45 protein-coding genes, 1 tRNA gene and 1 pseudogene (1 of these 47 running past the window's edge) are annotated in these 57,671 nt (G+C 34.5%); 21 read left to right on the forward strand and 26 right to left on the reverse strand.

The window, feature by feature from the left end; translation table 11 throughout:
* Positions 1-407: 407 nt before the first annotated feature.
* From ACZLXV_RS05405 to dnaA, 9 genes are all read right to left on the reverse strand, one after another.
* A tRNA-Ser gene (locus tag ACZLXV_RS05405) sits at positions 408-495 on the reverse strand.
* Between the two features lie 172 nt (positions 496-667).
* Positions 668-1,201 carry a Fe-S-containing hydro-lyase gene (locus ACZLXV_RS05410; protein ID WP_022223803.1) on the reverse strand — a complete coding sequence of 178 codons (534 nt, stop codon included), beginning with the start codon at positions 1,199-1,201 and terminating at the stop codon, positions 668-670.
* Between the two features lie 123 nt (positions 1,202-1,324).
* Positions 1,325-2,167 carry a fumarate hydratase gene (locus ACZLXV_RS05415; protein ID WP_482382748.1) on the reverse strand — a complete coding sequence of 281 codons (843 nt, stop codon included), beginning with the start codon at positions 2,165-2,167 and terminating at the stop codon, positions 1,325-1,327.
* Positions 2,168-2,239: 72 nt separating this feature from the next.
* Complete coding sequence (gyrA, locus tag ACZLXV_RS05420; RefSeq protein WP_482382749.1) at positions 2,240-4,735, reverse strand: DNA gyrase subunit A; 2,496 nt, start codon at positions 4,733-4,735, stop codon at positions 2,240-2,242.
* A gap of 111 nt (positions 4,736-4,846) precedes the next feature.
* A complete protein-coding gene (gene gyrB, locus ACZLXV_RS05425; protein WP_022223800.1) occupies positions 4,847-6,769 on the reverse strand; it encodes a DNA topoisomerase (ATP-hydrolyzing) subunit B in 1,923 nt (640 codons plus the stop codon).
* A 49-nt stretch (positions 6,770-6,818) separates the two neighbouring features.
* On the reverse strand, positions 6,819-7,904 hold the full coding sequence (recF, locus tag ACZLXV_RS05430; RefSeq protein ID WP_367335342.1) for a DNA replication/repair protein RecF: 1,086 nt from the start codon (positions 7,902-7,904) through the stop codon (positions 6,819-6,821).
* A 12-nt stretch (positions 7,905-7,916) separates the two neighbouring features.
* On the reverse strand, positions 7,917-8,129 hold the full coding sequence (locus tag ACZLXV_RS05435; protein WP_022223798.1) for an RNA-binding S4 domain-containing protein: 213 nt from the start codon (positions 8,127-8,129) through the stop codon (positions 7,917-7,919).
* 17 nt (positions 8,130-8,146) lie between these two features.
* Complete coding sequence (gene dnaN, locus ACZLXV_RS05440) at positions 8,147-9,247, reverse strand: DNA polymerase III subunit beta (RefSeq protein WP_482382750.1); 1,101 nt, start codon at positions 9,245-9,247, stop codon at positions 8,147-8,149.
* A 317-nt stretch (positions 9,248-9,564) separates the two neighbouring features.
* On the reverse strand, positions 9,565-10,944 hold the full coding sequence (gene dnaA, locus ACZLXV_RS05445) for a chromosomal replication initiator protein DnaA (RefSeq protein WP_022223796.1): 1,380 nt from the start codon (positions 10,942-10,944) through the stop codon (positions 9,565-9,567).
* Between the two features lie 814 nt (positions 10,945-11,758).
* On the opposite strand from dnaA, the gene rpmH reads away from it, so the two are divergent.
* From rpmH to ACZLXV_RS05505, 12 genes are all read left to right on the forward strand, one after another.
* Complete coding sequence (gene rpmH / locus ACZLXV_RS05450) at positions 11,759-11,893, forward strand: 50S ribosomal protein L34 (RefSeq protein WP_022015501.1); 135 nt, start codon at positions 11,759-11,761, stop codon at positions 11,891-11,893.
* A 60-nt stretch (positions 11,894-11,953) separates the two neighbouring features.
* Positions 11,954-12,289 carry a ribonuclease P protein component gene (gene rnpA, locus ACZLXV_RS05455; protein ID WP_022223795.1) on the forward strand — a complete coding sequence of 112 codons (336 nt, stop codon included), beginning with the start codon at positions 11,954-11,956 and terminating at the stop codon, positions 12,287-12,289.
* Positions 12,290-12,291: 2 nt separating this feature from the next.
* On the forward strand, positions 12,292-12,504 hold the full coding sequence (yidD, locus tag ACZLXV_RS05460; RefSeq protein ID WP_022223794.1) for a membrane protein insertion efficiency factor YidD: 213 nt from the start codon (positions 12,292-12,294) through the stop codon (positions 12,502-12,504).
* Positions 12,505-12,540: 36 nt separating this feature from the next.
* Positions 12,541-13,806, forward strand: coding sequence for a YidC/Oxa1 family membrane protein insertase (locus tag ACZLXV_RS05465; protein WP_022223793.1), 1,266 nt, complete (start codon positions 12,541-12,543; stop codon positions 13,804-13,806).
* A 41-nt stretch (positions 13,807-13,847) separates the two neighbouring features.
* On the forward strand, positions 13,848-14,648 hold the full coding sequence (jag, locus tag ACZLXV_RS05470; protein ID WP_367335039.1) for an RNA-binding cell elongation regulator Jag/EloR: 801 nt from the start codon (positions 13,848-13,850) through the stop codon (positions 14,646-14,648).
* 73 nt (positions 14,649-14,721) lie between these two features.
* Complete coding sequence (gene mnmE / locus ACZLXV_RS05475) at positions 14,722-16,140, forward strand: tRNA uridine-5-carboxymethylaminomethyl(34) synthesis GTPase MnmE (protein ID WP_482382751.1); 1,419 nt, start codon at positions 14,722-14,724, stop codon at positions 16,138-16,140.
* A gap of 80 nt (positions 16,141-16,220) precedes the next feature.
* Positions 16,221-18,089: a tRNA uridine-5-carboxymethylaminomethyl(34) synthesis enzyme MnmG gene (gene mnmG, locus ACZLXV_RS05480; protein ID WP_482382752.1), complete on the forward strand. Its 1,869-nt coding sequence runs from the start codon at positions 16,221-16,223 to the stop codon at positions 18,087-18,089.
* 97 nt (positions 18,090-18,186) lie between these two features.
* A complete protein-coding gene (rsmG, locus tag ACZLXV_RS05485) occupies positions 18,187-18,906 on the forward strand; it encodes a 16S rRNA (guanine(527)-N(7))-methyltransferase RsmG (RefSeq protein ID WP_482382753.1) in 720 nt (239 codons plus the stop codon).
* Between the two features lie 246 nt (positions 18,907-19,152).
* A complete protein-coding gene (locus ACZLXV_RS05490; protein ID WP_482382754.1) occupies positions 19,153-19,443 on the forward strand; it encodes a putative quinol monooxygenase in 291 nt (96 codons plus the stop codon).
* Positions 19,444-19,830: 387 nt separating this feature from the next.
* On the forward strand, positions 19,831-20,589 hold the full coding sequence (locus tag ACZLXV_RS05495) for a ParA family protein (protein ID WP_022223787.1): 759 nt from the start codon (positions 19,831-19,833) through the stop codon (positions 20,587-20,589).
* Between the two features lie 44 nt (positions 20,590-20,633).
* Positions 20,634-21,578 carry a ParB/RepB/Spo0J family partition protein gene (locus ACZLXV_RS05500; RefSeq protein ID WP_022223786.1) on the forward strand — a complete coding sequence of 315 codons (945 nt, stop codon included), beginning with the start codon at positions 20,634-20,636 and terminating at the stop codon, positions 21,576-21,578.
* A 1-nt stretch (position 21,579) separates the two neighbouring features.
* A complete protein-coding gene (locus tag ACZLXV_RS05505; RefSeq protein WP_022223785.1) occupies positions 21,580-22,107 on the forward strand; it encodes a DUF4446 family protein in 528 nt (175 codons plus the stop codon).
* 71 nt (positions 22,108-22,178) lie between these two features.
* On the opposite strand, the gene ACZLXV_RS05510 is transcribed toward ACZLXV_RS05505, so the two are convergent.
* The 5 genes from ACZLXV_RS05510 to ACZLXV_RS05530 form a co-directional block, all read right to left on the reverse strand.
* Complete coding sequence (locus tag ACZLXV_RS05510; protein ID WP_022223784.1) at positions 22,179-22,922, reverse strand: GTP pyrophosphokinase; 744 nt, start codon at positions 22,920-22,922, stop codon at positions 22,179-22,181.
* Positions 22,923-22,948: 26 nt separating this feature from the next.
* The gene (locus tag ACZLXV_RS05515) at positions 22,949-23,965 is read right to left on the reverse strand and encodes a glycosyltransferase family 2 protein (protein ID WP_022223783.1); all 1,017 of its coding nucleotides are present in this window, start codon (positions 23,963-23,965) and stop codon (positions 22,949-22,951) included.
* A 202-nt stretch (positions 23,966-24,167) separates the two neighbouring features.
* Positions 24,168-25,655 carry a carboxypeptidase-like regulatory domain-containing protein gene (locus ACZLXV_RS05520; protein ID WP_482382755.1) on the reverse strand — a complete coding sequence of 496 codons (1,488 nt, stop codon included), beginning with the start codon at positions 25,653-25,655 and terminating at the stop codon, positions 24,168-24,170.
* A 517-nt stretch (positions 25,656-26,172) separates the two neighbouring features.
* Complete coding sequence (locus tag ACZLXV_RS05525) at positions 26,173-27,726, reverse strand: leucine-rich repeat domain-containing protein (protein WP_022223781.1); 1,554 nt, start codon at positions 27,724-27,726, stop codon at positions 26,173-26,175.
* Positions 27,727-29,104: 1,378 nt separating this feature from the next.
* Complete coding sequence (locus ACZLXV_RS05530) at positions 29,105-31,621, reverse strand: hypothetical protein (protein ID WP_482382756.1); 2,517 nt, start codon at positions 31,619-31,621, stop codon at positions 29,105-29,107.
* Positions 31,622-31,779: 158 nt separating this feature from the next.
* On the opposite strand from ACZLXV_RS05530, the gene ACZLXV_RS05535 reads away from it, so the two are divergent.
* Complete coding sequence (locus ACZLXV_RS05535; protein WP_482382757.1) at positions 31,780-32,184, forward strand: hypothetical protein; 405 nt, start codon at positions 31,780-31,782, stop codon at positions 32,182-32,184.
* Between the two features lie 3 nt (positions 32,185-32,187).
* On the opposite strand, the gene rsmI is transcribed toward ACZLXV_RS05535, so the two are convergent.
* From rsmI to ACZLXV_RS05590, 11 genes and pseudogenes are all read right to left on the reverse strand, one after another.
* The gene (gene rsmI / locus ACZLXV_RS05540; protein WP_482382758.1) at positions 32,188-33,048 is read right to left on the reverse strand and encodes a 16S rRNA (cytidine(1402)-2'-O)-methyltransferase; all 861 of its coding nucleotides are present in this window, start codon (positions 33,046-33,048) and stop codon (positions 32,188-32,190) included.
* Positions 33,045-33,800 carry a tRNA1(Val) (adenine(37)-N6)-methyltransferase gene (locus tag ACZLXV_RS05545; RefSeq protein WP_482382759.1) on the reverse strand — a complete coding sequence of 252 codons (756 nt, stop codon included), beginning with the start codon at positions 33,798-33,800 and terminating at the stop codon, positions 33,045-33,047. The genes rsmI and ACZLXV_RS05545 overlap by 4 nt, the downstream gene beginning before the upstream one ends.
* Positions 33,801-34,159: 359 nt before the next feature.
* Positions 34,160-34,970: pseudogene (locus ACZLXV_RS05550) on the reverse strand (PSP1 domain-containing protein); the annotation flags it as partial.
* Between the two features lie 61 nt (positions 34,971-35,031).
* On the reverse strand, positions 35,032-36,021 hold the full coding sequence (gene holB, locus ACZLXV_RS05555) for a DNA polymerase III subunit delta' (RefSeq protein ID WP_367335057.1): 990 nt from the start codon (positions 36,019-36,021) through the stop codon (positions 35,032-35,034).
* A 36-nt stretch (positions 36,022-36,057) separates the two neighbouring features.
* Positions 36,058-36,498, reverse strand: coding sequence for a YaaR family protein (locus ACZLXV_RS05560; RefSeq protein ID WP_022223773.1), 441 nt, complete (start codon positions 36,496-36,498; stop codon positions 36,058-36,060).
* Positions 36,499-36,619: 121 nt separating this feature from the next.
* Positions 36,620-37,252 carry a dTMP kinase gene (gene tmk / locus ACZLXV_RS05565; protein ID WP_482382760.1) on the reverse strand — a complete coding sequence of 211 codons (633 nt, stop codon included), beginning with the start codon at positions 37,250-37,252 and terminating at the stop codon, positions 36,620-36,622.
* 20 nt (positions 37,253-37,272) lie between these two features.
* Positions 37,273-39,375 carry an immunoglobulin-like domain-containing protein gene (locus ACZLXV_RS05570; protein ID WP_482382761.1) on the reverse strand — a complete coding sequence of 701 codons (2,103 nt, stop codon included), beginning with the start codon at positions 39,373-39,375 and terminating at the stop codon, positions 37,273-37,275.
* Positions 39,376-39,387: 12 nt separating this feature from the next.
* Positions 39,388-40,587, reverse strand: coding sequence for a DnaJ domain-containing protein (locus ACZLXV_RS05575; protein ID WP_482382762.1), 1,200 nt, complete (start codon positions 40,585-40,587; stop codon positions 39,388-39,390).
* Positions 40,588-40,615: 28 nt separating this feature from the next.
* The gene (gene murA / locus ACZLXV_RS05580; RefSeq protein ID WP_482382763.1) at positions 40,616-41,917 is read right to left on the reverse strand and encodes a UDP-N-acetylglucosamine 1-carboxyvinyltransferase; all 1,302 of its coding nucleotides are present in this window, start codon (positions 41,915-41,917) and stop codon (positions 40,616-40,618) included.
* A gap of 256 nt (positions 41,918-42,173) precedes the next feature.
* The gene (locus ACZLXV_RS05585; RefSeq protein WP_482382764.1) at positions 42,174-44,033 is read right to left on the reverse strand and encodes an ATP-dependent nuclease; all 1,860 of its coding nucleotides are present in this window, start codon (positions 44,031-44,033) and stop codon (positions 42,174-42,176) included.
* Between the two features lie 42 nt (positions 44,034-44,075).
* On the reverse strand, positions 44,076-44,666 hold the full coding sequence (locus ACZLXV_RS05590; RefSeq protein ID WP_022223767.1) for a flavin reductase family protein: 591 nt from the start codon (positions 44,664-44,666) through the stop codon (positions 44,076-44,078).
* 214 nt (positions 44,667-44,880) lie between these two features.
* On the opposite strand from ACZLXV_RS05590, the gene ACZLXV_RS05595 reads away from it, so the two are divergent.
* On the forward strand, positions 44,881-45,222 hold the full coding sequence (locus ACZLXV_RS05595; protein WP_022223766.1) for an Ig-like domain-containing domain: 342 nt from the start codon (positions 44,881-44,883) through the stop codon (positions 45,220-45,222).
* A gap of 132 nt (positions 45,223-45,354) precedes the next feature.
* On the opposite strand, the gene ACZLXV_RS05600 is transcribed toward ACZLXV_RS05595, so the two are convergent.
* Entirely contained in the window at positions 45,355-47,787 is a 2,433-nt protein-coding gene (locus ACZLXV_RS05600) for a fibronectin type III domain-containing protein (RefSeq protein WP_482382765.1), read from the reverse strand.
* Positions 47,788-48,003: 216 nt separating this feature from the next.
* Here ACZLXV_RS05600 and ACZLXV_RS05605 point away from each other — a divergent pair, with 216 nt between their 5' ends.
* From ACZLXV_RS05605 to ACZLXV_RS05635, 7 genes are all read left to right on the forward strand, one after another.
* A complete protein-coding gene (locus tag ACZLXV_RS05605) occupies positions 48,004-49,821 on the forward strand; it encodes a sensor histidine kinase (RefSeq protein WP_482382766.1) in 1,818 nt (605 codons plus the stop codon).
* Positions 49,822-50,006: 185 nt separating this feature from the next.
* Complete coding sequence (locus ACZLXV_RS05610) at positions 50,007-50,888, forward strand: hypothetical protein (RefSeq protein ID WP_482382767.1); 882 nt, start codon at positions 50,007-50,009, stop codon at positions 50,886-50,888.
* Between the two features lie 309 nt (positions 50,889-51,197).
* Positions 51,198-52,661, forward strand: coding sequence for an ABC transporter permease subunit (locus ACZLXV_RS05615; RefSeq protein ID WP_022223762.1), 1,464 nt, complete (start codon positions 51,198-51,200; stop codon positions 52,659-52,661).
* Positions 52,662-52,675: 14 nt separating this feature from the next.
* Positions 52,676-53,644: a carbohydrate ABC transporter permease gene (locus ACZLXV_RS05620; RefSeq protein ID WP_022223761.1), complete on the forward strand. Its 969-nt coding sequence runs from the start codon at positions 52,676-52,678 to the stop codon at positions 53,642-53,644.
* 135 nt (positions 53,645-53,779) lie between these two features.
* Positions 53,780-54,562 carry a YesL family protein gene (locus ACZLXV_RS05625; protein WP_022223760.1) on the forward strand — a complete coding sequence of 261 codons (783 nt, stop codon included), beginning with the start codon at positions 53,780-53,782 and terminating at the stop codon, positions 54,560-54,562.
* A gap of 190 nt (positions 54,563-54,752) precedes the next feature.
* Positions 54,753-56,465 (forward strand): type 2 periplasmic-binding domain-containing protein, encoded by a 1,713-nt coding sequence (locus ACZLXV_RS05630; protein ID WP_022223759.1) that lies wholly within the window; start codon positions 54,753-54,755, stop codon positions 56,463-56,465.
* A gap of 236 nt (positions 56,466-56,701) precedes the next feature.
* A protein-coding gene (locus ACZLXV_RS05635) for a methyl-accepting chemotaxis protein (RefSeq protein ID WP_482382768.1) crosses the window boundary here: on the forward strand, positions 56,702-57,671 show its 5' portion. 890 nt of this gene lie beyond the right edge of the window; 970 of the gene's 1,860 nt are visible here — the first part of the coding sequence; the start codon lies at positions 56,702-56,704; the stop codon falls past the right edge of the window.

Here is a 57,671-nt window from a genome sequence, read left to right on the forward strand (position 1 = left end):
CTTTTGAAAATTTATTTTAGAATTTTCAGGGTTGTTTTACTGTTCAATTATCAAGGTTCAAGGTCTTTGTCCGACCTTTGTAACTAACAACTTGTTGTTAGTTTTACTGACTTGCTGTTTGCGTCAGCGATATATATCTTATCACTTTGTTTTCAGCTTGTCAAGAACTTTTTTTATTTTATTTTTTGAAGCTTTTCAAAAAATAAAACTCGGAAATCTTTGAATTTTCCCTGCTTTCGCATCTTATAAGAAAACCTTTGCTTTCAAGCTTCATTCTCTCACCGATTTGTGCGACAGCGATATTTATCTTACAACATCTTTTCGACATTGTCAAGAACTTTTTTCAATCTTTTGTATCTCGTCTCACGACCGTCCAATAAATTGAATTTTAGTGGAATCAACCACAACGGAGAAAGAGGGATTTGAACCCTCGCGCCGCGTGAACGACCTACACCCTTAGCAGGGGCGCCTCTTCAGCCTCTTGAGTATTTCTCCATTCAGCAAATTTCTGCTGAGCAAGACTTAGTATATCAACTTTGTTCTATCTTGTCAATCATTTTTTTCATTTTTTTGATATTTTTTTATTTTTCAGGTATTTTATCGATATTTTTCCGTATTACAATAACAATTAGTTGGGGTCAGAATACCTTTTGACCCCAACATCTTATTATTTATCTATGTCATACATGTTATTTTCCTGATTGTCTATTACAACTATTGTAGGAAGATTTTCTACCTCTAATTTTCTTATTGCCTCTGTTCCTAAATCATCATAAGCTATTACCTCTGCCTTTTTAATGCATTTTGATAATAATGCTCCTGCCCCGCCTATTGCTGCAAAGTATACTGCATTATTTTTATGCATTGATTTTATAACTTCATTTGAACGCTTTCCTTTGCCTATCATTCCTTTTAAACCGTGTTCAAGCAGTAATGGTGTATATTTGTCCATTCGGCTGCTCGTTGTCGGTCCTGCTGACCCTATTACCTGTCCTTCTCTCGCCGGAGACGGGCCAAGATAATAGATTATATTATTCTTCAACTCAAATGGTATACTTTCGCCGTTATTTATCGCCTCATACATTCTTTTATGTGCTGCATCCCTTGCAGTATATATTGTTCCAGTTATATATACATAGTCTCCTGCCTTTAATGAATTTACTACTTCATCATCTATTGGTGCTTTTATATATTTGTCCATTATATGCCTCTTTTCTTTTTACATTCCTTTTATACTTTAATACTTTGATGTTGTGGGCTAAAGTTATTTTGCCTAATGCTATGGATTGCTATATTGCTCTCTTCTTTTGACCCTTGCATCATACTATATCACTCTTTTTTTATGACGGTTTACATGGCAGCACATGTTTACTGCTACCGGAAGTCCTGCTATATGTGTTGGATATGTCTCAATATTTACGCCAAGTGCAGTCACCTTTCCGCCAAGTCCTCCCGGTCCGATGTTAAGTTTATTTATTTCGTTTAAAAGTTCTTTTTCAAGTTCTGCCACATATTCAATGCTGTTTTCACTGTCAATGTCTCTCGTAAGTGCTTTTTTTGCAAGCAGAGCGCATTTTTCAAATGTTCCCCCTACACCAACTCCAACTACTACCGGAGGACATGCATTTGGACCTGCAAGCTTTACAGTCTCAATTACGGCATTTTTTACACCCTCAATTCCATCAGCTGGTTTGAGCATGCATACTCTGCTCATGTTTTCACTTCCAAATCCTTTTGGTGCTACTGTAATTTCAATTTTATCTCCCGGAATTATCTCATAGTGTATCACAGCAGGTGTATTGTCCTTTGTATTTTCCCTAATGATCGGGTCTTTTACAACTGATTTTCTTAAATATCCCTCTATGTATCCCTCTCTTACACCCTGATTTATTGCATCCTCAAGATTTCCTCCTGTTATATGTACATCCTGTCCGATTTTTATAAATATTACTGCCATTCCTGTGTCCTGACATATTGGAATGTTATCACTATCTGCTATATTCATATTTTCTTCAAGCTGATTTAATATTTTTTTACCGATTTCAGATTCTTCAACTGCTGCCGAATTTATTATTTTATTTTTTACATCATCTGACAATGTATAGTTCGCCTCTATACACATTTCTTTGATATTCTTTGTTATTTCCTCTGTTGAAACTTCTCTCATTTTATCCCTCTTTCTTAAATATATTTGTACTTCAATATAGCCCGGTCATTTTCAACCGGGCTAATAATTTTATTATTTTATTTCATCTTCCTCGATAAGACCATTCTCAACTTCTTCAGGAATAGTTTCTCTGACACGAGTCATACTTGCTACTATAACTTCTTTATTTTCCGAATCCATCTCAATCATCTTTACACCCGATGTAATACGTCCAAGAACTGATACTTCGTTTACCATAAGCTGTATGATTATACCCTCTGTATTTATAATCATAACTTCAGTATCTTCATTTACAGCCTTTGCAGCTACTACATTACCTGTTTTCTCGGTAATCTTATAACATTTTATTCCTTTTCCGCCACGATGCTGTACGGTAAATTCTTCAATTGCCGTTCTTTTACCCATACCATACTCAGATACGATAAGCAGATGCTCTCCCTGGGTATTTAACTGCATTGCAACAACTTCATCGTCATATGAAAGATTCATACCGATAACACCCATAGATACTCTTCCTGTTGTTCTTACATCATTTTCATTAAATCTGATACACTGACCGTGTTTTGTTACAAGGAATATATCTTTTGTATTGTCTGTAACCTTAACTTCTATCAAATCATCATCATCTCTGAGATTTATTGCCTGAAGACCTGATTTTCTGATATTGGCATATTCCATGATTGAAGTTTTCTTTACGATACCTTTCTTTGTTGCCATAAAGAGATACTTGTTTTCATCGTAATCACGTAGTGTAATAACCGCTGTTATTCTTTCATCCGGCATAAGCTGTATGAGATTTATTATCGCTGTTCCTCTCGCTGTACGTCCACATTCAGGTATCTGATATACCTTGAGCCTGTACATTCTTCCCTTGTTTGTAAAGAACATAATATAGTGGTGTGTAGTCGTCATAAGCATGTTTTCAATATAGTCATCATCTATTGTCTGCATGCCTTTTATGCCTTTACCGCCACGATGCTGGCTCTTAAAGTTGTCTACGGACATACGCTTGATGTAACCAAGTTTTGTCATTGTGATAACCGTATTTTCGTTTGGAATAAGGTCCTCCATTGACAAATCAAACTCATCATATCCTATAGATGTTCTTCTGTCATCACCATATTTATCGCGGATTTCGATAATCTCTTTTTTAACAACTCCAAGTAATACCTTACGGTCTGCAAGGATTGCTCTATATTCTTCAATTACTTTTTTTAACTCGGCATATTCGTTCTCGAGCTTTTCTCTCTCCAAACCTGTGAGTGAACGGAGACGCATTTCAACAATTGAATTTGCCTGCTGTTCACTCAGAGAAAATCTCTCCATAAGTTTTTCTTTAGCTTCTGCTGCCGTTTTTGACGATCTTATAAGCTGAATTACCTCATCTATGTTATCAAGAGCAATAAGTAATCCCTCTACAATGTGAGCTCTCTCCTCAGCCTTGTTTAAGTCGTACTGTGTCCTTCTTGTAACGACCTCTTCCTGATGTTTCAGATAATACTGAAGCATCTGTAAAAGGTTCATGACAACAGGCTCATTATTTACAAGTGCAAGCATAATTACACCGAAAGTGTCCTGAAGCTGAGTATGTTTATATAACTGGTTAAGCACTATGTTTGGATTGACATCTCGTCTTAACTCAATACAGATACGCATACCTTCTCTGCTTGTCTCATCTCTGAGGTCTGTTATTCCATCAACCCTTTTATCTCTGTGAAGTTCGGATATTTTTTCTATAAGCTTAGCTTTGTTTACCATGTATGGAAGTTCAGTTACAACAATCCTGTTTTTACCGTTTTCCATAGACTCTATATTTGATACGGCACGAACTCTTATCTTTCCTCTTCCTGTTCTGTAAGCCTGCTCTATCCCGTTTGTACCAAGAATTTCCGCACCTGTAGGAAAATCAGGTCCCTTAATTATTTTTAATAATTCTTCAATCTCTGTTTCTTTGTCAATCTCATAATTATCGATTATTTTTACGACGCCATTAATAACCTCACGAAGGTTGTGAGGCGGTATATTTGTTGCCATACCTACAGCTATACCCGATGTTCCGTTTACAAGAAGATTTGGAAATCTTGAAGGGAGTACAACCGGCTCTTTTTCAGTCTCATCAAAGTTTGGTATAAAGTCAACGGTATCCTTCTTTATGTCTCGAAGCATCTCCATTGAAATTTTGCTGAGTCTTGCCTCTGTATAACGCATGGCTGCTGCCCCGTCACCATCGACAGAACCAAAGTTTCCGTGTCCGTCAACAAGCGGATATCTTGTAGACCAGTCCTGTGCAAGATTTACAAGAGCTCCGTAAATAGAACTGTCACCGTGTGGATGGTATTTACCCATTGTATCACCAACGATACGTGCACATTTACGATGTGGCTTATCTGGTCCGTTATTTAATTCTATCATGGCATACATAATACGCCTCTGAACCGGCTTTAGACCGTCCCTGACATCAGGTAATGCTCTTGCGGCTATTACTGACATAGCGTAATCTATGTATGAGGTCTCCATGGTCTTTTTAAGGTCAACTTCATTAATCTTATCAAAGATATTCTCGTCCATTTTCATCCTCATTTCTGCATTTTGCTAATTTTCATACTAATCAATTATGCCTTTCACAAGTCCTTACTTGTATGGGCTTGTGAAAAATTTTGCATATATGGATTTTTCACACTATATATCTAAGTTTCTTACATACTTTGCATTTTCCTCAATAAATTGACGACGTGGCTCAACTTTGTCACCCATCAATGTATTAAATACAACATTCATTTCTGCCTCAGAATCATTATCCATGTTTACACGAAGAAGTATTCTCTTCTCAGGGTCCATTGTCGTATCCCAAAGCTGTTCTGCATCCATTTCACCAAGACCTTTATAACGCTGTATCTTATTATTGCTGTCTCTGCCGATTTCGGCAAGAATCTGTGCAAGCTCATTATCATCATAAGCATATCTTACAACCTTATTTCTTTCTACTTTGTAGAGAGGCGGCTGCGCAAGATAAACATGTCCCTGCTTAATAAGTTCAGGCATAAATCTGTAAAGGAATGTAAGCATAAGCGTAGCAATATGTGCACCATCTACATCGGCATCTGTCATTATTACTATCTTGTTGTATCTGAGTTTTGTTATGTCAAAATCTTCACCAATGCCTGTACCAAATGCCGTTATCATTGCCTTGATTTCGTTGTTTACAAGAATTTTATCAAGTCTTGACTTCTCAACATTTAATATTTTACCACGAAGCGGAAGTATAGCCTGCGTTGCTCTGTTTCTTGCAGTCTTTGCACTTCCTCCGGCTGAATCTCCCTCAACTATATAAATCTCACAATTCTTTGGGTCTTTGTCGCTGCAGTCTGCAAGTTTTCCCGGAAGACTTGTACTTTCAAGTGCTGTCTTTCTTCTTGTCAAATCTCTTGCTTTTCTCGCAGCATCTCTTGCTCTCTGCGCAAGAATAGCCTTGTCACAAATAATTTTCGCAACCTGCGGATTTTGTTCAAGGAAATATGTGAGCTGTTCGGTCATTACACTCTCAACAGCACCTCTCGCCTCACTGTTACCAAGTTTTTGTTTAGTCTGACCTTCAAACTGAGGTTCAGAAATTTTAATGCTTACTATAGCAGCAAGCCCCTCTCTTATATCCTCACCGGCAAGATTAGGCTCACTGTCTTTAAGCAGTTTATTTGACCTTGCATAATCATTAAAACACTTTGTAAGTGCATTTCTAAAACCTGTAAGATGTGTTCCACCCTCAGGAGTTGTAATATTATTTACAAAACTGTATGTACTCTCGGTATAAGAATCATTGTGCTGCATTGCAACCTCAACATAAATATTATTCTTAGTACCCTCACAGTAAATTACATCATCATAAAGCGGAGTCTGGCTTTTATTTAAATAGTCGACATACTCCTTAATACCGCCTTCATAGTGAAATGCTCTTATTTTTGGCTCTTCAAGTCTTTTATCTATAAGTGTTATCTTTATTCCCTTTGTCAAAAATGCCATCTCACGAAGTCTCTGTCTGAGTGTGTCAAAGTCAAAAACTGTTTCCTCAAAAATTTCTTTGTCAGGTAAAAATACAACCTGCGTTCCTCTTTTGTTTGTATCACCTACAACTTTTAGAGGATACATAACTTTTCCACGCTCATATCTTTGTCTGTACATCTTTCCGTCTTTGTTTATTGTAACTTCAAGCCACTCTGACAAAGCATTTACAACAGATGCACCTACACCGTGAAGTCCTCCGGATACTTTATATCCGCCTCCGCCAAACTTTCCTCCGGCATGAAGGATTGTAAATACAACTTCTACTGCCGGTAAACCTGCTTTTTTATTTATTCCCACAGGTATTCCTCGACCGTTGTCCTTTACACAGATGGAATTGTCCTCATTGATTGATACCTCAATCTCAGTACAATATCCTGCCAGTGCCTCATCAACTGAGTTGTCTACTATCTCGTAAACCAGATGATGAAGTCCTCTTACAGATGTACTTCCAATGTACATACCCGGTCTTTTACGCACAGCCTCAAGTCCCTCTAATATCTGAATCTGGTCTGCACCGTATTCACCATTCACTTCTGTTCCCATCTCTTCCTCCATTTCCTGCTAACTGCATTGTCTTTATATACTCTCCACTTTACTTTTCTATCTGTACTGTACCATTTGTTACCTTGAAAATTCTGTCTAAAGCAAGACTTTTATCAATGAATTCTTCAAGTCCGGTACAGGTTACTATTGTCTGTATATCGCTTATACTTTCAAGCAAAAAATTCTGTCTGTTTCTGTCAAGTTCCGATAATACATCGTCAAGCAATAATACCGGTGTATCACCTATTATTTTTTTTACAAGTTCTATCTCTGCAAGTTTTAAGGAAAGAGCACATGTTCTCTGCTGCCCCTGTGAACCATACCTGCGTATATCTATATCATCATTGATAAAACAAATGTCATCTCTGTGCGGCCCGACACCCGTATTACAAAAATGCATATCCTTTTCTCGGTTCTCTTTTAATTTTCTTGAAAAGTCCTCAACCAAAATATCAGGTTCATAAAAAACTTTAACATGTTCTCTTCCGCCGGTCAGCTTAATGTTATTTTCAGTTACAATTTCTGAAAGCATTTCTAAAAATTTGGTGCGACTTTTAATTATTTTGGTACCGTATAGAACAAGCTGTTCATCCCATATATCAAGTGTATCTATAAGTGACGGCTTATACGCTATCTGCTTTAAAAGCTTATTTCTCTGCTGAAGTACTTTATTGTACTCGCCCAAATCATAAAGATAGACATTGTCAAGCTGCGATAACTCTAAATTGACAAATCTTCTTCTCTCAGATGGACCGTTTTTTATAATTCTTAAATCCTCCGGAGAAAAGAAAATAATATTTACCATGCCAAGCAATTCACTTGAACGCCTTATAGGTATTCCATCAATTGCAATGCCCTTTGCCTTGTTCTTTCTCAGATGCATATCTATTCGATGAGATATTCCACGTTTATTGATAAACATTCGTATATGGGCTTCATCACAGCCTATCTTTATAAGTTCCCTGTCATTGCTGCCCTTATGTGATTTCGTAGTTCCTGCAACAAAAATGGATTCTAAGATATTTGTCTTTCCCTGAGCATTATCACCATAGAGAATATTCGTATGCTCATGAAAATCAAGTCTGGCAGAATTATAATTTCTAAAATTTCCAACCTCTATAGAATCAATTTTCATAATGCCCTCACTTTACTCTCCAATAACAGTCACTTGCTTTCCATCGTACTCAAATACATCCTGAGGATAAAGTTTTCTTCCTCTTCTGGTATCAACTTCACCATTAACCTTAACTTCACCGTTCTGCACTACCACTTTAGCTTCAACTCCTGAAGAAACAAGATTTGCAAGTTTGAGTGCCTGGCCAAGTTTTATAAATTCATCACTAATCTGTATTGCTTCCATCACAACCTCCAATCATTTTAATTAAAATTAACCGGTAAAATCAGATAAATATAACTTTCATCCTTATCCCTTATAAAACAAGGAGCCTTAGGATTTATCATGTAAAGAGTAATCTCTTCATCATCAATAACCCTCAACGCATCCATAAGAAAACGTGGATTAAACCCTATAAGTATATCCTTACCTTCCCTAACGGCATCCATTTCCTCATACATGGAACCAATTGATGAATTCATGGCAAATCCAATACTATTGTCTTTAATATCAATAATAACAGGTTTCTTTTCAGACTCTTTTACCAAAAGTGTAGTTCTGTCAATACTGTCAAGCATGTCTTTTTTATTTACTGTAATCTTTGTTTCGTAATCACTTGATAACATTTTATCAATTTTATAGTATTCTCCTTCTATAAGTCTTGATAAAACAATTGTATTATCAAATTCAAAAAGAATATGCTTTTCAGTAAAGTAAATCTTAACTTCATCATCAATTCCACCATTAAGAATTTTATTTATTTCAATCAGTGTTTTGCCCGGAATTATAACGCTGATATTATCGTAGTTATTTTTAAGTTCAACTTTTCTTATAGATATTCTATGTCCATCGAGTGAAACGACTTTGAGTGTTGAATTATTAATTTCAAATAATTCACCCGTCATAACCTTAGCATTTTCATTGTCAGAAATGCTGAATACCGTCTGTCTGATAATATCTTTAAGTGTAAATTGAGATATTTCAACATATTTATCTTTGACAATCTGTGGTAAATATGGAAATTCATCTGTAGGTTTTGCAGAAATGTTAAATTTTGCTTTTCCACATTTAATATTAAGCTGATAAGCTTCATCAACATTAATTTCTACCTGTTCTGAAGGTAACTTACGGATAATATCGGAAAATACCTTTGCACTTATAGCAACACAGCCTTCTTCAACAATCTCACCTTCAATAACAGTCTCAATACCGATTTCAAGATCATTGGCAATTAATTTTATAGTATTATTATCAGCTTCAATAACAAGACATTCTAATATAGCCATTGTTGATTTACCGGGAATAGCTTTTAATACAATATTAATACCTTCAAGTAACTTATTCTTATCACAAATGATGTTCATTGTGTATAACTCCCTTCAAAGTGTTATTGGCGAAAAAAATATAAAATAATATTAAGGATTTCAGCAGTAGCAGTAGTAGGGGGTGTTGATAAGTTGAAAAGTACCTCCAGCCACTGTGAACACTGAATTTGTTGATATGGATAACTATCTTAACAAAATATGAATTAATGTTGAAAACTCATATTTTATCCACAAACCAAAAATTAAAAACAGCAAAATTGTTGAACTGTATCAACAGAAAATGTCGATATGTCAATTCTATTTTAACAATAGTGCCACTGATTTCATGTATATAAACTTTAATTCATTAAAAATAGTTATTGAGGGTCTATCTTCTTATTAAGAACATCCAAAGTTTTAATAAGCTCCTCATTATTATCAGGGTCATTTAATTTTTTTTCTATTATCTCAATACCGTGTAATATGGTTGAGTGATGTCTGTTTCCAAGTTTGTTGCCTATCTCAGCAAGCGGACTGCTGGTAAGTTGACGGCATAAATACATACATATATGACGTGGAAAGGCAATATTGGAGTTACGTTTTGTAGACATGAGGTCTTTTACCGTAATTCCAAAGTGGTCGGCAACAGTCTCGGTAATGTAATCTATAGTAATCTGCCGCTTCATATTAGGATTTATCATGTCTGACAGGGCTTCTTTAGCAAGCTCCATCGTTACCTCTTTGCCGCATAAATTTGAAAATGATATAACTTTATTTATTGCTCCCTGTAACTCTCTTATATTAGAAACAATATTAGAAGCAATATAATCAAGTATAGAATCATCTATGGCAATGTTTTCTTCTATAACTTTCTTGCGCAAGATGGCCATTCGTGTTTCGTAGGTTGGCGTCTTGATGTCTACAGTAAGTCCCATCTCAAAGCGTGAGCGGAGACGTTCCTCAAGTGTTGTCATGGTAGACGGATGTTTATCACTGGAGATAATAATCTGTTTGCCCTGCTGATGCAGGTGGTTAAATGTATGGAAAAATTCAAGCTGCGTTGCTTCCTTACCTTCAATAAACTGAATATCATCTATAAGAAGGACATCCACTGTTCTATATTTATTTCTGAAGTCCTGACGGGCAGTAGAATGTTCATTTTTGCTGTCACGGACTGCGTCTACGATTTCATTGGTAAAAGTCTCACTTGTAACATAAACGACTTTTTTAGATTTATCATGCTCCAAAATGTAGTTTGCAATTGCATGCATCAGATGCGTCTTTCCAAGACCTGCACCTCCATATATAAAAAGAGGATTGTAAGTGTCACCGGGTTCTTCTGCAACCTTTAAAGATGCAGCATGGGCATAATCATTATTGTCTCCGACAATAAATGTATCAAATGTATAGTTAGGGTTTATAGAAGGGTTTAATCTGACCTTCTTTTCTTCTTTTTCAGGAACATTGTTTGAGCTTTTAGCGTCAAGTTCAGTTAAAGAAATGTAGGTAAGGTCATAATGAATATTGGTTACCTCTTCGATGGCAACAGAAAGAAAAGTATTGTATTTTTGCTCAATAAATTGTTTGCTGTTACTTCCGATGCTTGTATCATCTATAAGAACTGTAATAAGGTTATTTTCAACTCCGTATAAACTTAATTTCTTGATAAAAGTACGAAAAGATACATCTGAAATGTCAAAATCAATTTTCATACGCTCAAGAATGTCATCCCATCTTTCATAAAGCTCATTTTCCAAGATTTTGTACCTCATTTCTTTAAAATTTCACAAATGTGCATAACCTAATAAATTAAAACAAAGAAAAATAGGCGCTATTAACACATCATACATACTCATTTTATCTCAAAAACAGTTAAAATACAAGTTTTTATCAACAAAAGTGAGGATATGTTAATAAAAGCTGTGTATAAGTTGTTTATAATGTTAATAATAAAGATAAAACTGAAAAATTAAGGTTGTTAACAGTTATCCACACTATATGAACAAAAATTGTGCATAACTTGTTAGTTGTTAATAAACATTGAAAAATGCCTAAAATCAGCAAAAAAGTGGATAATGTTAATAACTTTGTTGATAACTGTTGAAAGTACATAGTAAAAAGTCGAAGTTATCAACATTTTGTGCACAATTTGTTCATAACTTCAGGGCAAACATATATTTTGTTAACAATCAGACATATAGTGTTTACGGTACTTCATGATATATAAACGCTAATGTTAATGATGTTGATTTTTTATGTGGAAATTTATATCATAATTGTTGAACTGAAAAAGTTTCTTCCTATTATATATGTGTTAATTTACATAAACATATCTACAATTTTTGAGATTAACAGTTTCCACTTGTGCATAATAATGTTGAAAAACTGTTAAAGTATGTTAATAATGATGTTGAAAATCATATTACATTATCAATTGTTATCAATTCATAAAAAACAATTAAAATCCACTAAAATCAAGATTTTTACTTGACGAAATTGACTTTTGCTAATATAATATGTGATATGCGTGATTATATGCGTAGAAGTAGAAATTAAAGGAGGTGTTTTGTAATGAAGATGACATTTCAGCCAAAGAAAAGATCAAGATCAAAGGTTCATGGTTTTAGAAAAAGAATGCAGACAGCTAATGGAAGAAAAGTATTAGCAAGCAGAAGAGCAAAAGGAAGACATAAGTTATCCGCATAGGTCGCATTTATGTGACCTTTTCTTCTATTATAAAGATTTGCCTTTGTAGAGGGAAAAGTTGTGTTTATATCTATTTCGAAGAATTTTGAATTTTTAAATGTATATCATCATGGGAAATCCTATGCCAACAGATACTTAGTTATGTATTTATTGAAGAATGGCAGCAGTGAAAACAGATATGGAATAACAGTCAGTAAAAAAGTTGGAAATAGTGTTGTCAGGCATAGGGTTACCAGATTGATAAGAGAGAGTATCAGGTTAAATGAAGAAAAGTTTGCCAGGGGTTATGACATTGTTATAATTGCTAGGAATACAGCTAAAGGTAAAAAGTATAGTGATATTTCCGGTGCATTCTTGCATTTAGGTAAGATGCATGGGATTTTAAGAGATAATTAGTTATGAAATCGATACTTATATTTGTTATAAAAATATATCGTAAATATATATCTCCCTTGAAAGGAAGACCGGCGTGTATATATACACCTACTTGTTCTAAATACGCTATAGAAGCGCTTGAAAAGTATGGTTTTTTTAAAGGGAGTTTTTTGGCTGTAAAAAGAATTTTGAGGTGTCATCCTTTTGCGAAGGGAGGGTACGATCCGGTTCCTTGATTTCCCTTTGACTTGGCACAGGAGGACTTATAGTTTATGAATGTAATTTTAACAACTTACCAGGGTGCTATTTTGGGACCTATTGCGAGAGTTTTGGGTTATATTTTACAGGCGTTGTATGCTTTATTGGCGAATTTCGGTATTGAAAATACGGGAATTTGTATGATTTTATTTACATTTTTAGTAAATGGCTTGATGATGCCTATGCAAATCAAACAGCAGAAATTTTCTAAAATGTCGATGATAATGAATCCTGAAATTCAGGCGATTCAGAAGAAATATAAAAATAAGAAAGATCAGGCATCACAGCAAAAGATGTCTTTGGAAACACAGGCAGTGTATCAGAAATATGGAGTTAGTCCGGCAAGCGGATGTCTACCTATGTTGATTACATTTCCTATATTATTGGCATTGTATCGTGTGATTTACAATATTCCAGCTTATGTTCCACAGGTTTATGATATTTATAGTGGAATTGCAGAGCAGGTTAAAAGTGCAGGAATAAGTGTTGAACAGCTTTCAAAGATGGTTTCATCCAGCACCTATGTTGTCACAAATGCCGTGTCAGCAGCAAAAAAGAGCGATAATATAAGCTATTTTGTAGATGTTTTAGGTCAGTTTAATACAAGTGCGTGGACGCAGCTTGCAGCAAAGTGTCCGGATTTAAAAACAGCTATTATGGAAGTGGCAGATAAATCTAAGCATATCAACACATTTTTAGGATTGAATATAGCAGATACACCGGGAATAAAGAGTGTTAGTATTATTATACCAATATTATCTGTTATCACACAGATGCTTAGTACAAAGATTAGTATGGCAGGAACACAGCAGCAGGATGCATCAGACAATCCGACTGCACAGTCTATGAAGACAATGAATAATGTTATGCCGTTTATTACAGGTTTGATGTGTTTTATGTTCCCTATAGGTGTTGGTATATACTGGGTTGCAGGTAATGTTTTCCGTATATTCCAGGGAATTGGAATAAATGTTTATTTCTCCAAAATTGACATGGATGCGGAGATGGCAAAGAATGCTGAGAAAAACAAAAAGCGTATGGAAAAAATGGGTATTGATCCTAATTCTACAATGCAGGATATTGCAAAACAGAGGACAAGCTCAATAAATAATACAAAAACTCAGAAAACAAATAAGAACAGCGGAATAAATAAAAATGCAAAGGTGGTCAGCACAAAAGAATCACCTAACAATGGCGGAAATAAAAATTATAAAAAAGGTAGTATAGCTGCATATGCAAATATGCTGGCTCGTGATGATAATAATACGGGTAAAAAATAATAGCTGAATTTGCATTTGCCGTTATGGAAACGGAGGAGAATATGTCAGATTGGAGAGAATTTTCAGCAAAGACTGTCGATGATGCTATAACAAATGCGTTAGTTGAATTACAGACAACAAGTGATAAGATTGAGTATGAAGTTGTTGAAGAAGGAAGTTCAGGTATACTTGGATTATTTAGTAAACAGGCTGTAATACGTGTCAGAAAAAAAGATGACATACAGGAAAATGCGGTTGAGTTTTTAAGTGATGTATTTAAAGCGATGGAAATGAATGTTGATATCGAAATTGAGTACAATGATGTTGAGAAGCAGATGAATATAGAGCTTTCAGGTGATGAAATGGGAATGCTCATCGGTAAGAGAGGTGTAACTCTTGATTCGCTTCAATATCTCGTAAGTCTTGTTATAAATAAAAAAACAGAGGATTATGTGAAGGTTAAAATAGATACAGAGAATTATCGTGAGAGACGAAAAGAAACATTAGAAAATCTTGCGAGAAATCTTGCACATAAGGTTAAAAGAATTCACAAGAGTGTTGTTCTTGAGCCTATGAATCCTTATGAGAGACGTGTTATTCACTCTACACTTCAGAATGATAAATATGTTGAGACTCACAGTGAGGGTGAAGAGCCATACAGAAAAGTTGTTATTTCTTTGAAGCCTGGTTTTGAGAAAGATTACGAAAAGAAGAAAAAGTATGGTTATGGTAATAAATCAAGATATCGAAACAACGGTGGTTATAAGAAATACAATAATTCATACAGAAAGAATTACAACAGAGACAATCAGAATGCAGAGACGGTTTCTGTTGATGAAGAAAAAGTAACAGATAGCGAATAAAAGGAAAGGGGCTGGTTTTGTCAGTCCCTTTTCTGGTATAAAACAGGCGTGTTCTGGTATATTGGAGGATTTGATGTATACAAAAACTATTGCGAGTATAGCAAGTGGAATGGGCGGCGGAATAGGCGTAATAAGAATAAGTGGTGATGATGCTCTTACTGTAGCCGGAAAAATATTTAGAAAAAGAAGCCAGATTGATTTGACTTCAGAATGTGAAAAAGACGGCATTCAATACGATGATAAATATTTTTGGAAAAAAGAATCACATACAATACATTATGGTTTTATAGTTGATAACGGAAAAGTGATTGATGAAGTTATGGTTTTACTCATGAAAAAACCTAACAGTTATACCAGAGAAGATGTTGTTGAAATAGATTCTCACGGAGGCCCGTTTATTGTCAAAAAAATTTTGGAAACAGTATTAAAAAACGGAGCTGTCTTGGCGGAGCCGGGAGAGTTTACGAAAAGAGCTTTTTTGAATGGAAGAATAGACCTTGCACAGGCAGAAGCCGTTATGAAACTTATATCTTCTGAAAATAATTATGCATTGGATAGTGCTTTAAGCCAGCTTGAGGGAAATCTTTCAAAATATATTGAAAATATAAGACAGGATATACTTCATGATACTGGATATATTGAAGCTGCACTTGATGACCCAGAACATTATGAACTTGGGGAGTTCAGATTTGAATTAAAAGATAGACTTCAAAATGACAGGGAAAAACTAAATGAACTTATTGAACATTTTGATGATGGCAGAATGAAATCTGAAGGTATAAATACGGTTATTGTCGGAAAACCGAATGCAGGTAAATCATCACTGATGAATCTTCTGCTTGATGAGGATAGAGCGATAGTAACAAATGTTGCAGGAACTACAAGGGATATTCTTGAAGAGAGAGTAAAACTTGGAGATGTGATATTAAATCTTGTTGACACTGCCGGTATACATGAAACAAATGATATAGTGGAAAATATAGGTGTAAACAAGGCAATTGAATATGCAGATAAGTGTGATTTTATAATTTATGTAGTAGATTCAAGCGAGAGACTTGATGATGCTGATTTCAAGATTATTGATATATTACAACAGAAAAAAGGTGTAATATTGATGAATAAATCTGATTTAAATCCTGTAATAACGGTTGAAGATATTCAAAAGAAATTAAATTGGGAATGCATAACATTTTCAAATGAAACAAAGCAGGGAATGAAAGAACTTGAAAACTATGTAAATAACTCATTCCTTGACGGAAATATTTCATTTAATAATCAGGTTTATCTGACGGGAATAAGACATAAAGAGGCTGTTATTTCTGCAATAGAAAGCATAAATGCCGTATTGCAGGCGATAGATGATGATATGCCGGAGGATTTTTATACTATTGATATGATGGATGCCTATAAGGAACTCGGGCTTATAAATGGGGAGACAGCGTCTGAAGATTTAGTTAATAAGATATTTAAAGAATTTTGTATGGGAAAATAGTGGATAATGGCATGAGTAGAAGTCTGCTTGTAAGAGTGCGAAGATAATGTAAAGAATAAAACATGATGGAGGTTGAGAAGATGTCATATACTTATGAAAGTTATGATGCGGTTGTAATAGGTGCTGGACATGCGGGATGTGAAGCTGCTTTAGCAACAGCAAGGCTTGGATTAAAAACGCTTATATTTACGGTGAGTGTGGATAGCATAGCTATGATGCCGTGTAATCCTAATGTCGGAGGAAGTTCAAAGGGACATCTTGTAAGAGAAATAGATGCTCTTGGCGGAGAGATGGGAAAAAATATTGACAGGACATTTATTCAGACAAAGATGTTAAATATGTCTAAAGGCCCGGCTGTTCATTCACTTAGGGCGCAAGCTGATAAAAAAAATTACAGCAATTCAATGAGGAATGTACTTGAAAATACGGATAACCTTACAATAAAACAGGGCGAAGTGGCAGAAGTGATTGTTGAGGACGGAAAAGTGACAGGAGTAAGAACAACGTCTGACGCAATTTACCCATGCAGCGTTGTAATTATGTGTACGGGAACATATTTAAAGGCGAGATGCATATATGGCGATGTAAGCCAGTATACAGGTCCTAACGGGCTTAGTGCAGCTAATTCTTTGAGTCAATCACTTTTAGACCTTGGAATAGAGCTTAGACGATTTAAAACGGGTACTCCGGCAAGAGTTGATAAAAGGACGATTGATTTTTCAAAGATGGAGGAGCAGAAAGGTGACGAAAAAATTGTTCCGTTTTCGTTTACAAATACGCCTGAAGAGTTGGAGAGAGAGCAGATATCATGCTGGCTTACATACACTAATGAAGAAACTCATAAAATTATCAGGGATAATATTGACAGGTCACCGATATACTCTGGAAATATAAAGGGGACAGGTCCAAGATATTGTCCTTCCATAGAAGATAAAGTAGTAAGATTTGCAGATAAAAAAAGACATCAGGTATTTTTGGAGCCGGAAGGATTATATACAAATGAAATGTATATAGGTGGAATGTCAAGTTCTCTGCCTGAGGATGTTCAATATAGAATGTATCATACAGTACCGGGACTTGAGCATGCAGCTATTGTAAGAAACGCATATGCAATTGAGTACGATTGTATAAATCCTACTCAGTTGAAATCTTCTCTGGAATTTAAAAATATATCGGGATTTTTCAGTGCAGGACAGGCGAACGGAAGTTCGGGATATGAAGAGGCGGCTGCGCAGGGAATTGTTGCCGGAATAAATGCGGCTATGAAGTTTTTGGGAAAAGATGCTCTTGTTTTAGACCGTTCACAGGCATATATAGGAGTTCTTATTGATGACCTTGTTACAAAGGGAACCAATGAACCTTACAGAATGATGACATCAAGAGCCGAGTACAGGTTGCTTTTGAGACAGGATAATGCAGATTTACGTCTTACAAAAATCGGTTATGACATTGGACTTATTGACAATGAACGTTATAAAAAACTGCTTGATAAAGAGAAGATGATTGATGCAGAAGTAGAACGAATGAAAAAGACAACTGTTGGGGCAAGAGCGGAAGTACAGGAATTGCTGGCTAGATATGAAAGTACTGCATTACAGTCAGGAACAACTTTAGCGGAATTGTTAAAAAGACCTGAGTTGTCATACGAGATAATTGGAAAAATCGATAAGGATAGACAAGAGCTGCCTGAGGATGTCAAAGAACAGGTAAATATTGAACTTAAATATGAGGGATATATAAAAAGACAGTTGAGACAGGTAGAGCAGTACAAAAAATTGGAAAACAAAAAAATTCCGGATGATATTGACTATGATGATGTTTATAGTTTGAGAAAGGAAGCTGTACAGAAATTGAAAGAATTAAGACCGGCATCAGTCGGACAGGCTTCAAGAATTTCGGGAGTTTCACCGGCAGATATTTCAGTATTGCTTATATATCTTGGCAAGTAATTAAAAATTGATTTTAATATTTTTAAATTTCCGTAGATTTTTGTACTAAGATATGAAAATATATTTATACATAAAAATATGAGAGGAAAATGTAAATATGAGTGATATGTTGAAAGGACTTTTGAAAGAAGGAGCCTCAGCCGCACAAGTTGAATTGACAGATGAACAGCTTGATAAATTTGAAAAATATTATGAATATCTGATAGAAAAAAATAAAGTTATGAATTTAACAGCAATCACTGATGAGAGAGAAGTAGTATATAAACATTTTGTAGACAGTATTGCTTTAATACCAAAGATGGATTTGGAAGAGAAAAAAATTATAGATGTTGGTACAGGGGCAGGATTTCCAGGAATACCTCTTGCGATTGTGCTTGACAATGCAGAATTTGTATTGATGGACTCTCTTAATAAAAGGATAAATTTTTTGAATGAAGTAACAAAAATGTGCGAATTGAAAAATGTATCTGCAATTCATGCAAGAGCGGAAGAACTTGGCAGAGATGTACAATATAGAGAAAAGTTTGATATTTGTGTTTCGAGAGCGGTCGCTAATATGTCAACATTACTTGAATATTGTATTCCTTTTGTTAAAGTTGGCGGCGTTTTTGTTTCTTATAAATCGGGAGATATAAAAGAAGAACTTGTGGCAGCAGATAATGCACAAAAGCAATTGTTTTGCAAGAATAAAGATGTGATTAAATTTAGTTTGCCTAATACAGATATAAATAGAAGTTTTGTTATATTTGAGAAGAAAAAAGAATTGAATAAAAAGTATCCGAGACAAGGCGGTAAACCTAAAAAAAATCCACTGTAATTTGTGATTTAGTAAAAAAGGCAATATATGTTGTTTCATTTTGCTCACTACTTACTTATACTACACAAAAGAACAAACAATATTCATCTTAAAAATATATGAATATTTAAAGTTGGCTGTAGAAGAATATTATTAAAAATGGTATAATGTTTCACGTGAAACATTATACCATTTTTTTGTGAAATATTTTAATTGTGAAATGTTTTAATAACAAATAATAAAAGGTAGAAAGAAGTAGATAAACAAATGAAAAAAATAATGCTTATTGTAAAGTATAAGGCTAAGCATGGGCTAAGAGAAAAGTTTGTAAATGATGTATTTGATTTGCACATAATTGATAAAATTAAATGTGAAGATGGATTTATATCATACAAATATTTTTATGATGCAAAAGAAGCAGATGATTTATTGCTTGTTGAAGAATGGGAATTTGAAGAAAAACAGCAAAATTATTTAAAAACAGAGCATATGAAAGAACTTAAGGAATTAAAAGATAAATATTTATTGGATACTAAAGTGACAAAAATTTATACATAAAAGATATATGGATAAAAGATTTAATAGATAAAAAGATTTAAATGTAAAAAGGATTTAAACATATAAAATCAAATAAAAGATGCCCGAGAAAAGTAGCAAAGAAATATCCTAAAAAAATAGTAATAAGATAACAGAAAAATTTATAAATAAAAAAATTGAAATTATATATAAAAATAATTTTACTTTCAATATGTGTATTATAAATGCAAAAAAGTATAAGATATGATAAAATAGTCATTGTCACATGAAAATAGTGTGTTCTAAATGCAAAAGCAGTTTATATCTAATAAAATGTTTCACGTGAAACATTTTGAATGGATGTTTACGATATATGTAAATATTAAGTAATATTAATATAATATATTTTAAGAGAAATGAGGTGGAAAAATGGGGAGAATAATTGCGATATCAAACCAAAAAGGTGGGGTAGGAAAAACAACAACCGCAATAAATCTTTCAGCATGTCTGGCTGAAAAAGGCAAAAAGGTGCTTACAATTGATATGGACCCTCAGGGAAATACTACAAGTGGGTTAGGAATTGACAAAAATGAAGTGGAAAATACAAGTTATGAGCTGCTTTTGGGTGAGGCGAAAATAGAAGAAACGATAACTAAATCTATCGTTGAAAATTTGGTTGTCATTCCTTCTGAAAGAGGATTGTCCGGCGCAGAAATTGAACTTATAGGAAAGGATGAAAGGGAGTATATCTTAAAAAAAGAGGTTGATAGAATACGAGATGATTATGATTTTATTATAATCGATTGTCCGCCTTCGTTAAATACATTGACAGTGAATGCAATGACTACGGCTGATTCTGTTATAGTACCGATACAATGTGAATATTATGCATTGGAAGGTCTCAGTGAACTTATGTATACAATTCAGCTTGTAAAGGAAAGACTAAACAATAATTTGGAAATAGAGGGTGTTGTATTTACAATGTATGATGCCAGAACTTGCTTATCATTACAGGTCGTGGAGAATGTAAAAGAAAATATAGATAAAAATATTTATAAATCTATAATTCCGAGAAATGTTAGATTGGCAGAAGCACCGAGTTATGGTCAGCCAATTAATATGTATTCTCCAAGGTCAGCAGGAGCAGAAGCATATAGGGCTTTAGCTGATGAAGTTATTGAAAGATAATTTGATAAATTAAAGATTAAGCATGATATGAAAGGAAACAAGTTATGGCAAAAAAAGGACTTGGAAAAGGTATTGATGTTCTTATACCTCAGGCGAAAGAAAAAACTAAGTCTGAAAAAGAAAATATAAGAACAAAAGAAGTTATAAAAGAAGTTGTCAAAGAAGTTATAAAAGAGGTTGACACAATAGATATAAACAGAATTGAGCCAAATAGAAATCAGCCACGAAAGAGTTTTGATGAAGATGCAATACACGAACTTGCTGAGTCGATTAAACAAAAGGGAATAATCCAGCCTCTTGTAGTGCAAAAATCAGAAAAAAATTTGTATACAATAATTGCAGGTGAGAGAAGATGGAGAGCGGCTAAAATTGCCGGTTTAAAGAAAATTCCTGTTGTAGTAAAAAATTATAGCAATCAGGAGATTATGGAAATTGCTCTTATTGAAAATATTCAGAGAGAGGACTTAAATCCGATTGAAGAAGCAGAAGCGTATGAGCAGCTTATAAAAGAATATAGTTTAAAACAGGATGAAGTTGCGGAAAAAGTGTCTAAAAGCAGAGTTGCTATCACAAATTCTCTCAGACTATTAAAGTTGGATGAGAGAGTAAGACAGATGGTGATTGAGGAAAAATTAAAAAGTGGACATGCAAGAACGCTTATTCCTATAGAAGATGGTGATTTGCAGTATGAAATCGCTCAAAAAATATTTGATGAAAAATTGAGCGTGAGAGAAACAGAAAAGCTTGTTAAGGGTATATTAAACGGAAATAAAAAGAAAAAAGAAAACAAAAAGCAGATTAGTCCTCAAGAAGAAATAATATATAAACGATATGAAGAGGATTTGAAAATGACTTTTGGAACAAAGGTTAATATTAACAGAAAGTCTAGAGATAAAGGAAGAATAGAAATAGAATACTATTCGCAGAGTGAATTTGAAAGAATACTTGAGTTGATAAACGGTATTAAGAATGAGAGCGAGGTTAATTAAAATGGATTTATTTAATGAGTTTGGAATTGATATTGGCTATGTAGTTATTGGTATGGCAGGGGTTATATTGTTACTTTTTCTTTTGCTTATAATTACAATGGCGAAAAACAGTAGTACAAGAAAAAAATATAAACAATTCATGGCAGGAGAGAATGGGAAAAATCTTGAAAAAGCAATCCTTGATAAATTTTCATCAGTCGATATACTTGAAACAGAGGTAGCTGAATTAAATAAAAGAGTAGATGATGTTTCTACAAGAATTGTTACCTGCTATCAAAAAATTGGTTTGGTTAAGTATGATGCGTTTAAAGAGATTGGCGGAAAATTAAGTTTTGTTCTTGTATTGCTCACAGATGAAAATAACGGATTTATAATAAATTCAATGCATAGTTCAAGAGAAGGCTGTTTTACATATGCAAAAGAAGTTGTAAACGGCGAGGCATTTGTTATATTGTCAGAAGAAGAACAGCAGGCATTGGATGAGGCAAAATCAAACACCGGACTTAAAAATTTCGGAAACATGGAATAGAAAATAAAAATAATGATGTAATAAAAAAGAGTACACAGTGATAAAACAAATGTGTACTCTTTTTTTGTATTTTAATCTGAGACAACGCTTCCATATAATGATTTTAATTCAGGTGGAATGGTATCTGATTTTTCTTTTGTTATGTGCGCAGGCAGGTCGTTTGTGACAAATGAACCGCCATTAAAGTCATCATGATAGTGCTTTACATCCTCATTGATTGAAAACATTTTTTGGTCAAGGAATGAGATTATATTTGCGCATTCTTTTAATTCTTCACGAATTCCATCAGGTGCTTTGCCGTCAAATTTATAATAAATTTTGTGTTCAAGACTAGCCCAAAAATCCATTGCAATAGTTCGAATTTGAATTTCAACTTTTGTGTCTATTTTATCATTTGAAAGAAAGATAGGAATAGACACTATCATATGATAACTTGTGTATCCGTTTGGCTTTGGATTGGCAATATAATCTTTTACACGAAGAACAGTAACATCACTTTGTTTGGCTATAGCATCGGCTATACGATAAATGTCAGATGTAAATGTACATATAATACGAACGCCGGCAACATCATTTATATATCTGATTATATTTTCTACAGTAAGTTCTCTGTTGTTAATCCGCATTTTTCTGGCAATACTGTCAGCTGATTTTATTCTCGAAGAGATATGTTCTATAGGATTGTATTGATGAGCAAGTTTAAATTCATTATTTAATATTTCGATTTTCGTGCAAATTTCTTTGAGTACGGCATCGTATAAAAGGAGTGCACGCTGCCATTCTTCTTCCTCATTATAGTAAATTGGTACTTCCATAAAAACCCCCCTTTTAGATTTCTGTATTAGTTAAAACCGTAAATCTTATTGCAAAAACGATAGCCAAGAATGATAACCTGTCTGCCGACTTTACTTTTTAATTGTAATGGACGTCCAAACTTTCTATTTGATATAATCCGGTACAATCTCTTATTTTTACTTTTGAGGTATGCCCAAAGGTCTTTTCTTTTTTCAAGACTTTCAGATGTTCCCTCTTTGACTAAAAGTGCAGAACTTACAATCATCATCATAGCAAGATATTTTGTAAGGTATGCCTGTAATTTTTTGTTTTTGATTGAAGACAAATCATGTGCATCAATCATCAATTTGGTAACTTTGAGCTGCTGGTCAATACGCTTAATCATGATAGCTTCGTTTACAGACTGGTCTTCTCGACCAATAAAATACCTGTAAAGGTCTACATCAAGATAGAACATATTTTTTACATATGGTAATGGAATATAAGCATATAAATTATCTACATAAAATGTGTGTTCAGGTAATTTAAGGTTGCATTCTTTTAATAATTTGGTTTTATAAATGATTGAGTGCATAAGTAAATTCTGACTCATTTTAAAATGCTTTACATCTTTCCAGCTGATAAATTTGTTGCATGGAATAGCACTGTGATAATTTATTGCTTTATGTTTATGAGCACTCGGCTTTTCATAGACATAGTTGCATATTAACATGTCGAGAGGCTTTGTGTCAGTTACAGTCTCACGCAAAAAATCCAATACTTTGAGCAGGCTTGTTTTATCAAACCAATCATCACTGTCGAGGACTTTAAAGTAAAGACCTGTTGCATTGGCAAGACCTGTATTTACTGCAGAGCCGTGTCCGCCGTTTTCTTTATGAATTGCACGTACTATACCCGGATATGCCTTTTCGTATTTGAGTGCAATTTCTAATGTGTTATCGGATGAACCATCATCGACAACAAGGATTTCAATGTCATCTCCACCTACAAGAGCTGATTTTATTGCCTTTTCCATATATTCATGTGAATTATAACTTGGAATTGTAACGCTTAATAATTTCATAATATCTCCATTCGTTTAAATAATTATAGTTTACCATACCTATATTATATAATGAAATTGACACAGATAAAAGTAAATATTTCTTAATTATTTATAACAATTTATTATATTTAGTACAAGAAATAATTAAGAATTGATCATATTAGCAAAGCTGAATATTTTTATATGGATGTCATGGAAGTGGATGTTTGTAAGATTGCCGTTAGTTATCTGAGTTTATACCAAATTCAGAATTATTTGTATAGACAATACAGGGTGTGGATGACTTTAAAAGTTCCTGTTGCATTAATTGTGATGAAAGAGAAGTGAGTACGGTTTTCTTTATATCACCATAACTGTTGTACGAACAAAAAACTGTGTTTAAGCAAGTTGTGTCTTCAGGAAGTAATGAAACATTAGTTATAGTATTTTTGTAGGAAGGTAAGGTTAAAAGTTTGGTATCAGCATTAAAAGAATCATTAAAAGTTATTGTGTCGTTTTCAAAATAAATCTTAGAATTGTTTATGCGGAACCTGTGGAGAACAGGAGATAACAATTCTTTGCTTTCATAATTATACAATTGAAAAATGGCATAATAATTATTTCCGTCGTTTAAATAAAGGTTCATTTTATCGATTTGATTTTTGAAGTCTGCGGGCGTGTTTTCAGAAAAGTTAAATGTGCATAAAGGCAAGTTAATACCTATTCTGTAAAGACGTACATTACAATAATTTATTTTATTGTAATCAACATTACTGCCTACGTTAATAGGCAGTAATGCTTTTGTATAATTGGTTTTCTCTGTGCTTGGCGGAGTTATATTAAAGACAAGATATTTTGACGTAAAATCATTGAATGAAAAACAAAATTCAGATTTCAATGTATATGTATTATTATTTTCCGAGTACACTTTGACATAGTAATTTTGATTATACGAGAAATTAAAAATGTCTTTTTTAATATTGCCGCTAATATCAGCGTTGTCGGTGTGAGAAAGAAATTTTTGATTATCGGATATAGTGATTATATCCGCATCTGTTTGTGAGGATAAGGATGATTGTTCACTGTCTGTAAGCAAAAGATTTCCAAGGCTGTCAGTGAAAAATGTTTTTAATGCTGTCTGGTCATCAGGAGTATTGAAGGCTGTGTAATATGTTGCAATTTCTATTTTTTTTGCTGAATTATCATTTCCTGCGATATTGAAAGATAGAGCAAGGTTTTTGGAATTTTCATTATGCAGTATGATATTTTTGCATATTGCTTTTGTGACTTTTAGAGATATGTTATCACAGTATTTTGAAAAATAGTTTTTGTATGAAACAGACATTGTCACATTTGTTGCTTTTGGAAAACGAATCATATAATATCCGTTTTTATCTGTTTTGGCAGATACAGTTATATTATTATCTGTAAGGGTTATATCAGCGTTTTCAAGTGCATGTCTGTTTCTGTCAAAAACAAAACCGGTTACAGCTTGTCCAAGCATGTGTTCATAATAATTAATGTTGTAGGTTTCTTTAGATAAAGTGCAGGATAATCGGTATGTTCCATCCATAGAACGGTCACCGGGAGATAATAACTTTATGGAAGAATTATTTAATTCATATGTGATATAGCGTCCGTCGTCTGACAAAGATTTGAAGTTTCCATTTGCAAGACTGTTATCTTTTGATAATGAAATGGATGAATTTTCAACCTGCGACTGTTGCATTATTCTGGCACATTTTAATTTAACAGTGAAATTTATATTATTTACATGTGACGGCGGGCTGAATAATTCAGAGTTACTTTTCTTGTTTATTTTATTTGTTTTATATTTTATGGTTATATGTTTTGTTAAAATTATACTTTTATTTTTGTTTTTAATTTCAGCTTTTAATTTGACAGTTCCTTTTTTTTTCGCTAATAATAATCCGGTATTTGAGTTAAGTTTCGCAAGCTTTTTATTGTTTATGGAAAACCTGACAGATGAGTTTTGTGGTTTATTTAAAATGATATATTTATAGGATTTGCCTACATATATTGTATTATATTTATTTTGAAATTTTGGAGTGGGTTCATTTGTATTTTTTGCACCTGAAATTTTAGGAATATATAAAAGGGTTATTGTTAACAGAATGATATAAAAAAATATAAATAAAATTGGATGTGCAATAAATAATAAATCGTTTTTATTGTTGTTTGATTTTGAGTTAAAAATAGTATTCATAAATATCATCTCTCTTTCTTTAATATATTATTTCACAATATGGAAGTGCTTTTTTTAATTTTAAAATATCTTTTTGTGTAATGCCTGTATCGGTTATACATAGCAGTTTAAGTGATTTCAGTTTTAAAAGCGGCTCTATGTTTTTTAGTTTTTGGTTGTATGATAAATCAAGATTTTTAAGGGTTTGTATTTGAGGTAACATACTGATATTGTCAATTGAATTTGATGAGATAACTAAAGTATTTAATTTTTTTAGTTTAGTCAGAGCATCAATATCTGTTATTTTATTTGAAGAAAGATAAAGTTCTTCAATATTTTTAAATGCAGTAATTCCGGTTATATCAGTAATGGAATTGTCATTTGCAGATAATATTTTTAGTGAAGCTGCATCAATATTATTGCCTGCAATATTATTTAATATGTTAATAGATATTGATGTTATAATATTTTGTTTAACATCAAATTCTTCAAGCTGCAACGTGACAGGTTCGTTTGTAACAGTTACAATTTCAGTTTGGTGTGCCATGGGTACTTTGTCTGTATTTGAAATAAAAAATATATTATACAATGCTGCACATGGCAGCAGTATAGCAAGCAGAATTGCTATTGTAATAAAGGCGGGTGTATTAAAAAATGTAACAAGTTTATTTGTGACGGCATCATCAGCTTTTTTTGTTATTGGTATTGTTTTTAAGCTATCAAATAAACTGTCTGAAGTATTTATATTCAGATTAAAGTTGTATGTATCTGGTCGTGTTTTATTTTTTTTCCCGTATGTTACCAGAGCATTTTTAAATTCATATACTGATGCATATCGGAAAGCCTGGACTTCCGAACATGCTTTATTTATTATATTGATAAATTTTTTATCAATTTTAGTTTGTTCGTTAGTATCAGTATTATTATCAATAGTTTGTTTGTTATGTATATTGCAAATTGAAAGAATAGTTTTTGCTATTGAATATTCATCTGACAATTCATTGATAATTGTTTGAGAGCCGGTTGACAGTGAATTAAATTCGGGAGGTGAAAAACCGGGGGTCAAATATAAGTTGGCGTGTTTAATTTTTTTAACCGTTTTTTGCACAGAAGAGTAGTCGCCTATACAAAAAGAATTGTCCTCATTCACAAAAATATTATCGGGAGAAATATCCAAATGTAAAAATTTATTTTTGTGTATAAAAATTATTCCAAGGCACAAGTCAATTGCTAAATCAACTAAATTGTAAAAAGTCAAATTATTTGAAGATAAGTGTTCTATAAGCGTTTTTTTATATGGAAAAACAGCATAAATAAATTCATTTTGTTTTTGAATTATTTCCGGTTTTAATAAATATTTATTGTCCGACTGCTTTAAAATCATAAGCAGTCTATATTCATCCTTGTTGCAAACAGATATTTTTAATATTTTTATATTATTGTTTTTATCAAAAAATTTTAATACGCAGGTATTATTTGATACATAAATATTTTCAAAAGAAGAAACAATTTTTCGGATTTTATTTGGCAAAAATTTTGTTGTTATGGTGGTGTCCTTTCTTCTTTTTATTGTAGTTTGATTTCTTTTAGGCATAGTAACCTTAACCCCCTTTCTTTTTATAATGTGACACGTACGGTACAAGTTGATGTTTTGACAATCTGATTGTGAATTATCTTTAATTTAACGACAGCCAGCCCGGTGGATTTTGCGGTTATTTTTCCGGAGGAAACAGATGCAACTTTAGGGTTGGTAGTTGTCCAAATGTATTTACAACCATGTAAATTTGCAGGTTGAGTAGTAAAATTTAATTGCAGTGAATTTCTTTTTTTTAATAAAATATAATGTTTTGAAAGTGAAATTCCTTGTAGTTTAGGTGTGAGTTTTTTGTTATTCTTTTTGGCTGCATGTTTTTTGGTGTTAGTTTTAAGTTTCTTATTTTTGCGTTTATTTACTTTGACAGGCTTTGTGCGTGTTGTCTTATTTTTGTGTTTATTTATTTTGACAGGCTTTGTGTGTGTTGTCTTATTTTGTGTTGCTTTATTTGTTTTAGGTTTGCTGTTGGCAGCTGTATCTTTTTTGGAATTGCTGACAGCTGTCTGGGGCTTTATATTGTTATGTTTTTTACTTGTAGTTTTGTTTGTCTGTGTTTTCTTAATTTTATCTCCGGTTTTTGGTTTGTTTGATGTGCTGCTTTTAGTTTTTGATGTCTCGGTTTTTGTATAAAGAATATATATTTTATTATTAACAGTTGATATGCTGCCTATAGAAATATATATACATGTTTTATCTGATATGTCAGATAGCGGAGTGGATAAGTTGATGCATAAATACGACGATTTTTTCTGTAATTTATAATCAAGCTCTTTGTATGTGCTGTCAAATATTTGGATATATTTTTGTGAAATAGTTTCACCGGGGCATTTTATATATAATGTATAGTCAGTTTTAGGGCTGCTTATATAATAAAAGTTTATTGCTGATTTGTTTAAGGTGTCACTGTAGATAACATCTTTGTTTAATTTGAATGCCTGTGTCAGTTTATTGTGTGGGGTATTGATAATTTGCGTCTTTTTGTCTGAGTTAAAAATAGAGTTTTTCGCTGATGTTTTTTCGGATACAACAAAGAAAAACATTAACAATGTTATAGTGAAAATCAAACTGAATATCAGCTTTCCTGATATGAAAAGTAAGCTATGTAATCCAGTCTGAAATATGTCTCGAAAATAATGGTATGTTTTATATAAATGTGTGCGGTTTTTCATGGTATTCCTTTCCACACATCAAATAATAAAATTAAGATGTTTCACATTCTAATATGTTTTTGATTATTTTTCCAGTGTCAAAAATAACAAAAATTATATTTATTTTTGTTAAAAAGTTACAATAAAAAAGAAACAGTCTGAAAAATTAAACTGTTTCTTTTTTTGACGTTCTGTATTTATAAATTATATAACTTCAACTTTTAAATCCTTTAATTTATATAACTTACAAATACATATCCGGCATTTTTAAATGTGCTGTCGGCTGAGTTAAGTGACGTTGTTGTCTTTTTGTGTGTTACAGGGTCAAGCCATGTAACTGTATTTCCTGTGTAGCCTGTTATTACTACTGCATGAGAAGAACTTAACATACCGACAACAGGTTTTCCACTGCTGACAAAATAGAGAATTTCATCGAGTGTACATCCTGTAAGGTCGACAGGCTGGTTAATTTGCTTTTTGAGCATTGACATTAACGAACTGCCTTTGATTTTCGATTCTTCTACCTGTGCCTGAGCCGCCTGCATAAGCATATATGCTGAGCCTTTTATGCTGTCGGTGGTTGAAGGATAAGACATTCCTGATACTTCTTTTGAAAGGAATTTTCCGCCACGTTCCCAAATAATATGTGTCTTATTATCCATAACAACGCCCATTTGTTCATCGGCTTTTTGGATTGCTTTGGCTGCATTTGTAGAGCTGGATGTTATTTGACCGTAAGCATATATATAATATTTTACAGGTGTATCGCCTGGCTCTGAAAGATGCAATGTTGTATTTTCAGTTACCGTTACATGCTTTGATTTTTGTATTGTCGGCATTTGTTTAATGCTATAACCGGACGGCATGCATATATATTTTTCGGTAAGCGATTGGTTTGTAACTCTTTTTGTAACTCGTATGGTTGTTGCAGTTTTTTTCTTCTGATTGAGTATGCTGTCAGAGTTGGTAGCTTTGAAACCATTTCCTGATTTGCGTACTCTTTTTAATCGTATGACATTGTCATCGACAGTTGCAGAAATAACGTAAATTCCCTTGTTCTGATATTCTCTCTGTATATTGCCGTTGCAATCTGATATTACAAGTTTGTAGGCAGGCTGAACAAGTTCACCGCTGCTGTTTTCATAAATATCTTTATTTTTTACAAATCCGTAAACTACATTGGCGTCAATTGTGCCCAGAACAACAATACTTTGTTTTGATTTTGCCGTAACTTCGAGTTTTTTTGCGGTATCAAGATTTAATATAGTAATCTTTTCTGCATAATCGGAACTTGAAGCATTTGACCATACAAAACATTTGGCGTCCTGCATCATTGAAAAATTATCTTTATTGGCATTTTTTGTAAGTATTTCATATTTTCTTGATGATATATTATAAGCGTATACAACATCATTTATGGAGAAATAGAAAATATTTTGTTTATTTACATAACAATATTTACCAAAGTCCTCTTTTAACTGCTGGTAAGTTGTCTCAAGCGGAATGTATACACGCTCGGTAATCAGATTTTTTGAAGGATTATAGTTGTAAAGTATAATACCTACACGTCCCTCGTAATCACCGCAGTTCATATAGCCGTAAACCACAAAATTTATGGTGTTTTTGTCGTCAAAGTTAAGTATTTTTATATTGTGCTGGTCATAACAGTCTCTGAGATAGTCCGTTTTTTCCTGTGAAAAACTAAAGACTTCATGAAGTGTATTCCGGTCTAAATTGTAGTACCAAAGAGAACCGTTGCGTACAAATGCAACTTCATTTGCTTTTTCGTTTGTGGTAATATCAAAATTTTGCTCGTTTGTTATTCCTATTTTAAATTGGCTTTTCTTGACGGAAATTAATTTTGGATTAAAATCAGCTTCCATATTTCTTTTAAAATAAAGAAGATAAATTCTGCCGCCTGAATAGCGGACTCTGTAAAACTCCTTTATAAGAAAAGTTTCATTGCCTGATGAGGTTTTTGCACGCACATAGTACTGATACTGTATAGCCGCTGTTTCGACGTTTATTTCCTTTATTGTAGGAATTGTTTCGGAAATAACTTTTGGACTTAATTTGCCCCACGTAACAAGCTCAGGAGAGGAATTTATATCTACGTCGGCATATGATGAATTACTTGAAGTATTACTTTCAAGGTAACTCTGATACTTAAACTTTTTATTTTGTTTAAATGTGGCATTGTGGAAATTAGTTACAAACTCTAATTTCTGTTTTAAAAAGAAATCCGTATTGTCATAATATTTTATGCGTGTATAAAAATATATTTTTTTACTCATGCTTGTTGTAAGCGTAAAACACATTCCGTATTCGGTGCTTGTATCAATACTTTCAGACAATTTTATTTTCAGTGTTTTATAACCGTTTTTTAAATCAAATGCTGTAAGAGTATTTGTTTCTATTACTCTGTTGTTTGCGATGTCTTTTAAACTGTAAGTAAGCTTTTTTATTTTTAATTTGTTTTCTTTTAATTTAATATAAAATGATTTGTCTGATGAGAGAGGAGTAATTGAGTCTCTTACTGATGAACTGTTTAATTCACTGCTGTAGCCGTGAAGTGTATTTATGGTGTAATCGTTTCCGAGTTGAAGATACATTATTGGAAATGTTGCCGTCTGGAGCTCTGTTGCACTTGACGTTCCGACAGATGCTTCAGGAATCATTTTTCTAAAGAGAAAAACAGACACTCCAAATAATAAAAATAATGCTACTGCTTTATATAAATGTTTCAAGATTGTCCTCCTAAATAAAAATGTATTATTCAATAAATTAGTATAGTATGAAAAAACCGTACACGCAAGGTTGTTTTTGTATATCTTGGGCAAATTGCAATGAACTTAATAAAATCTTAAGCATATAATGTAGAGAAAATATTTAATGGTGTATTTTTATGAAAAAAAATATATTAAATGGAATGTATATGAATGGAAATATAATGCCTTTAGCGGCAGTGGAAGTATTAAATAATAACGGATGTTTGTGCGGTATGGAACAGGGAGATGAATATAAGTATGACTATATTATGCCAATGGAGTTAAGGGTTATATTAAAATATATAAATGATGAGTGTGATAAATACGAATACGAAGACAGTCCAATGTTCGATGAACTTCCGGATGCAATGTTTGTGGATGGGATTGTTAAAATGGTAGCAGAAAAATATAATGATGAGCAGAAGAATAATGATTTTTTTGTGGATAAAAACGGTGATTTGTTAATCTATGCACTTTTAATCGGCGTGATTGTTTATAGAAAAAACAGACACGCCAGCATTAAAAGTAAAAGCAGAATATAGTTATCAGTCATTTAAAAGAGAATTGTATACTTCACGTTTCGGTATTCCTCTGTCGGCTGCAACCTGTTTCATTGCAGATTTTTTATCCATGCCCTGTGTAAGGTATATATCCATATGTTCCTGAATGGTTATTTTTTCCCATTCCTGAATAGACTGTTCTTCAAGTTGTCTGTGGGAAATACCTTCTATGACCATAACATATTCGCCCTTAGGAGCTGTTGTATTGTAGTATTCCATTGCAGATTCAAGTGTCATCTGCTGGACTGTTTCATGCAGTTTTGTTAGTTCCCTGCAAAGAGTTATTTTACGGTTTCCTATATATGAATAAAGTTCTGCCAATGTTGATTTCAAATGGTGCGGAGCTTCATATATTATTGTTGTACGTGTTTCGGTCTTGAGAGAATCAAGAATGAGTTTTCTTTCTTTTTTATCTGTTGGAAGAAATGCTTCAAATGAAAAACGTCTTGTCGAGAGTCCGGATAAAGTAAGCGCAGTAATGCATGCACAAGCTCCGGGGAGAGATGTGACGGTTATGCCTGCCTGGTATGCCTGTTTTACGATTTCTTCTCCGGGGTCTGAAATACCCGGTGTACCGGCGTCTGTAACAAGTGCAATATTTGTTCCGTTTAACATTTTTTCAACAAGGTATTTGGCTTTATCTATTTTGTTGTATTCGTGATAACTTGTCATAGGTGTTTTTATTTCAAAATGATTGAGCAGCTTTATTGTGTTTCTTGTGTCCTCGGCGGCAATCAAATCAACTTCTTTAAGTGTTTTTATTACTCTGAAAGTCATGTCTTCGAGATTGCCTATAGGTGTTGCACAAAGATAAAGTGTTCCTGTTTCGGAAGTGTTTTGTGTCATACTGTTCCTCCATATATATTTAAAAGTTGTGTGGTATATACACCGGGAGTATCATATACGATTATCGGTGGCTCAAATTTAACAAACGGTTTTCCGTTTTTTACGGCTTCAATCAAAACCATGTTTGGCTCTTTTGAAACAAAAGGCTGTACCATACATATTCGTTTTGTTTCAAGTTTGTATTTTGCAAGTGTGCACAGAATTTCAGTCATTCTGAATGGGCGATGAACCATATAAAATCGTCCGCTTGTTTTTAATAATTTTGAGGATTCTCTTGCTATGTCATCAAGCGTACATAATATTTCATGTCTTGCTATTGCTTTTGGCATATCGGGGTTTTTGATACCGTGATTGTCATTCATATATGGTGGATTTGTTGTAACAGCATCAAAAACAGCCGCACCAAAAATTTGTGAAGCTGTTTTTATATCCCCGTTTACAATATCAATTTTTTCATCAAGATTATTTAGCAATACACTTCTTTTTGCCATATCAACGCTTTCTTCTTGAATTTCAAGAGCACTGTAATGCTTTGCTTTTGTTTTTGCAGAAAGAAGTATCGGAAGAATGCCTGTGCCTGTTCCAAGATCAAGTACGTTGTCGTTTGTCCGTATGGTTTTTGAGGCGAACGATGATAATAATACAGCGTCCATACCAAAGCAGAATTTTTCAGGATTTTGTATTATATGCAGATTGTTTAATTGCAAATCATCCAGGCGTTCACCGTCTTTTAAATGTATATTATTGTTCATATATAATTCCTATTCAGGTTTAAAATTATTGTAGTTGTTGCTGTAACCACCGTTGTTATTGTTGCCATTGCCACGACGGAAATTCTTTTGTGTGTGATGATAATTTTCACGATTACCATGTTTGCCTTTTTTTTCAGGATAAGTATCGCGAGAGTTATTTTTTTGCTCAAAGTTCTTTTTAGGTTTATTAAAATTCTTTTTTTGCTGGCGTTTAGCCTTAGGGTTATTTTGCTCGTTTTCTTCGGCAAGATCCTCAATGTCACCTTTTTCCATCTGTTCAAGTTCTTTTAATGCATTTTCGTCAAGTTCTTCATCAGGAAGTGTAAGTCCCGGTGAAGCAGATGTTCTTTTTACATTCTTTTCAAATTTGAGGTCATCTACATGATATTCTCTGACTTCTTTTTCATCGTTTTCTTTTGTGATAACGACTTTGACAAGCTGTTTGAGAACGCTGACACTTTGTACTGTACCTTTGTAACCGTCTGAAGTTGAAACGTTTTCATTTATATGAGGAAGACGTTCGTTCAGATATTCATAGGCCTCCTGTTCGTTTTTCAGACAACACATGAGTCTGCCGCACACACCGGAAATTTTGCTTGGGTTGAGTGAAAGGTTTTGTTCTTTTGCCATCTTGATTGAAACAGGAGCAAATTCTGAAAGAAATGTATGGCAGCAGAGAGGTCTGCCGCATATACCTATTCCTCCGATAAGCTTTGTCTCATCGCGCACGCCTATTTGCCTGAGTTCAATTCTTGTTCTGAAAATCGATGCAAGGTCTTTTACAAGTTCTCTGAAATCTATTCTGCCATCAGCGGTAAAATAGAAGAGAAGTTTATTTTTGTCAAAAGTATATTCAGAATCAATAAGCTTCATTTCAAGACCGTGTTTTGAAATTTTTTCAAGACATATATCAAATGCTTCTTTTTCTTTCTCTTCATTTTCGGCATTTATTTTGTCATCTTCACTTGTTGCTATTCTTATAACCGGTTTTAAAGGCTGTACTACTTTATCATCCGTTACCTCTTTTTTGCCGAGAACAACAAGACCATATTCAATTCCGCGGGCGGTTTCTACAATTACATGGTCACCCTTATTTATGTCAAGATTCGTAGGATCAAAGTAGTATACCTTACCTGATTTTCGGAATCTAACTCCTATAATTAAAATCATTTTTTCCTCCATATATAAAATTAACTGCCGGCCACAATATAGATGTAACCAGCAATTAAAATCAGTCTTTCATTGTAAGAATCATTAATTCGATTGTGACATCGAAATTTACGTTTGCTTTGAGACGAACTTTCGCTTTGTCAATTGCGGCTATGATATTTTCGATGTCCTCATAATTTCTTTTTGTTGCCTGTTCTGAAATGGCTGAATATTCGTCACTGTATAATAAAAGATTGGCATCTTTCGTAACTTTAAACATAAGGACATCACGATACCATAAAAGCATAAGGTCAAGATAATCATTTATATCATTTTTATGATTTGCAAACTCTTTTATTGTATCCATAATGGAAGGAACATCCATTGAATCAACATTTTTGAGAAGTTTAAGTACCTGATTTTTCATTTCAATAAAATCACTTGAACTTGCAAATCGTATTGCTTTGCCTATGTTTCCCTGACAATAGTTGGCTGCTATCTGTGCCTGTGAATCTTCCATTTGAAGTTTGTTCACAAGGTAATTGCAGATTTCATCTTTGTCTAACGGATTCATGGTAAGTGTCACGCAGCGTGATTGTATTGTAGGAAGAAGACTGTCCACATTTTCTGTGAGAAGTATAATGACAGCATATGCGGGTGGTTCCTCAATTGTTTTTAAAAGTGCATTTTGTGCCTGTTCGGTCATTTTGTTTGCGTCAGGAATAATATATATTTTATATTCGCTGCTGTACGGTTTGATGGAAATGTCGTTGTTTAACTGTTCTCTGATATCATTTACACTTATGCTGGATTTGTCATGGGTGATATATATAATATCAGGATGATTGTGAGACTCTGCCTGTTTGCATGATTTACATATACCGCATGCGTCGCCATCAGAAGTACGGTTTTCACATTGAAGTGTTTTTGCAAGTGCAGATGCAAGCGTCTGTCTGCCGGAACCATCTTCTCCGTTGATAATATATGCATGTGACAGATTGCCGAGTTTGATAGCAGTCTGTAAATGTTTTTTAATATTTTCCTGGCCGATAATGTCATTAAAGTTTGCCATATTAAACCTCCGATTGTTTATGATTATGAAAGTAAATTATGTGATAATATCAAGTATGAGACCTCTGATTTCGTCAATTTTTCCAAGTATAGCCAAGTGGTCTTTTTCTTCTCTTAAAAGTTCTGCGGCCAGTTCGTCCAAGGTCTGATTTATTTTTTTTACGATACCATATACTCGGTGGCGTCCCTTTTTATCAAGAAAGTTCTCACGGCTGAATTCATGGGAATGTGAAGCTATTTCATTCATAAATTCTTTTATAAGCCGACGATAATTTTTCATGTCTCTTATATCCATGCGTTTACCAAGCTTGTCACCCTGTTGAGTAATTTCTTCCATCATGGTAAAAAGAGTTGCCTGCAGTTCCTGCTCTTCTATGGTACTAAGCAAAGTAAAACGAAAGGAACCATCTGATTCTGATGTTTTTGCTGCCTGTTCAATCTGTTGAAGCTGCTGCATAGGTGTAATTTTTAAATCCAAAGACAATCCCCTCCTTTTCCTTGACTTATACGCAAAAATAACTGCACATAACGAAATTTTGTCACAAAATTTATTATGTGAATGTTTATGGATTTATTATATCACAAATTTATATCATGTATCAATCGGTGAATAAATATGACACTTTTTTCCAAATGTCTGCGGCAATTTCATCTATAGAGTTATTTCCGTCAATAATAATTATATTTTCTGTCTGTCTGAGTTTTTCTATGAGTTCGAGATATTTTTCACGAACCTGGGTAAGGCGTGTTTTGTTTTCAAAAAGTTCTGTCTGAAAACGTCCCTGAGCCATTCTTTCAAGTGTAATTTCAGGAGACACATCAATAAATATATGGCAGTCGGGGCGGAGAATTTTAAGTGCTTGACTGTTTAAATTCATTACCCAGTCAAGGGGGGCTTTCACACTCTGATAAGCATAGTTTGACAATACAAATCTGTCTGAAATTACACAAATTTCATCTTCAAGTTTGTTTTTAAGTCCGTTTGTGCCGTTGTTGATGTGGTCAAGCCTGTCTGCCGCAAATAAAGCGGCAAGGGCAGCTTCGTCCATCTGCATGCGGCCTGTGAGACATTGGCGTATCATAACGCCGATTGGCCCGTCAGATGGTTCTCTGGTTTCAAGACATTTTATATTAAGTGCTTCTATTTTTTGTTTTAAAAGATTTATCTGTGTTGTTTTGCCGCTTCCATCAATGCCTTCAAATACAATAAAGCTGCCTTTTTTTTCTGACATGTTATTTATGCCTCCTAAGTTTATTTTAATCCTAATAATACAGTGTAAGCCTGTGTTGTACCGTTCTCAAATTCTACATTAAATGTCCATGTTCTGTTGTCGTTTGTAACAGGAGTGCTTATTTTCTTTACTGCTGCATTTGCTGTAGGTGTATTGATTCGGTTGTAAGTTTTCTGGTTCACCTGACAGCTTACATTTGTAAGACTGCTCAGAGGAACTTTTGTTGCATAATTGCTGCTGTACTCAGTTGCTCCGGCTGCTACATATTGTGCTGCTGTAAACTGTGTAGTAAATAAAATACCTGTTGTACCGATGTCAGTTATTTTATTTGTTGTTGGTCCGAGTTTTACAACAATATTATCAATAAATGTGCTAGGGTCAAGTCTGGAAGCAGTTAACACTACCGGCACATTTACAAGTGTGTGGTCAGTGTCACCGAGGTCTATTGTAAATGTCCATACAGTGCCACCGTTGCTTGCCTCAGCATTTTTAACAATATATTTTGATTTTTTGAGTATCATTGTGAAACTTCCACGTGTTAACTCTGAAAATTTTGTACCGTAGTCAATAAATCCGCCGCTGGCATCATAGAAGTTACATGTAAGATTTGTAGTACTGATTACACCGTTTACAGTTTTGTTATTATGTGTAAATGATATATTTCTTATGATGTCGCTTGCTTTTAATTTTGCTATATTTGGAAGTTCACTTGTATCTTCTTTAACTGTTACTTTGAAGCTTCCGACTCTTTCTTTTGTAGATGTTCCGGTAACTGTTTCAAATACGGAAATTGAAGTTACACCGACTTTTAAAGGAGAGATTACAAGGTAATCCTGGTCTGCATCTGTACCTCCTGTTGTTACAGTACAGATTGAAGTGTTCTCTGCCTCATAATGATATGTTTTTGTATGGTCACGGCAGTCAACCGGAAAATCACCGTAAATGTCACCATCGACCATTGTCGTAAATCCATTTAAGCTGAGTTCTTTTTTTATTGAAGCCGTTGTTACGGTAACTTCTACTGTCTCATCGAGAGTGGTAACTTTGTTGAGATAAGTTTCCTCTATTTCCACGGTAGTTGTTCCGTGTTTTGTTGCAACCATATCGTTTGAGATAATGCTTGTATCCTTTGGCTTGAATGAATAAGTTGCACCTGAGCGCCGGTTTGTTATGTTAATTCCCTCATAATCGGAGAGTGACAGAGTTGCACCAAGTCCTATTTTAATAGACTGGTTGGTTTCTGATATGAACGGTTCATTGGTGAGTTCAAGCTCAAATGTTCCGATGGTTCTTGTCTCGCCGGTAAATTTTGTCTCTATCATAGTTATGTTAAAGCTTTTAACACTGTTTCCGGTGACTGTTGATATAATGCCGCTATTTGACAAATCAAGATATTTGTATATATCTGTTGAATCTGAAATCAAAGAATAGACTGCATTTTCATCGGTGTTCTCAACAATTTCATCTAACGGAAGAGTGTTGAGGTAGGCGATTTTAAAATAGTTAGTGCGAAGAGATGCACCTATTACAGTAAGTTCAATGCTGCCTATTTTACGATTTTTGTTATTGTAGATTTCGTGTATAGTGAGTGAAGTAGTACCTGCTTTCAGACAAGTAATAGCACCGCTTGTGGCAACAGATGCAACCTGTAATGAGCTGCTTGTAATCTCATATTCGGCTGATGTGTTCTCGCTGCTCAGATAATCAGAAGGGTTAAGAACATCCCCTACTGTGGCAGTTACTTTTTTATAATCACCTTTTAATAAAGATTTTTTTACTGTTACTTTAAATGAGCCGACACGTTTAAAGTTTCCCTTGTATTTATAACGCACATTGATTTTCGCAGTACCTTTTCCACGGCCTGTAATAACACCTTTTGCGGAAACTTTGGCAATAGATGTTTTGTTTGAAGTATAAAAATAAGTTGCGTTTGTAATTTTATTTTTTAAAGATATTGTATATGTACCGTTTACATAAATTGATGCCGAAGTTTTTTTTAATGTTGTTTTTTTGGTAGCAGCAAATGATTTGTTTGAAAAGCAGAAAAACGCTGCCAAGACAAGAAAAAGACTTACAATAAGCAGTCTGTATGTCTGTTGTTTTTCGTTTTTGTTTGTAGTCATACTTAGTCCCCCTTATATGTGTATATTGTTCATCTTTATGGTGTTTTTCTGTTTGCTTACATTTGAAGAAATAGAAAAAACGGTATCTTCAAGAGAATGAACTTTGTTGTATTGCATAATGCCGGCGTTTACTGTAAAAGGTTCGCTTTGACGCTGTTTGATGGCATGTAAAAATTTGTTGACTGCGGCTGTTGCCTGAAGTTCGTTTGTTTCGGCAAACAGGCATATTATCTGTTTATTTCCGAGTCTTGCGATAATATCGTTTATGCGGCATTCTGTTTTTATTATGCTGGCACATTGACAAAGACAATATAACTCTCTGTCAGTTTTTTCACAGTCAATCTGAAAAACGGCAAATGATACAGGATTGTTGTATCGTTTGTGTCTTTCAATCTCTTTAAATGCATCGTCATAAAATCCTCTTTCACTTAGCAATCCTGTCAAAGGGTCATTTCTTGATACGGCATTATTATAAATCAAAACAGGGTCATAATTTTGTCGCCTTGCTGCCATCAGCTTAAATTTTAATGTTGCCTGTTTGAGAGAATGCATTCCAAGGCATACTTTCCACGAATTTCCGTCATAGGCAACGTATTTGTGAGATACATTCTGCGAAGTTTGTGACAATTGCAAATCGGTGTCGTTTATCACAACTGCAAATTCTGTTACCTGTGGATAAATAATGCCCTCGAGACGGCATTTATGATAGTTTTTGTAAAAAGATATTCTGTAATCCTGCATTTCAAAACATGAGTTTACAGCTTCTTTCCAAGCACTAAATTCTTCAAGTGAAAATTTTTCCTGATCCTCTAGCGTAAGGCAGGAGTAAGCATTCGTCCAGTTTCTAGTGAGAAGTGCGTGAAAGAATCTGTCAAGAACATCTTTTGCTGACATACTTGTCAAAGAACAGCTGAATGAGGCAGCAGTATAAACATTTTTTGAGCGCATAGTGCGGTTTTCAAGCCATTGTTTATGATATGCTGTTCGTTTATCAGGGTTTGAAAGAATATTGTATGCTTCGTTTATCTCGAGCATACGCTTGTCCTCGTTGGGATTGTGGCTTACATCAGGGTGGTACAATGTACAAAGTTTTCTATAGGCTGCTTTGATAACATCAGGCGATGCATCATAATGTACCTGTAAAATCTGATAATAGTCCTTAAAGTTAAAAGGATAAATTTTAATACACCCCCTCATTGCAAGCAAGGGCAAGCCAAAAGCCTGCCCTTATTTGTATATATTAACTTACTTTTAGTTTGAATTTCATAACGGCACGTTCGTCATCGACAGGAATTTTTTCCATAGATGCACCGAGAGCTGTCATTTTTCCTTCAAAGTTTTCATATCCACGTTCAATAAAATGAATTGAGTCGATAGTTGTATAGCCTTCTGCTACAAGTCCGGCAACAACCAATGCCGCACCGGCACGCAAATCAGGCGCAGTTATGGCAGCACCCGTAAATCCCTCAACACCTTCGATAATTGCAACATTTCCCTCAACTTTGATGGAAGCTCCCATGCGGGAAAGTTCGTCTACATATTTGAAACGGTTTTCAAATATGCTTTCAGTAACGGTACTTGTACCTGTTGAAAGGGCGAGAAGTGTTGCTATCTGAGGCTGCATATCCGTAGGAAATCCCGGATATGGAAGAGTTTTTATCTGAGTATGACCAAGTCTGTGGTCAGAAGAAACTCTTACAGCATCATCATATTCTTCAACTGTAGCACCGATTTCTATAAGTTTTACGGATATTGCCTCTAAATGTTTTGGAATAACATTTTTGATGAGGACATCACCGTGTGTCGCAGCAGCGGCAACCATAAATGTTCCGGCTTCAATCTGATCCGGAATTATTGAATATTCGCTTGAGTGGAGTTTAGATACACCGTTTATACGGATTTTATCTGTACCTGCACCCTTAATGTCTGCTCCCATGCTGTTAAGGAAGTTTGCTACATCAACTATATGCGGTTCTTTTGCGGCATTCTCAATAACAGTACGACCCTCAGCCATACAGGAAGCAAGCATAATATTTATAGTAGCACCTACAGATACAACGTCGAGGAAGATATGATTTCCCAGAAGTGAGTCTGCGAAAGTGTTTATCATACCATGTTCGATAGTAACTGTAGCACCGAGTGCTCTAAAGCCTTTTAAATGCTGGTCGATAGGACGGCTTCCGATGTCACAGCCTCCCGGAAGAGCAACCTGTGCTTTTTTATATTTCCCAAGTAATGCACCGAGAAGATAGTATGAAGCTCTTATTTTTCTGATAGAATCATAGTCAATGGTAATATTTCCGATGGTACTTCCGTTAATTCTTACAGTGTGGGCATCGATGCGCTCAACTGTAGCACCTATTCCCTCTATAGCCTGTAACAAAACATTTATGTCACGAACGTCAGGTAAATTGTCAATAGTAACTGTTTCATCTGTCATGATTGCAGCAGCGAGTATTCCGAGTGCTGCATTTTTGGCCCCCCCGATAGTTACTTCACCCTTGAGTGGAGTACCGCCTTTTATAATATACTGATTTTCCATTTTGCACCTCATTAGAACGGATATTTTTATTTTTTATTTATATCAAGTTTGTTATATTCATATAAGTATTTTTTTATACATGTCTGTAAATAAGAACATGTGTTGTGCATATGTAAAACTATGTCCGTATAGTGCTGAAAAATAAGTGCATTACGCAGACATAGGCAGACTTCAACACATAAAACTATTATAGTCAAATGTACAGTTATGTCAACCTAAAAATTATTAAGAAAAATTTAAGCTGAATATCGTTTTATTATTTTCTGCGATTTTCAAAATATACGAAAGCATCTATTGCATCGAAAATGTCTTTGAAAGTATCGCGTGGTGCAATGTCAATGTATTGCTGCAGTATTTCCTGTTCGGCAGTTCCGTGATATCTGCCGTAGAAGATGTCAAAAAGGTTGTGGCCGCGTACATAAATTTTAATGTTTTCAATATTATCTTTTATATCCTGTTTTGTCTTTATGCGTTTGCCGATTACACGCTGCATTTTCTTGACGCTTGTAAGTTTATAAAGATAGTCTTTGAATTTTTTGTAGAGTATATTATAAAAATCTTCTTCTGATTTTATGACACCTATTTTTGCCATGATTTTTGGGTCAAGGAAATAATTTTCAAAAGAATAATATTTTAATATAAGTACATTTTTTGGCTCTACTTTTGGCAGATTTCCAATATCCTCTTTTGAGCGCTGTGTATAGTAACTGCAGAGCTGCTTTTTGAGATATTTTGGATTTTTTCCGTCACTGTCACGTATCATAAGAAACTGGTCTTTAAGATACAGTTTGTTTATATATTTAAGGTTTGCGTAAGTTTTGATATTTGTGCAGCTGTTTGTCGGAATAATTGTAATTCGCTGTAATTGTCCGTTTTCGTCATAAATTTCAGAATAATATTTTTTCAGCAACAGAGGAAGACGGTTGCTGTCTTGTTTCCCCTCGACAATAAATACAAAGCTTACGTTCATAAGGTCATTTGCAGTGTAGCCAAGGTCATTGAGTATCATGTCAATATCTGTGTTTTGGCGTATGTCGGTATAGTATTCTTCATTTAAGATTACTTCACGTATCTGTTTTGTAGAGAAGTTAAATATAAGGTTAGGAGAATGGGTTGAAAATACAACCTGATTCTTTTTTGAAAGGTTGTAAAGTATCTCACTTGCCACCTTTTGAAGCTGTGGATGAAGGTATATTTCAGGGTCCTCCATAAGTATAATGCAAGGGAGAGTATTTTTTTCATCAATATAGGCTTCGAGAAGTGAAAGCGTATAAATACTTTTAAGTCCCTCACCGAGAACATTTAGCGAGCCGATAATTTTGTCTCTTTCTTTATTGTAGACTTTAGTGTCTACTTTCAACAGGTTATAGATATTATAATTTAATTCATATCGTATTTCCTGCGAAGGACTTCCGTTTATATGAAAATGTTCGTTTACTTTGCGCTCAAATTCACGCAGGTTTGTATGGAAAAGTTTGAACTGGAGCAGACGGACAGTTTCAAAAAGAGTGAGTTCTTCAGGAGTCTTTTTATTTATAAGTCCTATACACTGGAAACAGCGGTTGCATTTTCGCTTTGGGTCAAAAGTACATTCATTTTCTTTTAATTTTTGAAAAGATTCTTTATCATAAAAACTAAAAACGTCATTTTGTAATGCTTCTAAATTGCGTGTCTGGTCTATGTGATAAATTTTTGGAATTATTTTTTCAATGTCGGGATTATGTTTGTTAAATCCGTCATTATATCTTGTTGTTCCGTTTGGGTTGTTATGGAAAGTAAAAGATACGATGCCGTCTTTATATGACGGAATACGTTCTTTAAATTCTTCAAACCATTTTTCAAAGCTGTTTGATTTGCATAGTATTCCTCTTGAATAATAATAATTTAAATCCTCTTCCGTAAATTCAATCTGAATTGAAATATCAATCGGTTTTGCGATGTCGAGAAATTCATGGGCAGGAGCAGGTTTTAAATCCGATGCTAAAAGTAGAGCATCAATTACGGATGTTTTTCCTGTATTATTTTTTCCTACTAATATAAGTGCGTTTTCAATATCGTTAATTTCAAGTTCACGAATTGATTTGTAATTCTTTATTTTAATATAAATAATTTTCATACAGACACCCTCTCTTTGTATAATAATTTATGTTTAAAAAATTTATTTGTGCTTCTTTTTTCTGTCTGTCTTTTTTTTGCGAACGGAATAACCGAATGTTCCAAGTTGTCTGCCAAGTTCAAAGTATGCGCCATGTGAGTAAGCAAGCAGATTTGAATCATTCAGATGAAATGAATTGTTTGCGTCCATGTATTTGTCATCGGCATGAACGGCGGTGACATCTGCAATAAACATATGATGTGAGCCGAGCTCTCTTATTTCTTTTACTTTACATTCAATGTTTACGGGAGCTTCATCTATAAGCGGACATTTTACGGTGTCGGCTTTTGCCTTTGTGAGCCTGCACTCTTTCCATTTGTCAACATCTCTGCCTGAGCGTACACCGCAGAAATCTGTTGCCTTGATAAGCTGTTCGTTTGTGAGATTTATCACAAATTCGCCTGAATTTTTAATCATGTCGTATGAATGACGTTCGGGTCGGACGGATATGTAAGCCATTGGAGGATTGGTACAAATAGTACCTGTCCACGCAACAGTGAGTATATTGGAATCACTGTCTATGTCGCCGCATGAAACCATGACGGCAGGTAACGGGTATATCATGTTGCCCGGTTTAAAACTGGTTTTGCTCATTGTATATATCCTTTCAGTTAATTTTTCGTGAAGCTGCCGGCTGTATTGCAAGTGTAAGCGGCAGCTTGTTATATAGACAGTATAACAAATCTTATCTTTAAAAACACTATTCAAATAAAAAATATTGTGATAGAATTAAGTCAGCGGATTGCTCTTAGCACTTACGGTAAGAAAGACAGCACAGAAGCAGTAGTGAAAGGCAGGGGAAAAAGGTATGGCTAACTATTTGGAATTTGAATCTATGAGTGAGGGTATGGAAGATAAGGTAAAGCAGAACTTGAAGTTTAAGACAGGAAATTTTGTGTGGAAGATAAAGTTTAATGTTCCGCTTGACCCAAAGACTGTAAACAATGTGAACTTATATGTTACATCATTAAATCTTGCACCTTTAAAGACTGCAATCAGATATAATTCTCTTGAAAATGAGATTGAGATTGAACCGATGGAGGCGTATGCACAGAATGAATCGTATATTTTAAATATTACGACAAATGTAAAATCTCTCAACGGAAAACCACTCAAGAAACCTATACAGGTTCAGTTTAAGATAGATTGACAGGCAGTTACATATTTCTCATGTATATGGATAAAATTGAAAAAGAAAATAAAAGGAAAGCAGTTCATTGATTGGACATGCTTTCCTTTTGTTTTAATGATGTTGGGGTCAAAATGTCTTTTGACTCTTGCATCATTTTAATATTGATTTTAGTTTGAATGCAACAACTCTATCCATATGATTTAGGGCAAGTGAACCCGGAAGTGCAGATTCAAAGTTTACATATAGATAAGTTGCATTTATGGCTATTCCCTCGTTGAGTGCCGGTGTGATAACGGTTTTGAGCTTTTTGCCAAGCTTCATTGAAGCAGTGCCGGTTTTTGCCGGTTTGTAAATATTAAGCTCATTTGTGTAACCGTATGCTCTTGAAAGGACAAGTTTACCTCCGGTTGCAAATGTCAGTCCCTGAACGGCAGCAGGAATAGTTACGCTTGATTTTTCTTTTAATGAACTTGTGTCGGAATTTGGATTTACAATTGAGTAACTTCTCAATGTTCCGTTTTTTGTATACTGAAAATCTCCTGTCCATATAAGGTTTTTGTAATATGTCAAAAATGAGCAGGTATAATTGGTTGTAAAAGTTTTTGCGTAAGTAACTTCTTTGTAGGTCATTTTCTTAGTGGCAGCCTGATTTATATCGGAAAAGGCTACGCCGCTTATTTTTTTACCGTTTGTCACCCATACAGTGCTGCCGTCAAAACATATACCGCCGGCGTGGGTTTTGTTTGGAAGTACGGCAACGGAAAGAAGTTTTCTCGTATATTTATCCATTATGTAAATGACGGATTTTTCCTCAGAATATGTGTCATAGGCGGTTATGAGCAGATATTTCTTTGCAAAAGTTATTCCCTGAGGACACATTTTTGTGCTTTCAAATCCGCCGACATTTGTAGATTTTATTCCGGGGATTGTTACGCATTTATTGTAATTTGCATATTTTTTCACCGAAGCTACTTTAGACCATGCAGCACTGTTAAGCAAAGTCTTTTTTGTTTTGTAGTAACTTGGAACTGTAGTAGTCTTTTTTGTTTTTACAGGTTTTACTGTTACCTGTTCTGAGTTTTCACCGGTAAAGCTTTGGGAAAAAGCAGTTCTGTAGGCTGACACACTGTAGATATATGAAGTGCCTACAGTCATGTTTTCATATGTCTTTGAAACATTTGATTTTCCCTCAAGGGTGTCAATGAGCTGATAATTGCCGTCAATAAACTGATATATGTAATAGCCCTGTGCACCGGTTGTTGCAGTCCACGAAAGTCTTACTTTTCCAAAGCCTGCTTTGCCCGTAACTGTCAGTTTTGCAGGCAGAGTAGAAGTTTTTGCTTCATTTGAATAGCTGAGTGCAGGGTGGTTTGCAGTGTCTGTATATGTAAGCAGTTTGTAGCGGTAATTGGTACCTGAGTCAAGCCCTGTATCCGTATATGAAAGAGAGGTTGTGCTTGCAAGGTAGACATATGAACCTGAGCCCTTCTTTCTATATATAAGGTAACCGGTAGCGGTATTATTTTCTTCCCATGTAATAGATATGGACTCTGCTGTTCCCTCACTTATGGCAACGCCGCTGGCAGCAGTTGGTCTTGAAGCGCAGCGGAGTACACCTGTTCTTTCACTTTCAAGTCCGGTATTTTCACTGACACTTGTAATCTGATATGAACATACGGTACCGGGGTCAAGATTAAGGTCAATGTATGAAGTTTCTGTTGTCTGTAAGAGAAGTTCATACGGACCGTCGTTTACGCTTCTGTATAAGTTGTAATAATTTCCGCTTGCATTCTCAGTCCATGAGAGTTCAATCTGGGTTTCTGTCTCTACCTCGGATTTGAAATCCGAAACGATGGAAGGGAGCGTTGCGTCAGAAATAATATTTGATGCGTCACCGGTATTTTCTTCCGTAAGACAATAAGCCTGAACGTAAAAATCGTAGTAGGTAGAGGCATTAAGTCCTGTGACAGTGTATGAATTTGATGATGACAGACCGGAAAGTACAAACTTGGAATTTTCTTTTGGTTTATAATATACCTTATACGATGCGTTGCCGAGAGTATCCCAGACCAAAGTGATTTGGCCGTTGCCGTCAGCAGCCGTCAGTTTGTCAGCTAAAGCAATACCTGTGACTTTTGTGACTGATGAGCAGGTCTTAAATTCCTGTGAGATAGTTCCGTACTGTTTTTGTCCGAGTATATTTTTCTTGTAACATGTCAAGTTGTATGTGACAATTGTCGCTGGACTGAGTTCTTTTATTTCATAGGAAGTGTCCTCCGTATCAAGTGTTGTTGTCTGATTGTTGTATGTAAGTGCAAGACTGTATCCATCAGCATCTTCTACGGAGTCCCATTCAATTGTTATTGCTGACGAGGTGGCAGCAGTTGTGTGGGACGAAGTTACCATACCGTTAAATTCGGGTGTTGCAGATGGTTCCGGGGCGCTATTGTCATCCGAAAAAAATGACAAGGAAGTGCTGTAAACCGAAGCTGCCTTGGTTTTTAATATTCTGGCAGCAAAAAGACATATTGAAACAGCACATACGATTTCAAAGAATATCAAAAATTTATTTTTTTTAAACATTTAACTCTCCATTCTTCCGATGTATGATTATCGGATATTTCCCAATTATACTTATCATTATCTCTGCTGATGCCACGGATTGCTACATTGCTTTTGACAATTGCATCATAATATAAATATATTAGAAAAGCAAATCTTGACGCACATATTTTTCTGAATTACTATAATGTAAAAAAGTGACAATATTAGGTCATAAAAACGGTAAAGGATAGACAGATGAAAATATTTGATAGAGTCAGAAACAAAATAAAGGGCGGATTAAGATTACATCACAGGATGATACTTATATATGTTGTTGGCGGGATGATTCCGTTTATAAGTGCAAGCTTGTATACAAATGCCAAAAATCAGGCAAACATGATAAGTCTGAATAAAAACACACAGAAAAGTGAAATGGAAATTGTCAAAAATCAGATTAGGGATGCTATGACTGTTGCACTGGATGTTTGTGATGAGTTGTATGGAAATTATGAAGTGAACGAAATTACAGGAGAGAAATACAAAAGTATATCGGAATTTGAGGATGACTGTAATGAAAAACTTGGTATAATAGACAGATATCTTAATTATTATAAAAGAGAAATATCAGATATAAAAATATTTGTGGATAATAAACCTATAAGTGCAAACAAGTATTTCTTTTATCTTGGAGATGCCGTCAAGTCGGAAAGCTGGTACAAACCTACAATAGAGAGGGATGGAGAGGCGTGCTGGAATTATGGAAGATGCAGGACAACAAAGCAGAATCATATGCAGGTTACAAGGGCGATAAAGAATGATTATGGAACTATTGTCGGTATACTTTGTGTGCAGCTTCAAAATGATTTTATCGTGAATACAATTACTGAGCGTTCAATGCATACTATACTTTTATTTAACGATACAGATACGATTTACACAAATTTTTCAATGGAGGCGGATACACCGTTTCTCTCAAGAAAATTGAAAAAAATGAAAAATCATGTATTTGCAGGAAGAATTACCGAGGTTGTTGAGGATTATCTGCTTGTATATAACAAAATTTATCCGATGGTTAACAGGCTTGAAGGTGAAAATTCGCCTCATTATACATTTGCAACAATTGAGAGGTATCAGGACCTTACTTCGAATTTATATATGAACAGTCTGAAGAGTTATACGGCAGTTATAGCGGGACTTTTTGCATCGGTAATTCTGATTCTTGTTTTCTCAAAAATGTATGCAAACAGAATGGAACTTCTGAGAAAGCAGATGCATTATGTTGCGATAGGTGAATATGATAAGGTTACTGAAATCTCAGGAGAGGATGAAATTGCCGAGTTATACAAAGAATTGGAAAAAATGATGGATGACAACAAGGCGCTTATGCAGAAAGTTGTTGATGAGCAGGTTCAGAAAGAAAAAATTCACACAAAACAGCGTGAGGTGGAATTTAAGATGCTTGCAAGCCAGATAAATCCTCATTTCTTATATAATACCCTTGAAACAATAAGGATGAAGGCAAAGATAAATAAAGAACCTGAGATAGAAGAACTTGTAAAGATGCTTGCCAAAATAATGAGAAGAAATATTCAGGTCAGTGATAAAAAAGTTACACTTAAATCTGAAGTCCAGCTTATTGAATATTATCTTAAAATTCAAAATTACAGATTTGGAGACAGAATACATTCGCAGGTAATCGTTGATGAAAATGTCGAGATGGATGCGAAGGTACTTCCGCTTATAATCCAGCCGTTTGTTGAAAATGCATTTGTTCACGGACTTGAATCAAGTGAAGATGGGGGAAATCTTACGGTTCATGTGAGCAGAGATATGGGCGTTATAATTGTCAATGTTGAGGATGATGGTGTTGGAATGGACTACTATGAACTTGGAAAACTAAGATATGCCATAAATTCTGGAGAGGCAGCAGAAAAAGGTCATATAGGAGTAAGTAACGTAAATCAGAGACTTAAACTTCAATATGGTGAGCAGTATGGAATTACGGTTGACAGCAAAAAGAACGCCGGAACAAAGATAACAATTCGTATGCCGTTGATTTTTGTGGATGAGTAGATTGTATTAAAAAATTAAATAAATATATTAACTAATTCTAAGGGTAAATATGTCAAAAAAATATGGTTTTATTTTACAATGTTTACCCCTAGAATTAAGATAAAGTATTGGTAAGTCGGCGAAGTCTGTTTTTAATTGAAATCGCCGTCGGATATTAAAAGTAAAGTATAGGAGGAAGATTTAATATGAGAAAATCTTTAAGAAAAATTTCAGCAGCTATCGCAGGATGCGCTCTTGCAATGGCACTTACTGTAAGTGCGGTACCTAATGCAGCAGATGCGGCAACAAAGCCACAGTCTACAAAGGCAGGAATAAAAGCTGGAAAGGCAAAATTTGATCCGGATGGAACATATCACGCATACTTAGGTTTCCAGCAGACAACTACATGGATTTTCCGTGATGCATGGTTCAACCCAACAACAGGACGTGACGGTTCAGATATTAAGGATTTAGATTATAACGGATTACTTAAATCAGGAGACAATGGTGTAGAGCAGCTCGAGGGAACTACTGTTACTGATGCAGAAATCACAGGAAACGGAACATACACTATCGGTGTAACAGGACTCAACGGTGCACTTCCTGATGTAGACGGAACAAACAATGTTATTTCACTTATCTATGCATCAACAGATATTCCTCTTAGTGCAGTAGAGGATGGAACAGTTAAAGTTACTGATGTAAAGTTGTCAATTGACGGAAAAGAAGCATTCTCAGGAGACCCATATATAAATGAGGATACAAAGCTTCTTAAACTTTATCAGTTTGATTGTGTAAATACATATCAGAATGAAGGATACGAAAATCCATCAATCTTAACACCGAAGGACAGCATTACAATCACATTTACAATCAGCGGATTTAACAATGACAACCCTGATGCAGTTGAGGCTACTCCGGCAGCAGCAGATACAAGCAGTGCTTCGACTTCAAGTTCAGGAACAACAAGCACAAGCAGCACTGATTCAGGTTCAGGTTCATCAGCAGGAACTGTAGCAGTAGTAGTTGTTATTGCAGTGGTTGTTGTAGCAGGTGTTGTAGTATACGTTAAGAAAAAGAAAAACTAATAAAAAGATAAATTGACTATTCAGTTGTTTATTGAAAAAAGATAATAAATGTTTAAATAAAAAGACTGTCGTGCTTTTGGGCATGGCAGTCTTTTCGCTTATGTAAAAAAATATGTATTAAAAATAAATTTTGCATGCACATTATTAATTAATGTTAAAGTTGTATGAAAAATAAATGTATTTTCGGTCAATAATTTGTGGTAGTATTTTAAAGCTTAAATTTATATAATTATCACAAGAAGAAGGTGAAATAAAATATAAAGGTTTTAACAACCGAAAGATTATCCAATTATGATTTAGGAGGTCATTATGAAAGAAGAAAAAAAAGAAAGGAGAGGTGCGTTAGACTATGTCTTTGTGATGCAGAGATTAGTTATAATATTAGCTATAGTCGCAGCATTCTTTCCAGCATTTAGTCCATCGAGAGTTACTAAACTGATTGATGGAACTATTTCATTATTTACATCTGGTGTCTCATATTCAAGTCTTACTGATGGTGCGAGCAGGGCATTGCGTATGGGATGGGTTGATGAAAGTGTATTTGTTATTGTATTTATAGGTTCACTTTTATTGATAGTGGGTATAGCACTTGCTATTGCAGGTGGATGTATGTCATTAGGAAATCTCAAATTACAGAGATTTGGACTTGTTTTTTCACTTGCAGGTTCGGTAGTTCAGATAGCAGGTATTGTTCTTTGTTATGTAAGCTATAATATGGTTCAGAACAGTGAGAATATAAGAAGAGTAAAACCTGTATTTCCGAGCGGAATGGTTTTATACATAGTGTTTGCAGTTCTTATGCTTATTACAACGCTTGTTCTTATGCTTGGACTGCCTAAGGCAGACAAGGCAGATAAGTATGAAATGGAATCAAAATATAAGCTTTTTCTTATGTTCCTTCCATTTGCAGCACTTGCATTCGTATTCTGTTACTTACCACTTTGGGGCTGGAGATATGCATTCTTCGATTACAAAGCCGGTGGAACTTTATCAATGAGCAATTTTGTAGGATTTAAGTGGTTTACATATTTATTCAAGAATGCAGCTACAAGACGTGACCTTTTAAATGTTATGAAAAACACACTTGGTCTTAGTGCTTTAAACGTACTTACAAGCTGGGTGCCGATGATGTTCGCTGTATTCCTTTGTGAAATCAAGAGTTTAAGATTCCGTAGATTTGTACAGACATTTACAACAATTCCTAACTTCATAAGCTGGGTACTTGTATATGCTATCGCTATTGCCATTTTCTCTACAGACGGATTTATCAATACATTTATGAAAGAGTTTGGTATGCTTGCAGCTGATGCAAAAGGTCATAACTACCTGCTTGGTAACTCACATATGTGGCTTAAGATGTGGGGCTGGGGCACATGGAAGGGTGTCGGATGGTCTGCTATCATCTATATAGCCGGTATTTCAGGAATTGACCAGAGTCTTTACGAGGCGGCAACGGTTGATGGAGCAGGAAGATTCCAGAAGATGTGGCATGTAACACTTCCGGGACTTTTACCAACATTCTTCGTACTTTTACTTATGTCAATTGCAAACATCCTTACAAATGGTCTTGATCAGTATCTCTGTTTCTCAACAGCACAGAATGCACAGTCACTTAGAGTACTTGATCTTTATGTATACCAGTTAGGTATGGGAAGCAGTGGAAGTATTCCGTTGTCAACGGTTGTAGGTATGTTTAAATCAGTCATATCCGTAGTATTGTTGTTTGCTGCCAATGGAGCATCTAAGCTGCTTCGTGGTGAGAGTATTATATAGGAGGTGAGTACGATATGGCAATGACAAAACAGGAAAAAGAAGATGCTAAAAGAGAAAGAGAATACGAAAAGAAGCATAAAAGAAAATATCGTCTTACACCTGGTGATATAGTATTTAATATTTGCAACTATTTGTTCTTTACATTGTTTACAATAACATGTATATTCCCGTTCTGGTATCTGTTTGTAAATACAGTATCAAGAAACGATTATGTACAGCGAGGTATCGTAAACTTCTGGCCAAAAGGATTCAATATCCAGAATTATCTTGCACTTAAAGATGTAGGAGACCTTGGTTCAGCATTTATTGTTTCTGTATCAAGAACTATTCTTGGTACTGCACTTATGGTAGTTGCTTCAGCATTTATCGGTTATATTGTTACAAAGCAGGAGATGTGGCACAGAAGTTTCTGGTATCGTTTCCTTGTTATCACAATGTACTTTAATGCAGGACTTATTCCATGGTACATGAATTTTGCAATGCTTGGTATGACAAACCATTACTCAGCATATATTATCCCTGCTATCGTAGCTCCGTATAATATTATCCTGGTAAAGACATACATAGAGTCAATACCGGCAGAACTTGAGGAAAGTGCATTTATTGACGGTGCTTCATATATGATGGTATTTAGAAAGCTTATATGGCCTCTTAGTAAACCAATCCTTGCAACAATCGCTATTTTCGGTGCAGTAGGACATTGGAATTCATTCCAGGATTCCCTTATCCTTATGTCAGGTAATGCTAATCTCTTTACATTACAGCACAGACTTTACATTTACCTGAATCAGTCATCAAACCTCGGAGCATTGATGAACGGTGCAGATTCTTCAACTGCTAAGTCTGCGATTGAACAGGCTATGAATACAAAGGTTATTAAGTATACTATTTCAATGGTATCAGTTATTCCTATCCTTTGTGTATATCCGTTCATGCAGAGATATTTCGAGAAAGGTATCATGCTTGGTGCAGTTAAGGGTTGATATTACAATATATTGCATTTTATATCAAAATTTGATAATCTGATTATGGTTTTTATAAATGGGTGATTGCGTAAGCGGTCACCCATTAAAAAATATAAGCAAAATTTATAGTCAGATAGGAGGATAAATTATAGTATGTTTAAAAATGGTTTCTTTGAAAGTCCATTGTACAAATTTGGCACGAGACTTGTAGATGTGCTTGTTCTTAATTTTTTATGGCTCTTCTGCAGTCTGCCACTGTTACTTGCTCTTACAATTCCTAAGTGGCTGGGATTGTTCTGGATTCCATGTGGAATAATCGGAGCCTTTACGATGGGAGCCGCATCGGTAGCCGCATTTTCAATAACATTAAAGATGGTAGATGATGAGGAAGGTTATATATTAAAACCTTTTTTCAAAGAGTTTAAGACAAGTTTTTTTAAAGGCGGTATAGCAGGTATGATACAGACATTTGCAGTATATGCATTGTATCTTGATTTCCAGCTTTATAATAATGTCAAAGATTCAAATATTATGTTTTTGATAGTGTTTGTTCTTGGATTGTTTTTACTGTTTACACATTATGTATATTCGTATGCTCTTATGGGAAGATATGAGAATACGGTTGTAAATACTTTGAAAAATTCATTTACAATATCACTTAGATATTTCAAGAAAACAATATTGATATTTTTGGTTGTTGCCTTTGAAATTTTATTATTCATGTGGTCGGGGACAACACAGTTTATTGGAATAATAATAGGTCCGGTATGTGTTATTCTTACAATAAGCGGAATGGCAAAGCCGATATTCCTGCAGATTGAAAGAGATAACAACGGTGAGGAAAGTGACGATGAAGAAGCTGAAGCTGATTTATCCGATTATGAAAATATTGACTATGAAAAGCTTGCCAAAAAAGCAGAAGAAAATAAAAAGTAATTAAAAAAATAAAAAATGTAGAAATTATAGGATATATCTTCAAAAAAAGTGAGGGTAATAAAAGTGCTTAAAAATATTGCACATTTTTTTGTTAAATTGTAAAATATACACATAGGAAATAGTAATGGTTTGTGTTGTGTTGTGCACATGCCGTAGAACTTTAATATACAACACAGAAAAGAGGAAAATTATGAGAAAAGCTGCATTTAGTAAAAAAATGCTTTCTGTATTGCTTGCAGGCAGTATGGTTGTTGGTTCTACATCAATGCTTACAGGATGTGGTACGAAAAAGAAAAATGGAGTTATAAAATTAGATGTCTACAGTCAGTTGGCGAATACACAGGGTATGCAGACAGGCTGGGGTGCAGATGTACTTAAAGAAAAGTTCAATGTTGAGCTGAATATTATTCCTGATGCAGATGGTGTATATCAGACACGTGCACAGAATGGAAACCTTGGTGACATCGTTATCTGGGGTAGTGATTCAAAAGATTATGTTGACGCTGTTCAGAATGATCTTCTTCTTGACTGGAATGAAGATGATCTTCTTACAGACTGCGGACCATACATTAAGAAGCATATGGCAGATGCCCTTAAGAAAAACAGTGGTCTTACAAAGACTATCACGAACGGTGCAAAAGATACTACATACGGTATTGCTCACAGCGTTGCAACAAACAGTAAGAACCATGATGCATTCTTCTATACATGGGATACTCGTTGGGACTTATATAAGAAGTTAGGTTATCCTAAGATTAAAGACCTTGATGCATTTAAGAATATGCTTATCAAGATGCATGATATCTGCCCTAAGGATGACAATGGAAATCCTACATATGCTGTTTCACTTTGGTCTGACTGGGATGACGGAATGGTTATGTATGTTAAGTCAACAGTTACAGCTTACTATGGTTATGATGAGATGGGTATTGGATTGTATGATCCTCAGACAGGTAAATTCCATGATGCACTCGAGGAGAACGGACCATATCTTCAGATGCTTAAGTTCTACAATGACTTATATCGTGCAGGTCTTGTAGATCCTGACTCAATGACACAGACATACGACCAGATGAGTGCTAAGGTTAAGAGTGGTGGTGTATTATTCTCAATCTTCAACTATTCCGGTTCACTTGGATACAATACAGATGCACATCTTAAAGCAGGCAAGTACATGTATTGTATGAAACCTGAGGAAGCAAAGCCTATCGTTTATGGTATGAATACACAGGGTGGTGACCGTATCACAACAATCGGTGCAAAGACAGAGTACCCAGACTTATGTATGGAAATCATCAACTACTTTGCAACTCCGGAAGGATTTATGACATACAAGTATGGTCCTAAGGGAGAGACATGGGATTATGACAAGGATCATAATACATATTTTACAGAACTTGGTAAGAAGACTCATGCTGATGGAAAGACAAAGATGGAGAAACATAAGGGCTCATTCCAGGATGGACAGATTCAGGCTGCATTTGATACATGGGCTAATGATGCTGACAACCCTGATTCAAATGGTGAAACATACAACTGTGACAACTGGAAGAGCAACATTACAACTCCTGAATACAAGATTCAGCAGGATTGGGTTGACAAGACAGGTTGCAAGAACCTTAACGAATACATGGAAAAAGGTGGAAATTATGTAGTTGCTCCTGCAACATCTTATTCAGCAAGTGCTAAGGATGATGAATTAAAGACAACTTGGAAACAGGTTACAACATCTATCAAAGAGAATTCTTGGAATGCTATTTATGCTAAGACAGATGCAGAGTTTAACAAGTTTGTTCAGAAGATGAAGAAAGATACAGCCGCTTATGGATATGATGAGTGTCTCAAGTGGTGTGAGAACGAAGCTGCAACTCGTCGTTCATTAGAGAAGGCATTAAGCAACTAGGATTAAAGTTGTTTCTTATATGAATGTTTATTCCCCCGTGCTTTGGCATGGGGGATTTTTTAATATATATGATTATGATACAACATTATTATTATGAGTAAATTAGGCTTTAATAAATTGTGTGAACTGTTACTGAAAAGTTAAAATATCAGTTTTAAATGATTGAATTTTTGTGCAGTTTGCTATAAAATATCATATATAGTTAGTCTGAATTGTATTAAATGGAGGTTGGACGTATGAAAAAAAAATTAGATTTTATGTCAAAGAATAAAGAGACAAGGACTAAGAAAAAAAATACCAAACGAAAATTGAATACAAAAAAATCTGTTGAGAGCGAAAATATACAAGATACTGATAAAAGCAAAAATGAGGATAAAGTAAATCAGCATAATGGTGAAGTTGCAAAGCATAAATCTATTGTTGTAAGAATAGCAGGGCTTGTATATATGGGTATCCTTATTACAGTTTTGTTTGTTGGGGTGCTGATTATTCCTTATATAAAGAACTCACTGCAACAGAATATAAGTACATCTATGAAAGATGTTACCACCATACTTGGTCAGTCATTTGATAAGCAGATTGACAGAAGCGGTGCCAATATAGTTCTTACACCTATTACATTGAGAAATTCATTGGCATCCGTCAAGGTCAATGGCTTAAAAAGCAGCTATATGTATATTATAAACGGAAGTGGCAATGTGGCATGGCATCCAAATGAAAAACTGATTGGGGAAAAGATTGGTATTTCTGAGGTACAGAATATAGTTGATAAAATGGTTGCGAAAGAGAAAGTCAGCCCTGGATTTTTGGACTATACTTATAATGGTGAACAAAAGCATGCTGTATATTTTGTAAGCAGTACATATTCGTTTACTTTGGTGCTTTGCTGCGATAAATCAGAAATAAATGCTCCTGTAAATAAGGTGTATACGAGAACAGGTATTGCACTCATAATTATATTGATAATTATGGGAATCATAGGAACTGTGGTTCCTAGAAGGATAGCAAGACCTATAAAGGATGTTGTATTTTCAATGAACCGTATGGCAGAGCTTGATTTGGCACATAGAGATATAAGTGTACATAAGGTTGTGAAACAAAATGATGAAATTGGTATGCTTGCAAGCTCAGCTTTGATTTTGAAAGATGAACTTGCTGCTATGGCAAAGTCTCTTATGGAAAATGGAAATCATCTGGATGATGCAT

This window comes from Butyribacter sp. (genome assembly GCF_056818865.1).

Coding starts and splice junctions, on each gene's coding strand:
- rsmG (WP_482382753.1), top strand. CDS start 18,187: ATGAGTGATATGTTGAAAGGACTTTTGAAAGAAGGAGCCTCAGCCGCA.
- ACZLXV_RS05535 (WP_482382757.1), top strand. CDS start 31,780: ATGAAAAAAAATATATTAAATGGAATGTATATGAATGGAAATATAATG.
- ACZLXV_RS05500 (WP_022223786.1), top strand. CDS start 20,634: ATGGCAAAAAAAGGACTTGGAAAAGGTATTGATGTTCTTATACCTCAG.
- ACZLXV_RS05495 (WP_022223787.1), top strand. CDS start 19,831: ATGGGGAGAATAATTGCGATATCAAACCAAAAAGGTGGGGTAGGAAAA.
- murA (WP_482382763.1), bottom strand. CDS start 41,917: ATGGAAAATCAGTATATTATAAAAGGCGGTACTCCACTCAAGGGTGAA.
- ACZLXV_RS05605 (WP_482382766.1), top strand. CDS start 48,004: ATGAAAATATTTGATAGAGTCAGAAACAAAATAAAGGGCGGATTAAGA.
- dnaN (WP_482382750.1), bottom strand. CDS start 9,247: ATGAACATCATTTGTGATAAGAATAAGTTACTTGAAGGTATTAATATT.
- tmk (WP_482382760.1), bottom strand. CDS start 37,252: ATGTCAGAAAAAAAAGGCAGCTTTATTGTATTTGAAGGCATTGATGGA.
- mnmE (WP_482382751.1), top strand. CDS start 14,722: ATGTATACAAAAACTATTGCGAGTATAGCAAGTGGAATGGGCGGCGGA.
- rsmI (WP_482382758.1), bottom strand. CDS start 33,048: ATGACACAAAACACTTCCGAAACAGGAACACTTTATCTTTGTGCAACA.
- ACZLXV_RS05545 (WP_482382759.1), bottom strand. CDS start 33,800: ATGAACAATAATATACATTTAAAAGACGGTGAACGCCTGGATGATTTG.
- ACZLXV_RS05630 (WP_022223759.1), top strand. CDS start 54,753: ATGAGAAAAGCTGCATTTAGTAAAAAAATGCTTTCTGTATTGCTTGCA.
- ACZLXV_RS05505 (WP_022223785.1), top strand. CDS start 21,580: ATGGATTTATTTAATGAGTTTGGAATTGATATTGGCTATGTAGTTATT.
- yidD (WP_022223794.1), top strand. CDS start 12,292: ATGAAATCGATACTTATATTTGTTATAAAAATATATCGTAAATATATA.
- jag (WP_367335039.1), top strand. CDS start 13,848: ATGTCAGATTGGAGAGAATTTTCAGCAAAGACTGTCGATGATGCTATA.
- ACZLXV_RS05625 (WP_022223760.1), top strand. CDS start 53,780: ATGTTTAAAAATGGTTTCTTTGAAAGTCCATTGTACAAATTTGGCACG.
- ACZLXV_RS05620 (WP_022223761.1), top strand. CDS start 52,676: ATGGCAATGACAAAACAGGAAAAAGAAGATGCTAAAAGAGAAAGAGAA.
- ACZLXV_RS05610 (WP_482382767.1), top strand. CDS start 50,007: ATGAGAAAATCTTTAAGAAAAATTTCAGCAGCTATCGCAGGATGCGCT.
- ACZLXV_RS05515 (WP_022223783.1), bottom strand. CDS start 23,965: ATGAAATTATTAAGCGTTACAATTCCAAGTTATAATTCACATGAATAT.
- ACZLXV_RS05615 (WP_022223762.1), top strand. CDS start 51,198: ATGAAAGAAGAAAAAAAAGAAAGGAGAGGTGCGTTAGACTATGTCTTT.
- recF (WP_367335342.1), bottom strand. CDS start 7,904: ATGAAAATTGATTCTATAGAGGTTGGAAATTTTAGAAATTATAATTCT.
- ACZLXV_RS05590 (WP_022223767.1), bottom strand. CDS start 44,666: ATGAGCAAAACCAGTTTTAAACCGGGCAACATGATATACCCGTTACCT.
- ACZLXV_RS05415 (WP_482382748.1), bottom strand. CDS start 2,167: ATGAGAGAAGTTTCAACAGAGGAAATAACAAAGAATATCAAAGAAATG.
- ACZLXV_RS05595 (WP_022223766.1), top strand. CDS start 44,881: ATGGCTAACTATTTGGAATTTGAATCTATGAGTGAGGGTATGGAAGAT.
- ACZLXV_RS05465 (WP_022223793.1), top strand. CDS start 12,541: ATGAATGTAATTTTAACAACTTACCAGGGTGCTATTTTGGGACCTATT.
- ACZLXV_RS05585 (WP_482382764.1), bottom strand. CDS start 44,033: ATGAAAATTATTTATATTAAAATAAAGAATTACAAATCAATTCGTGAA.
- holB (WP_367335057.1), bottom strand. CDS start 36,021: ATGGCAAACTTTAATGACATTATCGGCCAGGAAAATATTAAAAAACAT.
- ACZLXV_RS05435 (WP_022223798.1), bottom strand. CDS start 8,129: ATGGAAGCAATACAGATTAGTGATGAATTTATAAAACTTGGCCAGGCA.
- ACZLXV_RS05520 (WP_482382755.1), bottom strand. CDS start 25,655: ATGCAACAGTCGCAGGTTGAAAATTCATCCATTTCATTATCAAAAGAT.
- ACZLXV_RS05510 (WP_022223784.1), bottom strand. CDS start 22,922: ATGGAAGTACCAATTTACTATAATGAGGAAGAAGAATGGCAGCGTGCA.
- gyrA (WP_482382749.1), bottom strand. CDS start 4,735: ATGGACGAGAATATCTTTGATAAGATTAATGAAGTTGACCTTAAAAAG.
- gyrB (WP_022223800.1), bottom strand. CDS start 6,769: ATGGGAACAGAAGTGAATGGTGAATACGGTGCAGACCAGATTCAGATA.
- ACZLXV_RS05410 (WP_022223803.1), bottom strand. CDS start 1,201: ATGGACAAATATATAAAAGCACCAATAGATGATGAAGTAGTAAATTCA.
- ACZLXV_RS05600 (WP_482382765.1), bottom strand. CDS start 47,787: ATGTTTAAAAAAAATAAATTTTTGATATTCTTTGAAATCGTATGTGCT.
- ACZLXV_RS05570 (WP_482382761.1), bottom strand. CDS start 39,375: ATGACTACAAACAAAAACGAAAAACAACAGACATACAGACTGCTTATT.
- rpmH (WP_022015501.1), top strand. CDS start 11,759: ATGAAGATGACATTTCAGCCAAAGAAAAGATCAAGATCAAAGGTTCAT.
- mnmG (WP_482382752.1), top strand. CDS start 16,221: ATGTCATATACTTATGAAAGTTATGATGCGGTTGTAATAGGTGCTGGA.
- ACZLXV_RS05490 (WP_482382754.1), top strand. CDS start 19,153: ATGAAAAAAATAATGCTTATTGTAAAGTATAAGGCTAAGCATGGGCTA.
- ACZLXV_RS05525 (WP_022223781.1), bottom strand. CDS start 27,726: ATGCCTAAAAGAAATCAAACTACAATAAAAAGAAGAAAGGACACCACC.